The 51,647-nt window shown below is 42.6% G+C and carries 84 protein-coding genes and 2 pseudogenes (2 of these 86 only partly in view); 8 read left to right on the top strand and 78 right to left on the bottom strand.

The annotated features are described in order from the left end of the window. The 50 genes from HP567_RS13175 to HP567_RS12935 all read right to left on the bottom strand — a co-directional run. On the bottom strand, positions 1-146 hold the 5' portion of the coding sequence (locus tag HP567_RS13175; protein WP_173611566.1) for a hypothetical protein. Its footprint begins 133 nt before the window's first position; the window shows 146 of its 279 coding nt (coding positions 1-146); it begins with the start codon at positions 144-146; its stop codon lies off the left edge, out of view. Beyond that, positions 143-406, bottom strand: a complete 264-nt coding sequence (locus tag HP567_RS29990; RefSeq protein ID WP_173611567.1) for a ComEA family DNA-binding protein — start codon at positions 404-406, stop codon at positions 143-145. Before HP567_RS29990 ends, HP567_RS13175 begins: the two co-directional genes overlap by 4 nt. A gap of 153 nt (positions 407-559) precedes the next feature. Further along, positions 560-808 carry a hypothetical protein gene (locus HP567_RS13170; RefSeq protein ID WP_173611568.1) on the bottom strand — a complete coding sequence of 83 codons (249 nt, stop codon included), beginning with the start codon at positions 806-808 and terminating at the stop codon, positions 560-562. Positions 809-822: 14 nt separating this feature from the next. Next, entirely contained in the window at positions 823-1,005 is a 183-nt protein-coding gene (locus tag HP567_RS13165) for a hypothetical protein (RefSeq protein ID WP_173611569.1), read from the bottom strand. After that, positions 1,002-1,295 (bottom strand): hypothetical protein, encoded by a 294-nt coding sequence (locus tag HP567_RS13160; protein WP_173611570.1) that lies wholly within the window; start codon positions 1,293-1,295, stop codon positions 1,002-1,004. Before HP567_RS13160 ends, HP567_RS13165 begins: the two co-directional genes overlap by 4 nt. 4 nt (positions 1,296-1,299) lie before the next feature. After that, on the bottom strand, positions 1,300-3,354 hold the full coding sequence (locus tag HP567_RS13155) for a DNRLRE domain-containing protein (protein ID WP_173611571.1): 2,055 nt from the start codon (positions 3,352-3,354) through the stop codon (positions 1,300-1,302). Positions 3,355-3,406: 52 nt separating this feature from the next. Then, on the bottom strand, positions 3,407-3,700 hold the full coding sequence (locus tag HP567_RS13150) for a ketopantoate hydroxymethyltransferase (protein ID WP_173611572.1): 294 nt from the start codon (positions 3,698-3,700) through the stop codon (positions 3,407-3,409). Continuing rightward, complete coding sequence (locus tag HP567_RS13145) at positions 3,697-4,287, bottom strand: putative phage tail protein (protein WP_173611573.1); 591 nt, start codon at positions 4,285-4,287, stop codon at positions 3,697-3,699. Before HP567_RS13145 ends, HP567_RS13150 begins: the two co-directional genes overlap by 4 nt. Beyond that, positions 4,277-5,374, bottom strand: a complete 1,098-nt coding sequence (locus tag HP567_RS13140) for a baseplate J/gp47 family protein (protein WP_173611574.1) — start codon at positions 5,372-5,374, stop codon at positions 4,277-4,279. Before HP567_RS13140 ends, HP567_RS13145 begins: the two co-directional genes overlap by 11 nt. A gap of 2 nt (positions 5,375-5,376) precedes the next feature. Then, the gene (locus HP567_RS13135) at positions 5,377-5,772 is read right to left on the bottom strand and encodes a DUF2634 domain-containing protein (RefSeq protein WP_173611575.1); all 396 of its coding nucleotides are present in this window, start codon (positions 5,770-5,772) and stop codon (positions 5,377-5,379) included. Continuing rightward, positions 5,769-6,056 carry a DUF2577 domain-containing protein gene (locus tag HP567_RS13130; RefSeq protein WP_173611576.1) on the bottom strand — a complete coding sequence of 96 codons (288 nt, stop codon included), beginning with the start codon at positions 6,054-6,056 and terminating at the stop codon, positions 5,769-5,771. The genes HP567_RS13135 and HP567_RS13130 overlap by 4 nt, the downstream gene beginning before the upstream one ends. A 12-nt stretch (positions 6,057-6,068) precedes the next feature. Further along, positions 6,069-7,037, bottom strand: a complete 969-nt coding sequence (locus HP567_RS13125; RefSeq protein ID WP_173611577.1) for an XkdQ/YqbQ family protein — start codon at positions 7,035-7,037, stop codon at positions 6,069-6,071. Continuing rightward, positions 7,030-7,725 (bottom strand): LysM peptidoglycan-binding domain-containing protein, encoded by a 696-nt coding sequence (locus HP567_RS13120; RefSeq protein ID WP_173611578.1) that lies wholly within the window; start codon positions 7,723-7,725, stop codon positions 7,030-7,032. The genes HP567_RS13125 and HP567_RS13120 overlap by 8 nt, the downstream gene beginning before the upstream one ends. 15 nt (positions 7,726-7,740) lie before the next feature. Continuing rightward, complete coding sequence (locus HP567_RS13115) at positions 7,741-9,762, bottom strand: tape measure protein (protein ID WP_173611579.1); 2,022 nt, start codon at positions 9,760-9,762, stop codon at positions 7,741-7,743. A gap of 62 nt (positions 9,763-9,824) precedes the next feature. Next, positions 9,825-10,445 carry a hypothetical protein gene (locus HP567_RS13110; RefSeq protein ID WP_173611580.1) on the bottom strand — a complete coding sequence of 207 codons (621 nt, stop codon included), beginning with the start codon at positions 10,443-10,445 and terminating at the stop codon, positions 9,825-9,827. A gap of 231 nt (positions 10,446-10,676) precedes the next feature. Further along, positions 10,677-11,084, bottom strand: coding sequence for a phage tail assembly chaperone (locus tag HP567_RS13105; protein WP_173611581.1), 408 nt, complete (start codon positions 11,082-11,084; stop codon positions 10,677-10,679). A 42-nt stretch (positions 11,085-11,126) separates the two neighbouring features. After that, positions 11,127-11,594 carry a phage tail tube protein gene (locus HP567_RS13100; protein WP_173611582.1) on the bottom strand — a complete coding sequence of 156 codons (468 nt, stop codon included), beginning with the start codon at positions 11,592-11,594 and terminating at the stop codon, positions 11,127-11,129. Positions 11,595-11,606: 12 nt separating this feature from the next. Next, complete coding sequence (locus tag HP567_RS13095; RefSeq protein ID WP_173611583.1) at positions 11,607-12,923, bottom strand: phage tail sheath family protein; 1,317 nt, start codon at positions 12,921-12,923, stop codon at positions 11,607-11,609. A gap of 1 nt (position 12,924) precedes the next feature. Next, positions 12,925-13,107 (bottom strand): hypothetical protein, encoded by a 183-nt coding sequence (locus HP567_RS13090; protein ID WP_173611584.1) that lies wholly within the window; start codon positions 13,105-13,107, stop codon positions 12,925-12,927. Beyond that, positions 13,100-13,528, bottom strand: coding sequence for a phage tail terminator family protein (locus HP567_RS13085; RefSeq protein ID WP_229088009.1), 429 nt, complete (start codon positions 13,526-13,528; stop codon positions 13,100-13,102). The genes HP567_RS13090 and HP567_RS13085 overlap by 8 nt, the downstream gene beginning before the upstream one ends. A 4-nt stretch (positions 13,529-13,532) precedes the next feature. Further along, the gene (locus HP567_RS13080; protein ID WP_173611586.1) at positions 13,533-13,967 is read right to left on the bottom strand and encodes an HK97 gp10 family phage protein; all 435 of its coding nucleotides are present in this window, start codon (positions 13,965-13,967) and stop codon (positions 13,533-13,535) included. Next, the gene (locus tag HP567_RS13075; RefSeq protein ID WP_173611587.1) at positions 13,967-14,335 is read right to left on the bottom strand and encodes a DUF6093 family protein; all 369 of its coding nucleotides are present in this window, start codon (positions 14,333-14,335) and stop codon (positions 13,967-13,969) included. The genes HP567_RS13080 and HP567_RS13075 overlap by 1 nt, the downstream gene beginning before the upstream one ends. Positions 14,336-14,337: 2 nt before the next feature. Then, the gene (locus HP567_RS13070; protein WP_173611588.1) at positions 14,338-14,724 is read right to left on the bottom strand and encodes a phage head-tail connector protein; all 387 of its coding nucleotides are present in this window, start codon (positions 14,722-14,724) and stop codon (positions 14,338-14,340) included. A gap of 4 nt (positions 14,725-14,728) precedes the next feature. Further along, on the bottom strand, positions 14,729-15,043 hold the full coding sequence (locus tag HP567_RS13065) for a DUF7210 family protein (protein WP_173611589.1): 315 nt from the start codon (positions 15,041-15,043) through the stop codon (positions 14,729-14,731). A 46-nt stretch (positions 15,044-15,089) separates the two neighbouring features. Next, positions 15,090-16,136, bottom strand: coding sequence for a major capsid protein (locus tag HP567_RS13060; RefSeq protein ID WP_173611590.1), 1,047 nt, complete (start codon positions 16,134-16,136; stop codon positions 15,090-15,092). A gap of 14 nt (positions 16,137-16,150) precedes the next feature. Then, a complete protein-coding gene (locus tag HP567_RS13055) occupies positions 16,151-16,510 on the bottom strand; it encodes a hypothetical protein (protein WP_173611591.1) in 360 nt (119 codons plus the stop codon). Between the two features lie 16 nt (positions 16,511-16,526). Further along, a complete protein-coding gene (locus HP567_RS13050; RefSeq protein ID WP_173611592.1) occupies positions 16,527-17,147 on the bottom strand; it encodes a phage scaffolding protein in 621 nt (206 codons plus the stop codon). 99 nt (positions 17,148-17,246) lie between these two features. Beyond that, the gene (locus HP567_RS13045; RefSeq protein WP_173611593.1) at positions 17,247-17,582 is read right to left on the bottom strand and encodes a RyR domain-containing protein; all 336 of its coding nucleotides are present in this window, start codon (positions 17,580-17,582) and stop codon (positions 17,247-17,249) included. A gap of 6 nt (positions 17,583-17,588) precedes the next feature. Continuing rightward, entirely contained in the window at positions 17,589-18,611 is a 1,023-nt protein-coding gene (locus HP567_RS13040) for a minor capsid protein (RefSeq protein ID WP_173611594.1), read from the bottom strand. Positions 18,612-18,631: 20 nt separating this feature from the next. After that, the gene (locus tag HP567_RS13035; protein ID WP_173611595.1) at positions 18,632-18,964 is read right to left on the bottom strand and encodes a hypothetical protein; all 333 of its coding nucleotides are present in this window, start codon (positions 18,962-18,964) and stop codon (positions 18,632-18,634) included. Next, the gene (locus HP567_RS13030) at positions 18,961-20,466 is read right to left on the bottom strand and encodes a phage portal protein (RefSeq protein ID WP_173611596.1); all 1,506 of its coding nucleotides are present in this window, start codon (positions 20,464-20,466) and stop codon (positions 18,961-18,963) included. The genes HP567_RS13035 and HP567_RS13030 overlap by 4 nt, the downstream gene beginning before the upstream one ends. 3 nt (positions 20,467-20,469) lie before the next feature. After that, on the bottom strand, positions 20,470-21,756 hold the full coding sequence (locus HP567_RS13025; protein ID WP_173611597.1) for a PBSX family phage terminase large subunit: 1,287 nt from the start codon (positions 21,754-21,756) through the stop codon (positions 20,470-20,472). Next, positions 21,753-22,541: a phage terminase small subunit gene (gene terS / locus HP567_RS13020; protein WP_173611598.1), complete on the bottom strand. Its 789-nt coding sequence runs from the start codon at positions 22,539-22,541 to the stop codon at positions 21,753-21,755. The genes HP567_RS13025 and terS overlap by 4 nt, the downstream gene beginning before the upstream one ends. Positions 22,542-22,876: 335 nt before the next feature. Continuing rightward, a complete protein-coding gene (locus tag HP567_RS13015; protein WP_173611599.1) occupies positions 22,877-23,152 on the bottom strand; it encodes a hypothetical protein in 276 nt (91 codons plus the stop codon). Between the two features lie 182 nt (positions 23,153-23,334). Beyond that, entirely contained in the window at positions 23,335-23,487 is a 153-nt protein-coding gene (locus HP567_RS13010; protein ID WP_173611600.1) for a hypothetical protein, read from the bottom strand. A 261-nt stretch (positions 23,488-23,748) separates the two neighbouring features. Then, entirely contained in the window at positions 23,749-24,231 is a 483-nt protein-coding gene (locus tag HP567_RS13005) for a hypothetical protein (protein ID WP_173611601.1), read from the bottom strand. 12 nt (positions 24,232-24,243) lie between these two features. Next, positions 24,244-24,597 (bottom strand): dATP/dGTP diphosphohydrolase domain-containing protein, encoded by a 354-nt coding sequence (locus HP567_RS13000; RefSeq protein ID WP_173611602.1) that lies wholly within the window; start codon positions 24,595-24,597, stop codon positions 24,244-24,246. A 29-nt stretch (positions 24,598-24,626) separates the two neighbouring features. Next, a complete protein-coding gene (locus HP567_RS12995) occupies positions 24,627-24,866 on the bottom strand; it encodes a DUF1653 domain-containing protein (RefSeq protein ID WP_173611603.1) in 240 nt (79 codons plus the stop codon). Positions 24,867-24,911: 45 nt separating this feature from the next. Beyond that, positions 24,912-25,154, bottom strand: a complete 243-nt coding sequence (locus HP567_RS12990; protein WP_173611604.1) for a hypothetical protein — start codon at positions 25,152-25,154, stop codon at positions 24,912-24,914. 130 nt (positions 25,155-25,284) lie between these two features. Further along, positions 25,285-25,533, bottom strand: a complete 249-nt coding sequence (locus HP567_RS12985; protein WP_173611605.1) for a hypothetical protein — start codon at positions 25,531-25,533, stop codon at positions 25,285-25,287. 16 nt (positions 25,534-25,549) lie between these two features. After that, entirely contained in the window at positions 25,550-25,987 is a 438-nt protein-coding gene (locus HP567_RS12980) for a hypothetical protein (RefSeq protein WP_173611606.1), read from the bottom strand. A gap of 26 nt (positions 25,988-26,013) precedes the next feature. Beyond that, complete coding sequence (locus HP567_RS12975) at positions 26,014-26,184, bottom strand: hypothetical protein (RefSeq protein ID WP_173611607.1); 171 nt, start codon at positions 26,182-26,184, stop codon at positions 26,014-26,016. A gap of 32 nt (positions 26,185-26,216) precedes the next feature. Further along, the gene (locus tag HP567_RS12970; protein ID WP_173611608.1) at positions 26,217-26,414 is read right to left on the bottom strand and encodes a hypothetical protein; all 198 of its coding nucleotides are present in this window, start codon (positions 26,412-26,414) and stop codon (positions 26,217-26,219) included. Then, positions 26,414-26,839 carry a YopX family protein gene (locus tag HP567_RS12965; protein WP_173611609.1) on the bottom strand — a complete coding sequence of 142 codons (426 nt, stop codon included), beginning with the start codon at positions 26,837-26,839 and terminating at the stop codon, positions 26,414-26,416. The genes HP567_RS12970 and HP567_RS12965 overlap by 1 nt, the downstream gene beginning before the upstream one ends. Then, positions 26,823-27,086 (bottom strand): hypothetical protein, encoded by a 264-nt coding sequence (locus HP567_RS12960; protein WP_173611610.1) that lies wholly within the window; start codon positions 27,084-27,086, stop codon positions 26,823-26,825. The genes HP567_RS12965 and HP567_RS12960 overlap by 17 nt, the downstream gene beginning before the upstream one ends. Then, the gene (locus HP567_RS12955; RefSeq protein ID WP_173611611.1) at positions 27,040-27,333 is read right to left on the bottom strand and encodes a DUF3850 domain-containing protein; all 294 of its coding nucleotides are present in this window, start codon (positions 27,331-27,333) and stop codon (positions 27,040-27,042) included. The genes HP567_RS12960 and HP567_RS12955 overlap by 47 nt, the downstream gene beginning before the upstream one ends. Beyond that, complete coding sequence (locus tag HP567_RS12950; RefSeq protein WP_173611436.1) at positions 27,251-27,637, bottom strand: hypothetical protein; 387 nt, start codon at positions 27,635-27,637, stop codon at positions 27,251-27,253. The genes HP567_RS12955 and HP567_RS12950 overlap by 83 nt, the downstream gene beginning before the upstream one ends. A 39-nt stretch (positions 27,638-27,676) precedes the next feature. After that, positions 27,677-27,949 carry a hypothetical protein gene (locus tag HP567_RS12945; RefSeq protein ID WP_173611612.1) on the bottom strand — a complete coding sequence of 91 codons (273 nt, stop codon included), beginning with the start codon at positions 27,947-27,949 and terminating at the stop codon, positions 27,677-27,679. Positions 27,950-27,995: 46 nt separating this feature from the next. After that, positions 27,996-28,190, bottom strand: a complete 195-nt coding sequence (locus HP567_RS12940; protein WP_173611613.1) for a hypothetical protein — start codon at positions 28,188-28,190, stop codon at positions 27,996-27,998. 35 nt (positions 28,191-28,225) lie between these two features. Further along, positions 28,226-28,507, bottom strand: a complete 282-nt coding sequence (locus HP567_RS12935; RefSeq protein ID WP_173611614.1) for a hypothetical protein — start codon at positions 28,505-28,507, stop codon at positions 28,226-28,228. A gap of 159 nt (positions 28,508-28,666) precedes the next feature. Here HP567_RS12935 and HP567_RS12930 point away from each other — a divergent pair, with 159 nt between their 5' ends. After that, a complete protein-coding gene (locus tag HP567_RS12930) occupies positions 28,667-28,858 on the top strand; it encodes a hypothetical protein (RefSeq protein ID WP_173611615.1) in 192 nt (63 codons plus the stop codon). 22 nt (positions 28,859-28,880) lie between these two features. On the opposite strand, the gene HP567_RS12925 is transcribed toward HP567_RS12930, so the two are convergent. The 3 genes and pseudogenes from HP567_RS12925 to HP567_RS12915 form a co-directional block, all read right to left on the bottom strand. Then, positions 28,881-29,342 (bottom strand): hypothetical protein, encoded by a 462-nt coding sequence (locus HP567_RS12925; RefSeq protein ID WP_173611616.1) that lies wholly within the window; start codon positions 29,340-29,342, stop codon positions 28,881-28,883. A gap of 888 nt (positions 29,343-30,230) precedes the next feature. Then, positions 30,231-30,866 (bottom strand): annotated as a pseudogene (locus tag HP567_RS12920) (DNA cytosine methyltransferase); the annotation flags it as partial. A gap of 42 nt (positions 30,867-30,908) precedes the next feature. Continuing rightward, entirely contained in the window at positions 30,909-31,295 is a 387-nt protein-coding gene (locus HP567_RS12915) for a hypothetical protein (protein WP_173611618.1), read from the bottom strand. A gap of 82 nt (positions 31,296-31,377) precedes the next feature. On the opposite strand from HP567_RS12915, the gene HP567_RS12910 reads away from it, so the two are divergent. Then, the gene (locus HP567_RS12910) at positions 31,378-31,605 is read left to right on the top strand and encodes a hypothetical protein (protein WP_173611619.1); all 228 of its coding nucleotides are present in this window, start codon (positions 31,378-31,380) and stop codon (positions 31,603-31,605) included. Here HP567_RS12910 and HP567_RS12905 read toward each other — a convergent pair. The 17 genes from HP567_RS12905 to HP567_RS12830 all read right to left on the bottom strand — a co-directional run bounded on the left by HP567_RS12905 (position 31,589) and on the right by HP567_RS12830 (position 40,010). Continuing rightward, the gene (locus tag HP567_RS12905) at positions 31,589-31,834 is read right to left on the bottom strand and encodes a hypothetical protein (RefSeq protein ID WP_173611620.1); all 246 of its coding nucleotides are present in this window, start codon (positions 31,832-31,834) and stop codon (positions 31,589-31,591) included. The genes HP567_RS12910 and HP567_RS12905 overlap by 17 nt on opposite strands. A 64-nt stretch (positions 31,835-31,898) precedes the next feature. Then, the gene (gene dut, locus HP567_RS12900; protein WP_173611621.1) at positions 31,899-32,426 is read right to left on the bottom strand and encodes a dUTP diphosphatase; all 528 of its coding nucleotides are present in this window, start codon (positions 32,424-32,426) and stop codon (positions 31,899-31,901) included. Further along, positions 32,423-32,854: a RusA family crossover junction endodeoxyribonuclease gene (locus HP567_RS12895; protein WP_173611622.1), complete on the bottom strand. Its 432-nt coding sequence runs from the start codon at positions 32,852-32,854 to the stop codon at positions 32,423-32,425. Before HP567_RS12895 ends, dut begins: the two co-directional genes overlap by 4 nt. Positions 32,855-33,194: 340 nt before the next feature. After that, on the bottom strand, positions 33,195-33,395 hold the full coding sequence (locus tag HP567_RS12890; protein ID WP_173611623.1) for a hypothetical protein: 201 nt from the start codon (positions 33,393-33,395) through the stop codon (positions 33,195-33,197). 1 nt (position 33,396) lies between these two features. Further along, complete coding sequence (locus HP567_RS12885; protein WP_229088209.1) at positions 33,397-34,218, bottom strand: DnaA ATPase domain-containing protein; 822 nt, start codon at positions 34,216-34,218, stop codon at positions 33,397-33,399. Then, the gene (locus HP567_RS12880; RefSeq protein ID WP_173611624.1) at positions 34,151-35,002 is read right to left on the bottom strand and encodes a DnaD domain-containing protein; all 852 of its coding nucleotides are present in this window, start codon (positions 35,000-35,002) and stop codon (positions 34,151-34,153) included. The genes HP567_RS12885 and HP567_RS12880 overlap by 68 nt, the downstream gene beginning before the upstream one ends. A gap of 17 nt (positions 35,003-35,019) precedes the next feature. Beyond that, on the bottom strand, positions 35,020-35,346 hold the full coding sequence (locus tag HP567_RS12875; protein ID WP_173611625.1) for a hypothetical protein: 327 nt from the start codon (positions 35,344-35,346) through the stop codon (positions 35,020-35,022). Then, complete coding sequence (locus tag HP567_RS29985) at positions 35,333-35,671, bottom strand: HNH endonuclease (RefSeq protein WP_173611626.1); 339 nt, start codon at positions 35,669-35,671, stop codon at positions 35,333-35,335. Before HP567_RS29985 ends, HP567_RS12875 begins: the two co-directional genes overlap by 14 nt. Before the next feature lie 2 nt (positions 35,672-35,673). Next, positions 35,674-36,273, bottom strand: coding sequence for a hypothetical protein (locus HP567_RS12870; RefSeq protein ID WP_173611627.1), 600 nt, complete (start codon positions 36,271-36,273; stop codon positions 35,674-35,676). A gap of 8 nt (positions 36,274-36,281) precedes the next feature. Next, positions 36,282-36,686: a single-stranded DNA-binding protein gene (locus HP567_RS12865; RefSeq protein WP_173611628.1), complete on the bottom strand. Its 405-nt coding sequence runs from the start codon at positions 36,684-36,686 to the stop codon at positions 36,282-36,284. 3 nt (positions 36,687-36,689) lie between these two features. Then, positions 36,690-37,262, bottom strand: coding sequence for an ERF family protein (locus HP567_RS12860; protein WP_173611629.1), 573 nt, complete (start codon positions 37,260-37,262; stop codon positions 36,690-36,692). A 15-nt stretch (positions 37,263-37,277) separates the two neighbouring features. Continuing rightward, the gene (locus tag HP567_RS12855) at positions 37,278-37,532 is read right to left on the bottom strand and encodes a hypothetical protein (protein ID WP_173611630.1); all 255 of its coding nucleotides are present in this window, start codon (positions 37,530-37,532) and stop codon (positions 37,278-37,280) included. A gap of 84 nt (positions 37,533-37,616) precedes the next feature. Further along, on the bottom strand, positions 37,617-37,859 hold the full coding sequence (locus HP567_RS12850) for a hypothetical protein (RefSeq protein ID WP_173611631.1): 243 nt from the start codon (positions 37,857-37,859) through the stop codon (positions 37,617-37,619). Between the two features lie 225 nt (positions 37,860-38,084). Then, entirely contained in the window at positions 38,085-38,582 is a 498-nt protein-coding gene (locus HP567_RS12845) for a sigma-70 family RNA polymerase sigma factor (protein WP_173611632.1), read from the bottom strand. Positions 38,583-38,630: 48 nt separating this feature from the next. After that, entirely contained in the window at positions 38,631-39,344 is a 714-nt protein-coding gene (locus HP567_RS12840; protein ID WP_173611633.1) for an ORF6C domain-containing protein, read from the bottom strand. A 79-nt stretch (positions 39,345-39,423) separates the two neighbouring features. Next, positions 39,424-39,639, bottom strand: a complete 216-nt coding sequence (locus HP567_RS12835) for a hypothetical protein (protein WP_173611634.1) — start codon at positions 39,637-39,639, stop codon at positions 39,424-39,426. A gap of 125 nt (positions 39,640-39,764) precedes the next feature. Next, the gene (locus HP567_RS12830; protein WP_173611635.1) at positions 39,765-40,010 is read right to left on the bottom strand and encodes a helix-turn-helix transcriptional regulator; all 246 of its coding nucleotides are present in this window, start codon (positions 40,008-40,010) and stop codon (positions 39,765-39,767) included. Positions 40,011-40,111: 101 nt separating this feature from the next. Here HP567_RS12830 and HP567_RS12825 point away from each other — a divergent pair, with 101 nt between their 5' ends. Further along, positions 40,112-40,756, top strand: a complete 645-nt coding sequence (locus HP567_RS12825) for a LexA family protein (RefSeq protein ID WP_229088008.1) — start codon at positions 40,112-40,114, stop codon at positions 40,754-40,756. A gap of 8 nt (positions 40,757-40,764) precedes the next feature. After that, a complete protein-coding gene (locus tag HP567_RS12820; protein ID WP_173611636.1) occupies positions 40,765-42,333 on the top strand; it encodes a recombinase family protein in 1,569 nt (522 codons plus the stop codon). A gap of 20 nt (positions 42,334-42,353) precedes the next feature. On the opposite strand, the pseudogene HP567_RS12815 reads toward HP567_RS12820, so the two are convergent. The 5 genes and pseudogenes from HP567_RS12815 to HP567_RS12795 all read right to left on the bottom strand — a co-directional run. Beyond that, positions 42,354-42,455: pseudogene (locus tag HP567_RS12815) on the bottom strand (RNA polymerase subunit sigma-70); the annotation flags it as partial. Between the two features lie 33 nt (positions 42,456-42,488). Continuing rightward, positions 42,489-43,988, bottom strand: coding sequence for a recombinase family protein (locus tag HP567_RS12810; RefSeq protein WP_173611637.1), 1,500 nt, complete (start codon positions 43,986-43,988; stop codon positions 42,489-42,491). A 274-nt stretch (positions 43,989-44,262) separates the two neighbouring features. Then, a protein-coding gene (locus tag HP567_RS12805) for an IS1182 family transposase (RefSeq protein ID WP_221867259.1) occupies positions 44,263-45,593 on the bottom strand; the annotation gives its coding sequence in 2 pieces (ribosomal slippage) (positions 44,263-45,053 and positions 45,053-45,593; 1,332 coding nt in all). 216 nt (positions 45,594-45,809) lie between these two features. Beyond that, positions 45,810-46,166 (bottom strand): hypothetical protein, encoded by a 357-nt coding sequence (locus tag HP567_RS12800; RefSeq protein ID WP_106781891.1) that lies wholly within the window; start codon positions 46,164-46,166, stop codon positions 45,810-45,812. A gap of 46 nt (positions 46,167-46,212) precedes the next feature. After that, positions 46,213-47,010 carry a hypothetical protein gene (locus HP567_RS12795; RefSeq protein WP_229088006.1) on the bottom strand — a complete coding sequence of 266 codons (798 nt, stop codon included), beginning with the start codon at positions 47,008-47,010 and terminating at the stop codon, positions 46,213-46,215. Between the two features lie 416 nt (positions 47,011-47,426). Here HP567_RS12795 and HP567_RS12790 point away from each other — a divergent pair, with 416 nt between their 5' ends. From HP567_RS12790 to HP567_RS12775, 4 genes are all read left to right on the top strand, one after another. After that, on the top strand, positions 47,427-48,794 hold the full coding sequence (locus tag HP567_RS12790; RefSeq protein WP_173608394.1) for a helix-turn-helix domain-containing protein: 1,368 nt from the start codon (positions 47,427-47,429) through the stop codon (positions 48,792-48,794). 426 nt (positions 48,795-49,220) lie between these two features. Beyond that, a complete protein-coding gene (locus HP567_RS12785; protein ID WP_255675643.1) occupies positions 49,221-49,364 on the top strand; it encodes an aspartyl-phosphate phosphatase Spo0E family protein in 144 nt (47 codons plus the stop codon). Between the two features lie 121 nt (positions 49,365-49,485). After that, the gene (locus HP567_RS12780; protein WP_173608395.1) at positions 49,486-49,893 is read left to right on the top strand and encodes a hypothetical protein; all 408 of its coding nucleotides are present in this window, start codon (positions 49,486-49,488) and stop codon (positions 49,891-49,893) included. 23 nt (positions 49,894-49,916) lie between these two features. Continuing rightward, entirely contained in the window at positions 49,917-50,384 is a 468-nt protein-coding gene (locus tag HP567_RS12775; RefSeq protein WP_173608396.1) for a hypothetical protein, read from the top strand. Positions 50,385-50,592: 208 nt separating this feature from the next. On the opposite strand, the gene HP567_RS12770 is transcribed toward HP567_RS12775, so the two are convergent. The 3 genes from HP567_RS12770 to HP567_RS12760 form a co-directional block, all read right to left on the bottom strand. Then, the gene (locus tag HP567_RS12770) at positions 50,593-50,847 is read right to left on the bottom strand and encodes a hypothetical protein (RefSeq protein ID WP_370647996.1); all 255 of its coding nucleotides are present in this window, start codon (positions 50,845-50,847) and stop codon (positions 50,593-50,595) included. Positions 50,848-50,849: 2 nt separating this feature from the next. Beyond that, positions 50,850-51,071, bottom strand: a complete 222-nt coding sequence (locus tag HP567_RS12765) for a hypothetical protein (RefSeq protein ID WP_229088005.1) — start codon at positions 51,069-51,071, stop codon at positions 50,850-50,852. 121 nt (positions 51,072-51,192) lie between these two features. Further along, positions 51,193-51,647, bottom strand: partial view of a hypothetical protein gene (locus tag HP567_RS12760; RefSeq protein WP_173608397.1) — the 3' portion only. It continues 421 nt past the right edge of the window; only the last 455 of its 876 coding nucleotides appear in the window; the start codon falls outside the window, past its right edge; its stop codon occupies positions 51,193-51,195.

Here is a 51,647-nt window from a genome sequence, read left to right as displayed (position 1 = left end):
TCTTCGTGGATCTGCTGCTCCCGTTCGCGGGATCTCTGTTTTTCTTCTTTGTATTCGCGCAATAAAAAAAGCACACATGTGACGAACAGTGCGCTTGGGAGCCCAAATTTCATTGCAAACTCTGTCAGAATTGCTGTATCAATCACCGGATTATCACCCTTTCTTTTAGCAATTGCATTCTACGTTCGCCAATGCCTCCGATCTTATCTAACTGCTCCCACGAGCTTATTGGACGGTTCCTGATGATCTCTTGGGCAAGTTTTTCTCCAATCCCTGGTAGTCGCGTTAAATCCTCATAGCTGGACGTGTTGATGTCTAATTTAAACGTTATTGAGGATGTAGCATAGTAGGATGCCCCGAAGAATACAACAAGCGCCAAGCAACCAAGGGATAGAAAAAAACGCATCCTTTGTCCCTCTTTTCTGCGTGTATTGAATTTGCTAGAATTATCCTTACCATTCTTTTCTGCGTGGAGAATGGTCCGGTGGGAAGTGTTACCGCACTCCCGCCGGTCATGCACGCAGCTTTTTATGCATTAAAAAAAGCCCCTATGGAGCTATCAGCTTACTTTATAGGCCACGGTTTCATCATATTCTTGTTGAGTGATCCATCCGTTAACCAAAGCAATGTCCAACTGCTTTGTCCGGTTTTCTTCTGTAGCGAATGGTTCAACTGTGAAGTAAGTGGCGGCGTACTGTTTTACTTCTTCGTGATATTGCGCATTGATGTCAGTGAACCGCTTTGTCCCATCTACGTAAATCTGATAGGCATAACCTCTAACAAGTCGTTGACGTAGCGTTTCAGCCATGATGCTATCCCCTTTCAAACCATGCCGTTGTTTGCTAATGTCTCGAGAATAAACGTCACATCATCCTGAATAAGCGAATCACGCGATTTGAGATGCGCATTTTCAGCTTTCAATTGGGCAATCAGTTCGTCCTTTTGTGCTAACAGGTCTTTCTCCTGGTTGATCTCCGAAATAGGCTTAGGATTGATAAGTTTCATTCATAGGCACCCCCAAACCCATCTAAGATAATTCCGCTTGGTCCTTCAATTCGTTGGTAGGTTTCATTGAACCAACCTTTGGTGACACTCACATCATCTAAGTTCGCTAAATCTTCCTCAAACTTGTTGTGCGCAATATCCGAAAACAGAGCATCTTCAACCTTTTGTACACGGGTGATTAAATTAACAATGGATAAGTAGTTGTCAAGAATCCCCCTTTCCCATCGATTGACATCTCCTTCCGTCGGCGTATCAGCATACTTCCAGTCAAGTTTTGCTTGATATGACATGGTTTCATCCTCCTGGCAAAATGCTTATTTTAAATCGAATCCCCCATTGACCTGAAGTGCTTGTTGTGTTGGTGAAGACGTAAGGGCGACCGTTTTTTACGGATTGAGACATATCCTCCCATGTAGGAGACACATCATGAGCGTTGTTGCAAACCTGTACATTCAGATTTGCACCGTCTGGGATTGTTCCGTTGAGCGAAAGGATGACCCTCGTCGGTTGCGCATCTGCTGGAAGAATTGCTGTGGTTGCTAATTCGATTCCATCAACCGCACGTTTGAATGTGAATGTTCTCTTTGACGATGCGTTATATTGATCCGTAGCAGTAATGGTCAATTGATGTGTTACGCCTGGTTGTAATTTGATCCACATGTCGTGAGGAATCGTAAGGGTTTCCTGTTTACCATCTGTCCCAGGAAAAGAGCGAATTGTATTGCCATCAACGGCATCAGTAATGGTAAAAGAATATCCCTCTACGTCCGTTACGGTGTACTGGATTGACGGAGGCGTTGTGATTGTTCCTAAATCCTGATCGCTTCCAGAAATCTGCGGAGGCTGATTGTACAGTACAGTAAAGTTCCTTGTTGTGTCGGGACTCTTTCCACCTTGATCATCTTCAGCCCAGACTGTAAGAGTATGTGTGACGTTCTCCGCCAAAATCGGAGTGACTGGATTAGAACCGTCATAGAGGCGATTATTCACATACGTCAGTGTTTTGCTGAAGTTTATAGGCGTTGTGCCATTCGAAACGGATGCTGTTATGTTGTAGGTAGTCCCGTTGTCGATTTTATATTTGACTGTGACAACATTACCGGAATCAGCGTCTGTTGCTGAACCGGAAATTGTTAGTGTCTTTCCTTCCGTCAATGTCTGATTGTTGGAAGGTGATGTTAGAGTAAGTGTTGGCAGGTTGTTGATAATTGGCTCCAACACGAGTAACCCAGCTACTCCATAACTCGCAGAATAATTTGATTGAGATGTCAATTCACTTTCATTTTGTGATCGCTTATCATGCATATAGCCAAATGCACATTGCAAGTTACTCGAATAGGGGGCAACCATCGCGGAGTCCACTGCCTCGTTATAATTTTTGGGTGGAGAAAACGTAGCATAGGCAGTGACTGAATTAAGTAAAACAAACATTGTGTTGTTTTTATTTGTTGTAGCTAAAGAAGTTGGGAAGTATAGTGACGATCCGTTTATTAACCTGCTCCATCTCCCATCAACCTGCTTTACATTTCTAAAAATGTGCATGTACCCATTTAAGCGGCCGGCAGTATCAGTAGATATAGGAACATTACCGACGTCTGTACTCGTTTTAAATTTTGCTGCTATGACATGATCTCGACCGTCTTGTAGCCCAGTAATCCATACTCCCCAACCTGGCGGTAATTTATAGCCTCGGGCTGTAACTGTAAACTGGACTACTAAAAAATCCCCATCTTTTGCTAGTGCAGGAATAGGTAAATTGTGTGTGATTTGAGAGTCGTTGTCGATAAATTGACTACTTCCCACATATTCCACCTGTTTTTTGCCTGTTATCGGGATGGAGTAGTCTATGATAATGGTGGGTTTATTCGACGATGCCTCTGTTGAATTGAATACTGTAGCATTATTACTGCCTGTCTCGTTTGAATCTTTTAGTGCCATTCCATAGTTAGGTGATACGCCATTAACCCATGTTTGCACTAAACCAGTTATATTGAAATTCATTGTACCTACGGTTGATCCTGTTATAGCTGTTGTTGAAATTGAAGAGTCAAATCCCGGAGCGGAATTCCAAGTTACAGATGTGTCAATCCAATCAGAAGTAACTTTGTGAATTTCAATAGTTCTACCAGATACGGTCGGTGATGTGTATAGATTCAATGTAGCGTTGTTTATTATGGCATCGTTCGGTATCAGCCCTAGATCAAATTTTAAAAAACTACGCTGCAAGCCATTAGAGTTTATCCCAACTCCAATTCCTACAGAACTCGCGTTATTGGTGGTGGGCGCCCAGTTCATAATTGACGTATCTTTAATAATCGAATTTTCTGTTGTTAACGTAACTACTGGCATGTTCCTCCCCCTTCCTTCTGCAAATGGCCGTTATCGGCAGGTTTCCTCATTTTTACACCACTCCTACTAGTTCTCTTACTTTGACCGTCTGGGTGATGATCGTATCTGATGGCACTGGCACATAAACTTGATTCTCGCTAATCAATCCGCCAACAGCGTCTTTGATTTGGATCAGTGATATGACGCTTACACTTGCAGTTGGAACCATATATTCAATGGTCAGCACAGTACCTTGTACAGATTTGATCGTAAAGTTGGTGATTTCATAAGTCTGGTTCAACACAACTTTGGCCACTTTCGAATTTACAAACTCAGCTACGGTTCCTAAAAATTCATCTGTAATCATTTCACTAGTACCTCCTCTCCCCTCATCGCAAATGGGCTTATTCCAAGCTGCCATGTAGTCGATAATCCAGTTCTACGATCTAAGCTGCTTTTGTAGATGTTCTCCTGAAGCGTGATTCCCTCATTGATTTCGGTTTGTTGATTATAGATGAGGTTTGCCGGCTTGACAGTTAATACGGTATGGTTAACCTCTTTGAATACAGCAGCAGCATCTATGTCTGCTTTCACATAAAGAATGAAGTTTTGAACATCTACATTTACAATGACCAAGCCTGCGCCAACGAGTTCATTTAGTTGTCGTTGCAACCATCTGATTGTAAAAGGAGGCTTTGTCTGATACCGATTCAAAATGCGCTTCTTCCGGAAATCAAGTGACTCAGTTGATGGGTCGGCTTGAATACCGAGCATTTTCTCTCTGCGTTCAATGCCTTCTGGGCCTGACGTCATCACAAATTCATCATCAAATGACCGTTGAATAGCCTTGTCCAGATCATCCAATTCAGTTGCTTCAACATCAGCCAGAGCCTTGAAATCATCAACCTCTTGATAAAAGGAGGGCCAATATTTTAGGATGCGATCAGCTGGCACTCAATGTCACCGTCCCTTTAATCGGGATTTGCTCGTCTGTCAAAGTGACGTTAGCAGCTGTTCCGTTCAAAGTTGTATTCGTTACATCAACCACGCCTGGGACACTTAGAATGGCTGCCTCAATCAATGCCTCGCGCACGACAATTCCTGTTGTATCAGCCCATGTTTTTCGTAAGCCAAGTAGATAGTTCTCAATAGCTGTTTCGATTGGAGATTGAACCTGTCCTATAGTTGTTCCCGCAGAGAGGGTCAGCGTTGTAGCAACGTTGATTGTTTGATTGGCTGCACCAGTAATGGTGACTGTGTGCCCGATTGGTGCTGTGCCCAATCCTTTTCCCTGATTCACAATTGGGTCCACGATGGTTTGGACATCGGATACAAGCGTAGATGATGGAGCATTCCAATCAGACCCGATGATTGTACACTTGACCGTCCCACCACCTTGCCAAACCGGGAAGACTTTCGTAGCACCTACACCGTCTATGGCGTTGATCTTCTGCTTGTAATCAGCGATGTTTCCACCAAATGCCGGTTCGTTCATCTCTTCAAAATAACGTTCGCGTAGCTGTTCGTCTGTCTCTTCGTCTTCTCCAGGGACCAATACATCAGTCAACTCAGCTCGAACTAAGCCAGGGATGTAATCGATTGGAAGCATTGATCCAGAGGCTTGATTCCCGACAGTTCCCGTTTGCTCACATTCCATTTCATAAACACCAGCGCTCATCATTGCGAACGCCACAAAGTTGATGGCATCAAGTGAAAAGCGACTGCCGATTGGTATTTCTAACGGAACATCGTTATCACCGTAAAACAGGCCTTTGCGTTTCGCCTTCGTCGCTGGTTCTCGATTAACCCCATATTCTGCAGTACGTTTGCCAAGAGATTCCCCTGTCGCTGTATCCGCATAAGAAAGGTTCCGGTTAATGTCCGTATTTGCGTACATCTGAGCCATTTCTGCAGCAACTGCTGCGCACGCTGTGTAAATCAAACTTCCTTCTCGCTTGTCCACGGTGCGGTTATCTATTGTTAGAGGCACATTGTCCAGCATTCTGTTCAAAATGAAGTCATAGGTCATTTGTTCATACATGATTACACCTCCCTTGTCATCGTAAAATCCCCAAACACAGATACAACCGTGAACTCTACGAGCATGGAATCGCCTTCCGTTTGAAAAGTTACATTTTGCACATCTATGACTCGCTCGTCTTGCAATAACGCTTCTTTAATGAGCCTCCTGATTTCGGATTGCACAAAAAGAGGACTCTTTCCGATGAGTCCTTCCAGTTCGCTTCCGAAATCGAAGCTGTATATGAGATATTGAAATCGTTGCGTTTCAAGGATGATGAACACTGCTTGTTTAACGGCCTCCAGACCGTCAACCATTTGAGTAATTCTCTTATTCTCAAGATCCAACTTCCATGTCAAAGATGGCTGTTCTTGAGCCTCTACAGGCGCGTTTAGGATGGTCGTCCCTGTTGGAATCATGTATCCCTCACCTTCTCTAAAACAATGTATTGCTGCCCTCCTTGAATGCGCAGGAGAACAACGCGATCACCAGCTTTTAATGCTGGACGCAAGATGATATCGCCATATCGCAACTCTTTTGTGCCTTCAGTAAGAACAAGAAACTCTTTCGTCAATACAAATCGCTGGTCGATATCGATTTCCAGTGGGGTAGTACTCTTAATTGTGCCGAAAAAAACACCTACCGGATTGGAGGCGTCCACAGCTTCAGTGGCTGCTTGTTTAATTAACATTAGCAGACTCATCAACTATCTCCTTCAAATGACCTTTAATTCCAAAGTCATCATGTAGTCATCTCCATCAAATCGATGGGTTGCAGAATCCACTAAGAACGGCTGGCTGATATTGTACTCATTGATTACGATGGGGACATATGATCCAGCTCTTACTCGGACATCTCCAATCGCCTCTACCTGTAATGACTTTGATTCGCGATTCTTAATAGTGATCAGCGCGTTAAGCAACGCGTTAATCTGGGCCTCATTCTTGTCTTCGTCAACCGATTGAGTCAATTGGAGCGTTCCCCAAGCCTTCATATTTGCGCTGTCTTGTGCAATGTAGACATCGCGTTTACCTGTTTTCTTGTTATCTTTGTACAACTTCACCTTGTTGAAAGTATCCTGATCGATGCTTGATTTCATAATGTAATTGGTCATTAGGCTGTTATCACCGATAATGAAATCTACAAGTAAATCCTCAACATTGCGCAAGGTCAGCGTGCCGAACTCATCAAAAAGCACAAAATTTACACCTGTATTTTGCAGGGTATAGACAAGAGCTTTATCGATGATATCAAGTAAAGTTTGGTTGTCCTCAACCATGGTTGGGATAACGTAAGTAGTTCCGGTGATTTGACCAGTCTTCAAATTAAAATCATCGGCAATCCGCTGAATGATATCAGCTGCTGTTACCTTCGCAAATACGTAGGTGTCTTTGTTCAAAAGGTACCGTATCTGGTCATAGCATTTAATCCGGACACTCTCGTCTCTACCACCATCAATAGAGAAGACATATCCATAAAAAACGTTTTGATCGTTGTAACGGAATCGGACTATATCTCCGTTTTTCACCTTGAATGAAACGTCCTGATAAATAGCACCTTTAATTAGGGTAAAGTCGAGGCTTCCAGGACTACCGATCCGGTTTGTTTTCCATGTAATACCCGTGACGATATTAGAGATATCCCAGACATTACCATCTTTGTTGTCAAGAAGCACCTCATACATTTGCAGTACCTCCTGGTAGCTTAAGCACCATGCCAACCGGTAGTTTCTTTAGTTGTGCGTCAGAAATCCCGTTAAGCCTTTGGATTTCTCTCCATTTTGAATCGTCACCTAACTCTCTCTTTGCAATAGTCCATAAGTTCTCTCCAGGAGTTAGTTTGTGCGTCTTTGGCGTCTGACGATCATTCTGGCGCGGTTTGTTTCCCTTTTGAATAACTTGCGTGGCAGCTGCTCCTGCTTGTCTTGTGGATACATTCATACGTTGGGCAGAGTAAAATACATACTTTTTTAGCTTTAGCGTATACTCAATGTCACCGCCGCCACCAGCAACCTCTTTCCACGTAAAATCATCAATGCTGACCGCCTCATTGATATCAAAACTTGCTCCAGTAAAAATAAAACGGATGGGCCTTTTGGTCGCCATCCATTTCCCAATCATGTCTTTATATTCAGATGGCTCTAGTACGACGGTTGATGAGATAAAAGGATATGCTTGGGCCGGAAAGATGCTACTAAATGCAAATGATGACAACTTAGGGCTTTTGATTACATTTATTTCTCCAAGCCCAACAACATCGTATGTGGAGCTGTTGCTGCCATCGTCAACTTCAATCTCTCCGGGATTGATTGGAATTTGGAAGCCTTCTTGTTGGTTGTTAAAGGAGAGCCATATTCCATAAGAATTTGACATAAGTACCTCCTCTCATTAAACATTCAGAACCATTTTTGCAGATGATGCGATTTCTTCTTCAAGTCCTCGATTGATTCGCGAAATAACCGTGTCGATATCATAGCCACTGTTGTAGTGATTGTCTCCTGTTACTTGAACAACAGGAGTCAACGTGACAAAGTTTTGGATGTTTTTCATTTCAGCTAGTTCACGCATTGTTTTGAGGTCTTCACTCGAAATATCTACGCTGTCTCGGATTTTACCCACTTCTCCAACTTTGTTGATATTCGCTATCTTATCCATAGCGCCACCAGGAACCATCGGGCCAAATTGAGCTGCCGGCCCATTCGTAAACTGATTCCATGCAGATGTGCCCCAGTTGTATCCTGATTTATAAGCTGCGCCTAGGTCCTTCTGTTGCATTTGATACTTTGATAGATCAACCACAGCTTTATTGGTCTCTGGCTTAAACTTCTCTATCCAGGAGTTATCCTGTTTAGCTATAGCTTGAATGGTCATTCCTGATACCTCATTGATCTTACTAATCAACCAGTTCAGGACATCCACAACGTTATTCGACCAGTTTGAAAAGTAACTGGAGACGTTCTTGAGCATGTCATAGAACAACTTTTGAATAGCGTAAACCGGATCAATGAAGATGTTTGCTAGGAATTCAGCCAAGGCGAGAATATGGTTCCAAACAAAGCCGATGCCGTTTTGGATGGCCGCAAAGAAAACCATAAATACTCCAGTTACAAATCCGACAATTTGGTCAGTCGTGACTCCGAATTGGCGTAGGATTAAAATTAGAACACCTATTGCAAGTGCAACTACTAAAATAGGCCAATGAACGCTCCAAAAGCTGATCGCAATCTGTCTTACAGGAGCAGCCATCGCCCAAAGCTTTGCGGTGAGCAGAGGGATAAGGTACAGAGCTAAAGTGGCGAGCACGGCCGTGATTTCTGGTCCATAATCTATTGCGATATTGAGAGCAGCGCCGAACGCTTTGCCAAATAGAACTATAGAATAAATTAGCACATTTAAAGCCGCAGTCATTCCACTAAAGAAGGCTGCTCCTCTATCGCTATCCATCCACGAAATCATATTCTCAAGTTGATTGGTTAAATATCGTAATGGTCCACCCGCTTCATACATCTTTCCAATCCATGCATCAATCTTGTTGTTAATTATCGCAAACGCTCCACCAAATGTCATAGGCATCGTTTGAAACAGCTTATCGATGCTATTCGCTTGCTTCTCGATTGCTTTTACAACAACATCTGCCGTTAACTTACCATCAGCCCCCATGCCCTTTAATTCCCCACGGGCTACGCCTATCCCCTTTGCAAGCTGATCCATAAACAAAGGTGCAGATTCACTAATTGACCTCAATTCATCCCCTTGTAATACGCCTGATGACAATGCCTGTCCCAACTGTTGCAAAGCTACTTGGCGGTCAACCGTTCCCGCCCCACTTGCTACAAATAATTTGTTAAGTGTTTCAGTAAAGCCAATGAGTCTATCAGTTGATTTGAATAGATTTGGGGCGAATAGACCCAACTTTGCAATTGTGTCTGATGTATCGCGATAGCTTGATCTTGTCGCATTTGCTGACTTTAAAATCTTCTCTTGTAACTCGTATTGTGTTTGCAATCCGTCATTAACAAAATTAAGTCGTGAGTGTACACCAAGAATCTCATCTGCACGATCCATTGATGCCGTAATGCCATTCCAAAGCTGCTGCATAAGTTCTAACGCTTCGTTGATTGCAAAGACCTTATCAACTATCCCGTTAAGAGTAAATCTGCTATTTGATACAGCTTTATTGAAGTTATGCTGCGCCTGGGTGGATTTGTTGATTGCCGAGTTGATCTCAGCTTCAGCTAGAGCAAGTTGTTGCTTAGCCGCAGACAACATTTTGTCCATCTGAATGTTCCCTTTTGTCGCATTCTCCATATCATGCATGGTAGATATCATGATATTCATAGTTTGTGTTATTCGTTTGAGAGGTCCAGTCATGGCGTCGAACATTTTTATTGTACCTGCAACCGTTGCCAATGCCTCACCACCTTTTTATGACGATAAAAAAAGAGCCTATGTAGGCCCTTTAAGAAATACTTCTATTTTTTCTGATTCTGCTCGATCTCTTTTATGATTTCTTCAATAGATTTCGGTTTTGCTTGAGTTTCAACGGGTTCAAATTTAGCATCAGGTGTTAAAGTAACGTTATTGTTAACTTTAAGTTGTCCCGTTTGTATGAAATATTTCTCAACCAATCTTGGGGCATTGCTAGAATATCCAATTCCATCTGCCCAATCTAAATAAGTTTTTCCAAAAGTATTCACAAACCACTCATGCGTGAGTGTATAGTCTGTAATTCCCTTCAGGTTATTCCTAAACCAAGTCGTATCTGAGAAGAAGACATATAAATCTTTTCTTACTGTTTGATACGTTTTTCCTTGATACTTCCAGATGACAACCTCATTTAGATTAATTTGTCTCAAATCTTCAATGGCTGTCGAAAATGACGTTGGGTCACCTTTAAAGTAAATTTTATACTTAGTTTCTTCCGGATATCCCTTTAATTCATTATATCCAACATATTTACCCGTTCCCGCCACAGCAAAAAGTTTGGTTTCTGGATTGTTATTAACAGTTTGATTAGCCCCTTGAGCATGGACAGCAAACGGAGACGAAAATAAAACAAATGCCAAAACTACAGAGAAACAACCCTTAAGCATAATAACTCCTCCCCAGGTAAATTTTGTTATGATTTTACCACAGTCTTACGAGAAGGGGTTATTTTCGTTTCATTTTTGCTGCTTCTTTTTTCTCAGCCTCGATTTTTTTATCGATGGCTGCTATTACAAAAGCTTTATCCTCCCTGGGCATGTTAATAAAATCCCTAGGGAGGATATGTAGTTTATGGAGAGCGTAGTAAGCGTAATTCGCTTCTGGATCGCCCTCCTCGATTAGTTTTTTGCTTCTTCCACCAACGTTTCCATTTCTGTATCAAAGCCGCTGAGCTTTTGAATTTGGCTAGCTAACTCCACAACCTCACCTGAAAGCAAGACGCGCTCCAGGTACTGATCAGGAGTTGCGCATCCCAGACTCTTCAAACTCTCAACATTCTTAAAATCAGGTACAATCGTATGTTCAATGACGATCGCCTTATTAAAAGCCTCGGCATCAAACTCAGCTTTTCTTCCCTTGATTTTTGTTGCACGCTTCCGGATGTCGTTAAACTCCCTGTTGGTCATCGCTCTGATTTTAAAGAGGAAGGGATTGCCATCCTTGTCTTTAAATCGTTCAGAAATATAAACTTCATCTGTTAAATTATCTACTGGGTTAGCGTTCAGAAAATCTTGCAATGTACTCATTAATGATCATTTCCTTTCGAATTAAAGTGAAAAGGGAGCTGCTTAAGCTCCCGTTAATGTGTTGAATTGATCAAGCAAGTCGTAATCATTAAAGGTAAATGGCAACTCCTCCTCCAGCATGTCGTCGCTAGTTGCATCAAACTTAGTAGCGATGATGCTATCTAAGTTGCATCCAAGGAGCATTACCGTTTGCTTTCCTGTTCCCGATGTTTCATCTTCGTTAATAATCTGTAGATCGAACCAGAAATCTTTACCTGTCTTGATGAAATCTCTCATTAGTTGACGAAACACTGAAGTGACATAGTATACAGTCAACGTTCCAGATCCACTCCACCCTGCCGAACGTTGCGGGGTGTTTGTTTTCCCCAAGATAGGCACATCTACTTTGTTCTTCTCAATAGTGGCTTCTAGCGATTTCGCATAAAACAATTCCTCTCGTCTTCCATTGATCGTAGCGTATGCTCGAGCCATCTTGCCGCTGACCGCATCTTGTTCGCGAAAAAACGTCATGATTTATCCCTCCTATTCCACCGTGATTGACATATACACTTTTTCGATTGCATTTACCGGCTGAATCCATTCATTCACAAGAACAGCATCAACCTCTTGACCAGGTAGGACTTCGATATCAGTCTGAGGGTCAAAATTTTGAACAGCTCCAATGTTTTGGTACTGATTAACGAGATTGATGCATTCGCCTTTAAACGAATTTCGGCCATCATCATTATTTGGAACCTTACCAATGTAATAATCAGTGAAGATTCGTTGATAGTCATTGGCCAGTCCATCAAGCACTCGGATGACTTGATTTTTTCTGAATTCCTTGTTCTTATCAACTGTAAAACTGGTGAATGTGTTGATATCCTGCTCTACGAGCGCTCTGCCGTTGTATGCTGTGAAGAGAAACTCTCCATCTTTTAGGGCTTCGATGATCTGACTATTGGTGTATTTGGGCGTAACATCCACGGCGCCGTCATATGCATCAAAGGTGAGCGATTGATTCACTTCTGCTCCTGCTTCAGCCCCAGCAACCCATGCAACTGCCTGTGCAGCTGTGAGTGTTGTCCCGTCAGCCAATACAACACCATTTTTCACACTAATGACGCCCTCATAATCCGCTGTAGGATAGTTCTCCAAGACAAGTTGGATCTTCTTCCCCTCATCCTCACGCTGACGCTTCACAAACGACACAAATACATCTTTAATCGTAGTATCCGTTACGGTTAAGCCAATCGTGTTGAAATCCTCGACCTCGATTGCAGCTTGATAATCAGCGTAATCTTGAGCAGTTACCGTTCCGTCAGCGCCTCCAGTAAGAGGTGCTCCTGCTGTGGATACTGGTGCCCCGGTTCCGCTGAATGTCACCCAATCATTTGCCTGTAGTTCTTGAACAGTTGCTACAGTCTGCAAATCAATTTCCATACCAGAAACAAAGGTTTTTACATCGAATTTGGAATTGTCGTCCACATTTGTACCTACGGAAATGGTAATGTCATTCCCGCGAGAACCACCGTATTTCGCTGTAGCAGTTAACGGAGCAACAGTTGCGGTTGCAGGAGTTCCTACGTTTAACCTGTAGATAAGGATGGTTTTTGCGCGTTTCATTGCTTCTCGAATTAGCAACATTTGCGGATCTGTCAATGCATATCCGAACAACTTAGTTGTGTCTGTGCCAGCATCTAGTGAAACAATTTGTTTTGCTGGGCCCCATGAGAGATTCAAAGGCAGACTAGTAATTCCGCGTTCGCCAATCGATCCAATCGGTTTCTGTTTGCTCTTGAAATTGATGTAAACGCCAGCCCGTTCTTTGTTTTGTGCAACCCATGTACCTCCTGCCAACTTACTTCACCTCTTTGCTCAGTGTTTTTTCAAGCACCTTTCGCGCCTGATCAATCGTATATGTCTTGCCTTCCTCAAGGACTGCACGAAGGAAATCTTTTTCAGATGGTGCAAATTGCTTTGATGTAAGAAGCTGCTCTTTAGTAAACGCTGGTTCCTTTTGACCCGTCTCTCTCTCAGCCATTCTTCAATGCCTCCTCTATATCAAGAGTTTGCATGCTTGGATAACTAGGCTTCTGCTTCCAAACTTGCATTCGGTAAGTAATGAAAAAGTGAAGTACTTCATCGACAATTTCCCAAGAAACGTTGATACCTCTGATCGGGTTCCCGTTAACTTGGATTGTTTCAAGTAGGCTCGTCAACTGCTCAGCCATAGTTATGCGGTCCTTATTTGTTTCATCAAAGTAATGGACGTCCACAGGAATTTCACGTGCATAACGCCTTCCCAACTCCTGTGTATGTGTAGGTTCTAAAATCTTCACAAAAAAACATGGCGGTTTAAGTCCCTCTTTGATTTCTTCACCAAACCTATCGATGTTGGGGAAAGCTTGCGCCAATGCCTTTAAAACACCAGTCCGTACATCTAAAAAAGCAACCGGCTGCACGCCATCACTCCTTCCGTGGCGGTCTGCCATTCATGATGTCGTTCAGTAGTTCAACCACACGTTTCTCAAGATACTTGGGGAGTTCGCGTTCTATCTCTTGCATGGATATGGTCAACATGAATCGACCGTCTACCCATCCAGTCAAGTCCTTACCAGTCCTGTGACCATATTCTACAAAGGAAGCATAGTAAGTGTTGTTGTAAATCTCAACATGATAAGTGTTTCCTCGTTTTTCGATTCTCCCAATCTGCCAACCATTACGTAGATCACCCGTTTCCCCTACAGGAGTACGTTTCTTAATCTTCCGTAATGAACGCATAGCCATTTCCATGAGAAAGACTCTGATGAAACGTTCGATCACACGTTCATCAAGTGTAGTTTGAAATGCCTTTGTAAGCTTTTCGAACTCACTGAAATCAAACTTTCCCCATCTAGCCATTAAGCCCACTCCTTACGCTGAATGGACACTTCTTGATGGCTCTGATAGGGAAATGGCTCGCCTGCTTCGTATTTCCTTGTAATCGTTCCTCTAGTGACTTCAAGTATGTCACCTTGCTTGATTTCTAACTCAGGAGCAATGAACAGCTTCGTCTCATATTTGATGTTGTTCTGCGCCTCTGTTTGGTTGTTTGTTCCAAGCGCCTTTTGCGATATGCGGCAGGGTTGATCAGCGTAAACAGCAACAGGTTTTAACGTTGTTTCTCCTGTTTCCGAATCAGTAACCTTCTCATAACGGTAGATGGTGCATTTATCCTCATACAGACCCTCAATTTGCCGCCTATGACGCTTGTAATTAATCCGGCCCATGGCTACCACCTCAACCGTCTGTACCTATGCAAATCCATCTTGTAGTTGAACACAACGCTGTCAATTACTGATTTGGCTGTGTTCGATAACTCTCCGCCTGATCCGCCACTAGCTGTTGAAGTGTCTCCAACCTTTACGTTTGATCCTCCTCCAACGCTATCGGCAATCTCATCCACATTCGGAAGATCGACACGAACAGCATCAATGGCCATTGAGGTCCATACATAAACCAAATCATCAGGTATGGATGAAATGTTGCAGTAATGTTTAATGCGCAAGCCGATTTCCGTAATGTACGAGGTGATTAATGCATCCCGCGTGCCATCAGCAAGCCCAAGTCGCAGCTTGACGTTTTCAAGCACCTTGGCTATTTGCTCATCCCAAGTCATTTCATCACTCCTCGATGATCTCGGCTCTTATAAAGGCTTCTCTTTCTCCTGAGTCAATCTCGATCTCATCACCAATTTTGTACCACTTACGCTTGTATTTGATGTTTTTTAGCAGGGTCACACTCAATTTCTGGTTTTCTTGATTTTGTTTATTCGAATCATCTTCATCACGATCAGTTGTACCAACCATTTTTTCCAGAGTGTTGAGCAAGGTTTTTCGGTTCTTCCCCTGTTTCTCAGCTTCCAACGCTTCTTGTGCTGTAATTTCTCCTCTTTCAACTAACTCCACTACTTCTTGGATACTCTGTTCAGCAAACACGTTTCATACCCCCATTTAAATAGGAGAGGCATTTAACCTCTCCTTGTTAACCGACTTTAGCAATTAGGATTGTGTCGATGGTTTCGAATGATGGCAGACAAATCTGACTGACAATGGTATTCACGTTTACGGGGTGCGTTTCCTTAACCGTTGTGATTGCAACACCAGTATTAACAACCTGAACTTCAGCAGATGTTCCGCCACTCATCAAATCAGCTTCTTCAGGAGTTGTACCATAATACAAATTACCCAAATTTCCGTCCGGAAGAAGTGTAAAGTAATCATCTGGATAGAACAATTGAGCCGCACCACCTACTTCAAGAGCGAATTTCTTGTTGTATACCGCAATCGAAACTCCCAATTTAGTGGCAAAATATTGTTGCAACATAGAATCTGTCAGAATCAAGTTTTGTCCACCAACAGGATTCATATCTTTGCGGATAGTGTCATTTGCAAGCAGGTAATTCCACGTTTTACGTGTGCAAAGACCACGAGCAGGACGAACACCCGTATCATCCTCAATCAAGTCCTGCCATGTGCGAATATCATCAACTGGATTGCTGTTTGGATCACTCCACAAATCCGTACCTGTCAAGGTTACCTTGTGTGCAGCTGGCATTTGGTAGTCATATTCGTAATTCAGTCGGTTTGCTGCGATTGAGATTTTGCCAGAAGAAAGCAACTGCATAATCATTCGTTCGGAAATAACACGAGCACCATTTACCAAATTAGTAGCATCGTCATAAATTTTGTTGATAACAGGCATCAAATATTGGGAGTTTGTAGAGGACATCAAGCGCAGTAGATCTTGGCGGTCTTTCTCTCCTACACGCATAGCTTCACGGAAAAACGGCATTTCTGTATCAATCTTGTTCATATGCACACGGTCACGCAGTGTTGCCTTTGCGTCGAATTCAGATGGTTTCAATTGAACAGGCAGGCCATTGAAGCCCTTGATCCAACTCAAATCAAGACCCAGTTGTTTCTTTGCTGGGAACAACGTTTCTCCTAAATACGGAATCTTATTTGAACCATTTTCTTCGTAATATGTGGCAATGTTAAGTGCATTAATCAAATCAAAAATTGTTGTCATGAATTATCTCTCCCTTACTTCACAAATGTGATTTGTTTGAGTGCTGTGATAGCAGTTGCTGCTGGGGCTGTTGGAAGCTTAGACGTGGAAATGAATCCATGAATTACCACAGCACCTGGAGCAGGACCATGCGTCACATCAACATCATTCAGCAGTACTCCCTCTGAAGTCGCATCATTTATGACAGTCGCTTTCTTCGTATCATCAGCCAAAAAGCCACCACCTACGATTGTTCCAGCAGGAACGATTTTCTTTCCGTCTGCACCTGCAACAATCCCTGTATTATCAACAGTTACTGCAAGTGCTACGTAATGATCAGGAAACTTTAGAATTTGTTTCGGTGTTCCATATTGCGTTTTGACAAATTTACTCATCGTTTATACCTCCGTTTTACTTGAAATAGTTTGCTTGCGCTTGCTGAAGAGCTTCGTTAGACTGCTTGTTTTGGTCAGCCAACTGTTTACCGATATTAGGCTGCTGTCCTCCGCCTCCTCCAGTTGCATCAGCAGGCTGGAAACCTCGGAATTGAAATCCACCTTTATCCTCTGGCACAAACAAAAAAGCCTTGCTCTCTTGCAGGGCTTTAAGTTGATCATCGAAACCAGCTTTTACATTGCCAGCATCGTCTAGTTCGATTTTCGTTTTGTCCAGTAGACTGGATACAAGGTCAGGATCATGAACCTTCCCATTCAACGCAAGTTTCAACGCCGTGTTAGTACGCAGTTCCTTCAATTCGGTTTGGTACTTATCAGCTGCTTGTTTGTTTGCATCTTCAAGCTCTTTGATCTTGGTTTGCAAGGTTTCGTTACCTTCAGCAGACTTTTTCAAGTCCGTTAGTTGCTGATCACGTTCTTTCAAGGTGGTTTCCAGCGACTTCTTAGCATCATTGACTTCTTTGAATCGATGCTCAGGCACATAACCTTTGTAATTGCCTTCAACCCCTTCCGTGATTTGTTTGATTTGCTCCTCAGAAAGTTGCATTCCTTTGAGCAGTTCTTTGAGCCAATCCATATATGATCATCCTTTCATCTTCGCTTGTTTTCCCGGTCGCGTCCGGTGATGAATTTACCCAGTTTAACGCCTTTTGGCAGGGCAAATACAACACATCTGCTATTTGAAACAGTCAACAATTGCTTTAAAAAGATAATCCTTGGTACGCTGTTCAATTGGGAGTTGATCATACGGAACCATGCAAGGATGTTCTTTCTTTTCTGGATCCTTTTCTGGTCCATATATCCAACCAGCAGCAATTTTCTCTTGCATCCAATTTTCATGCGATTGTTCTGGCGTCGTCTCGCAGTCCAGATGGAACTCTACGCCATTTTTAGCACTTTGCCGTTGCCAATCAGGAGCGTCTTCCCAAGAAGATTGACTATCATCTCCAATGCTGTTGCAATATGCACGATTAACTTCGTGACAAACCCTTGCGATGTCTTCGATATTCACCGTCCATCATCCCTTTGCGTATTTTTCTAGCCATTCACGATAGGAAAGGTTTCCCGTCACCATATAACTACCTCTCGAGTCTCGAGCAATCCGTTCCCCTGGGTTAATCTCATCATCAAAGTAAGGAACCGTTGTTGATCGACAATTAGCGTGCAATGGTGGGAAGTTTACGCCTATTTCCTTATCCGCCAGAGTGAATACCTCGTTATCCATGGACCTACAAATCGAGCTTGTACGACTATCCAATGTTGCTAAGAACTCATATTTCTGTACCACGCCAGACTCTTTATAGCCAGCAAATGACGCCTCATTTTGGATATGGCTAGCTTCTGTCCTCACTAAACGTTGCGCGGCTCTGTAGCCCACTCCCATTCGTTCGGCGATGACCTTTGCTGTATAGTCACTGCTGTCACCTCGAATGAGGGATTGGCTAAACAGCGTCTGTAGTTGTTGAACCAGTTTGGAGTTGTCTTTCCAGATTCGCTTTGAAAAGTTCTCCTCAAGCCACGGTTGCCTAACAATCTTTTGGACATCGCCTACTTTGGCAAACGTTGTACCCATTCCCAGGCCCTTTTGAATCTCGAAAATTGTCCGGTAATAGGTGTCCGTGTAGATATCACCAAGCAGTTCTGTCATTTGCTCATTCTGTTTCATGTTCACTGACTGTATGGCAGCCTCGATCTGAATTTGCAGAGCTTGCAGTCGTGTTACTCGGACTTTGTAGTATACGTTGTTGAGGATTTGTGTCCAACGTCCGTCTGGATTGTTCTTAGCAAGATCCGTAAACTCTTCCAGGCTCATTTTGAACTCATTGAGTTGGTCGCTGTTTAGTAGCTTGCGTGCCTCAGCCAAGTCTATTTCGTTATTGGTTGCGAACCTTTGATAAAACACTTCAATATCACGCTGTATAGAGGTCATGGCGCGGTCGTATTCACGTTTTAACGTTGAGCCAATATATTTGTCCGTCTTTTTGAACTGTTCGTTATGAAGCTGCTCTGAGCGTTTCTGCCAATAGGTTTGTGGTTTCATATGGCATCATCTCGTTTCGATTAATACATGGATCGCCCAAGTTTCATTGCCTCTTCAACATTCATCCCAAGTTTACGAACGTTTTCATAAATAATTGCAGGGTCTACATCTGTGGTTTTTTGAACGTGAACATTAACGGTGGGCTGATGATCAACTGGACGCTTACATGATTTTGCCCTAGCCTTTGCCTTCAATCGTTCGGCTCCGACAACTGATTCACAATGATGCAACAGTGTAGATGCTGCGATTGCTCTAGCTACTGGACCAGAAGTCGAACTCCCCATAATGTCTTGTAAAACAATCGCTGCTTCATTAGCGACCTCAATGTATTTATTTACATCAACATTGCTCATTCTTCTCCCTCGCCTTCTGTAGAACCATCCAGATTATCGCCTGGAAGTCCAGCATATGTGTCTAACTCTTGCATCGATCGTTCCTTTTCTTCTTCCTTACGTTTCTTTTCAGCATTAACATCTGTCACATAAGGATGGTTTGCTAACAAGGTTTCGTCTGAAAGAAGACCAACACTGTTTTTGATATCTTCGATTACTTGCGTCTCATTAATCATGATGTCACGGTTGAATATGAAGTCCACTTGTTCGGCGCTGTAATCAACCTTTGTTGTGTTGTACAAATGCATGTTAATGAACCATAACAATTGCTCCAATGATGCCTGAAACTCTGTCTCCATCATATTTGCGTCCATGTCCAGATCGGCATACAGGAACTTCAGAGCCACGCCTGACTTATCTCCGCCAAAGTTCTCGGATGTTGTATCTACGCCGCGTCCGAACTCGTAAATGTCCTTCCTAGCAATTTCCATGTGCGTTTTGTATGCTTCTGTGTCGATATCGATTGATACTGAATCAAGACCGCCATCACCTTCAGTAAATACTGTCCGGTAGACCGAAATGTTCTTTCTAAATTCACCAGCGTCTGTTCCGTTGTAGTTCTTTACAACAAAAAGGCTGTTTGGCAGGTCTTCTAGGTTGTTGCTGTTGTCGCTCTTGTTGCGGTCATAGTCATCAACAAGTGACTTGATTAACTCAACAAGTGGCTGTTCTTCTTCGTTGTACTTGAACGGGATGAACGGGATACGTTGCCAGTTTAGTGCTGCTGGTTCTTCCTGCCCTTCTACATCCATAAACAAATGTGATCCAGCCTCGCCAGCCTCTATATCCGGCTGAATTCCGATCCCATCATAAACGTATCGTTTAACGCCGTTTGTGTCCCACCACTCTGCCTTAGTCACCGTTTTACGCTGTGTACCCTCGAATACAACGACATCATACACGCGAATAATGGCATCTAAGACCGTGTGAGCTTCGTCTCTCCAAAGAGGTATGATTTCCTCGCTGCACATCTTTTTGAAGCTAAGATTCCCGTTTTCATCGTAATAGACATGCATCCAACCGATGCCTTTGTTTACCGCCTCTTTGCCAGTTGATTGCAGCCTGCGCATCATCGCTTTGTCAAAGAAACCGTTTAGCAACTTAGCGTATTCATCTTTGTCAGTCTGTACACTCAAAGGTTTACCTAGCAGATAGCCAACTTTTTGATCGACCAGTTTACGCACAAAAGCATTGGCAAGCTTGTTATTGGCAAGGTTTGCTACAGGCTCTAAAGCGCCACTTTCGCCTACTGCCATCCTTTGCCGTTCTAAGATGTCTGTCTTGTTGCGGTAATATCGTTCCCCAGTCAACATCCATTTGCGTTTCTGCGACGATTTCCACTCGCTGACTTCTTGGTTGATAATCTGTTCAATGCTCATAGCTGACAGCCTGCCCTTTATGAGGATGCTGTCTATATGCTCTTGAGGGTTGTAATCGAAAATGTTTGGATCAAGAAAACCCATGCTTTACCTCCTTCCTTCAGGGAACCAGACGGAACCACCCTTAAGGTCCGCAACCTCGTAATCATCGAGTGCATACCAGATCGCTGAGAATGTATGCGGGTCGATGTTAAACTCGTCTGGAATGATGTTGCCATTTTTGTCTGTGGCGTATGTGAGATTCTTCAATTCCCTAATGACGTTCTTACATTCATCAGAGCAAATGATCTTTTTGAATCGTTTCACTTTCCTTGTGTACTGCAATCGAGAGCCTTGAAACTTCTTAGCTGCCTTTATGTTGAATCCTTTTTGCCTAAAGTACTGAATAGTCTTCGGTTCTGCACTGTCAGCTTTGATCAGCTCATACGTTTTTTTAAACTCTGCGATTTCTTCTGCTGTGATATCGTCAGTCGTTTTATTCTTGTAGTACTCCCAGAAGATGTAGAGTATCTTGTTGTCATGATCGATCGCCAGCCGTACCAGAGCGTTATACGACTCCTCAAAACCAAAGTCCATACCGTTCCGTTTGATTGGTGATCTGAGCGTCCTGATTGCATCCATAACCACGTTATGAGACTTCACTTCGAACTGAGGTATCACTTTTACTCCATTAACGCCAAAACGACCTTTCCGAGCAATCCGGTAAAGGTCTGGGTCGTACTCTTTTAGTTCCTCTAACTGTTCAACGTAAGAAGCAGGCAAGAATAAGTTATCATCAGCCGTAGAGTGATGATAGTACGTGTCACCAACAACAATCGTTCGCTTTTCATACAAATCATCGTCATCCAGGATAAAACGGTCATTCTCAACATCCTTGAAGAAATGCTTAAACGACCAATTATCCTCGCCGACTGGATTCGTCGAAAGAAGCATGTGCAGCTTTAAATCCGGATGCCGCAAGCGCCCAATAAGCTCTTTAAATCCAGCGTATTTTACTTCTGAACACTCTTCTATCCAGATGATTGATACATTATTGATCGACTTTAGCTTTGCGGGCTTATCCATTCCTTTGAAGATGATCTTACTACCGTTTGGGAATCGAATTTGCATAGGTGATGTCGGGCATTTGATTTTATGCTCCAGCCCTAGATCAATGATTATCTCTTCAAGCAACGAAAAGCACGATTCCCTGATGGTTTCATAAACCTCACGGATAACCAGCGCAGTCCGTTTTTCTTCGAGTAACTTTAGAACCAGTTTTAGAGCAATGTGATAACTCTTAGATGATCCATAGCCACCGACCAGAAATTGAAACTTCTGATTCCAATCAAATAGAAAGTCTTCAAAGTGTGGGTTTACCTCTTTTTCGATCATGAGGAATCACCCTTACGCTTGATGACTATTTCGATTGGTTTGTCATCGTCTCGACTTGCCTTCTGTTCAATAAGGGCTATTTCACCTTTCAATTTCTCGACCCTGAGTTGCTGTTCTTCTGTCGCCAGCCCCTTGTTGCACATTTCCTCATACTGTTTGATCAATGATTGAAGTGTAGCCATTGCGCGTGATTGAGCATTGAGGAAGGTTGCTTGTTTATCCCAAGCGTGCTGATACTCCCATTCCTTCTCGTCTCCGAACTCAAGTGGTTTAAGCTTCTTCAATACTTTGGTTTCATCCTGCTGGTCACGGACAAACATGATCTGCTGCGCCCGGATAATCGCCGTATACTGAATGACAATGTTGTCCCAGAGCATGTCGAGCGGAGAGCGCGTTTCTAACTCCTCCATGATCTCCAGTGCTTCATCTGGGAAGTACTTGCGAAAAAAACCGTGAGTCACAGCGTTACTGTTCCCGAGAGGCGCAGACCCGCCTGAATTACCAACAGCGTATTTGTTACCTTTTGGCGCTCCTGGTCCTCCCCGATTACCAACCGCGTTTTTATTGCCAATCTGCCCTCCAGAGCGTTTATTGGTAACGTTACCTTTGTCATCAGTAACGTTACTTTTGCTACCCAACTTCCACGCGTCTTGGTTCTTCCATTTGCGAACCTGAGAGTCCGAAACTCCAAGAGCATGAGCTATATCCTTTAACGGAAGCGTCCCTTGGCTATCGTTCCATAGATCGAACGCCTTTTGTCGATTAGGGCTCCTTTCCCTTGCCACTACATATCACCTCACCGCCCTATTTAAAAATGACGAGTCCTTGACTGCATAAAACATGCATAAAGACCCTGAACAAGTTAACATAATAGTCCCTATCGGACTCAGCTAACAAAACGAAAACCACCCGAAAACGTTATGTTTTCAAGGTGTGATTAAAATTGCTTCCTTTTTATCTCGAGATGCATTTTTATACAACCTCGATATATCAATGTTTTTCTTTATTTCCCGAGTCGCATATTGCATAAAAAACTGCATAAACAGCATTACTTTTTTACAGCTTTCCTTCGTTAACATAGTGTTTGTTTTGCAAAAGAAAAAAGCACCGCGTGGGTGCTTTACAGGTATGGAGGTTTATCTTGTACTTTTCGAGGCTCGTCGTTCACCTCTTCTAACGAAGCTATGTGACTTGGATTTAATGCGAATCCCATAAAGTAAACCATCCCATTAATTAAAGAACCATCTTTATGAGTAAGGAAGTTTTCGTTAAGCCGCTCAATACCATATGGCACCAAATACTCTTTGCCATTGCTTAAATAGATTCTTGTTTTCAATAAAACCCCTCCTTTTCCACATCCTTCGACAACAAGGGAGGGTTTTCCTGTTGGTTTCACACTAAATACCCCATTTGCTTCGGCGTGAGGTTGCCGCCACGATCCAATCCTTTCACCACTGTGGTCGCGGTTGCCCGAGGTAGAACGGGTATGAGCTGCACATGGTGTTTATGATCATGGATGATCGCAACCAGGATTGGAGTATTCAAAAGAGAGGCTTACGAAACAAGATTGAAAGCGCGTTAGATTTGCACTGATACAGAATCAACACGGGTTGAGTTCCCATCTTTGACGAAATTTACAGCAGCATCTTCCCCGACTCGCATGCCTGTCTTCGAGAAAACATGAATCTTGATTGCCATTTCTATCTCTTCTCGTGTCAACTTGATTTCCATACCATCGCCCACCTTTAAATCAATATTGTTTCTTAAGCCCCTAGTCATTTATAATGCTCGTCCGCGCCTTCTTTCTTGCCGATTACGTGGCTGAAGCCCATTACATGGAGCCATACGTCTGAGAAATTTTAATAACCATTTCACCAGTCTCACCTCCAATAAAAAAACCGCCCATTTCTGAGCGGCTTTACTCGACCGGGATATCCCCGATCCCTCGTTTCATATCAGTTGCAAAAACAAACCTTTACCTCGACCTGTAACCTAGTTTACACTAGAAAATTTATGCTGTATGTGGCATCGATGTGGCATCTTTTGAATTCTGCTGGATACTCTTCGGATATGATCGTAGCTATATCCCAACTTATCAGCAATCTCGTGCAACTTCATATTCAATTTGTCTCGCATAAATGCAACTTTGTATTCAAGACCGTCCATTTGCGCCAAAATACTGTCCAGTTTACTCAGCGTCTCTCGCTTTGCCTTTAGTTGCTCATCCACCTGTTGAATCATAGTATCAATCTTATTCATTCGTTCCACGATCCGATCCAAAGTATATGGAACGAAATTCGACTGCACCTGATCCTTTGAATAGTCAACCGCGCCCATTCCTTTTGGTGCTGTTGAATTCATGCTCTTCAGAAGAAATCGCCTTTCTGTGAGTAGGTCATTCATCCTGGCTTCCAACATATTGATTTCTGCTACCAGTTCGCTATAGGTGTGACCAAAGTTATCTATCACAGTCAAGCTATCCCCTCCCTATTGTTCCTGCCGAGCAGGGATGTTCTGCATTTGCGGCATTGTTTCTTCAAGGTGCATGGCACAATTGAGATTCCAAGCTGCTGCCGCCAAATGGTCCTCTTGAGTATCGCCAGCCATGTATTGGAAGATGTGCCTCAAAGCGCTGTCCATAAACTCGCTGATCGGCATACCTTTTTCCCAATTGCGTCCATCGCCGTATTTGATTTCACCCAACTCGCTTCTTTGTGCTATTCGGCGTATTGCTACAGGCGAGAGCAAATCATACCTACCTTTACCTGAAGCTCGATCTCGTTTTGCCCCAGTTTCAAACGTTTTGTGTTGTCCGTCATCTCGGATTCCAGCAGGCATCATTGTTCCCACCCCTTCACCGGATCGTCAATTTACTGAGCCAGTTCAAATCGATATTTTTGACCTGTCGGATTCTCCTTGCCTTCCTCAACCTCTGAAAGAAACATTTCCAACGGCCTAACCCACATTTCGTTGTCGCCGTATAATGCGTGGTATACTACCATCAATTCATTTGTTTCGGAGTGTTCAGCCAAACCCACTACGTAGTAAAGGTTTCCTTTGTAGTGTCTATACAGCGAATGTTGTTGAAGCTGGAATTGTAGGTCTCTCATCTGTTTTCCCTCCATTCTTATCACACGAAATATTTTGTTAAGTGATTAAGCCAACAACCCTCTCTTTTTAGCCTGCTCCTCAAGCCATTTATACCTGTCGGCTTCCCACTTCATGTACTCCTGTCTATTCCATTCAATCCATTCTTCGCGTTCTTTCACTCGTCCTCTGCATTTAAAGCAGATGGCAAATCCAAGAATAGTTACGCTGCCGTATTTGACTTTCATTGTCTTGGATCGGCTGCTAATAAATCCACATTCCAAACATTCGTATCGTTTTGGAGCCTTCATGAACTTCCCCTCCTTATCACCTTCATCCGCTTGGGAATAAACAGCGTTACTGGTCCTAAACACACCATTGTTACATCAGAGCCGAATGCCAAGCCCCATAGAAAAACGTTCCGCCAATCAAATGACTGTCTCATTGATCGTTATGCTTTACGTACTTTTTACCGTAATCTGTGTGCCTAACAACGATCTCCAAATCCCCGGATTCGGCATAGTAAGCGAAGTCACGATAATATGCGCGATTGTAGTCCATGGATTCGACTTCAAGAACAGTACCTTTCGCAACCATGAATGTTTCATCTTCTTCGTCTATGAATTCCATGTCCTGCAAAAGAACTAGTTTATCACCGATCTGTAGTGGCAAATGCTCAAAGCTAGACATTTCTAACTCCTCCTCATCACAATTTCTCTTGCTCTATGCGCTTGCGCCGCTGCACGAAGTAGTTCTCCAAATCTTCTGCAAGCTCGTCCCGTTCTTCTGAAGATAAATCGGTTTGCTGTCTGATCCACTCGCTTATTGGTTTGGGAGTTGCTACCTGCGAGCAATCATCAACTATCCTAAATCCTTGCCTCTTGTATATCTCCAGTGCTCCTGGTGGTGCATAGCGTGCAGATGACCATTTGTTTTGATCAATCTCTTTTTTATTCGCTTCTGCGAAATATGCAAATCCAAACGTATCTACCGCAAACACCATATAATCGGCAGGCTGTTTCTGTGATTCGCATTTTGGATTCGGACAACTAGCAGCTACGTATTCAATCCGTTCGCCGTTTTGCTGGTATTGCTCATGCCAGAAAAACAAACCGCAGCATGGGCAGTAATGTTCACGCTTCACATTCTCACCTCATCACAATTTCTCGTTTAATCTGGAACAACTTCTCTTTTTTCGTGCGCCACGATTTTTATGTCCACCAAAGGATTGCTTGTCTTAGCAAACATTTTGATCATTTCAATTTCAGTTTTGATTTGATCCTCAAACTCGTTGAGTGGAACGTTTTTTGTATCAGTGGTTAGAAACTTCACTTTTTTCACAGTCCGTCCTCCTCATCACAATTTCTCTTATGTTAAATATCCTTTTGCTTTGCTAAATGAGCATCCATTGCTTGTTTTCTAATATGCTCGTGTTGTTCATCTGTGATATTTTGAATGATGCATTTCTTACCGTTCAACATACCAATTACAGCTTCGTTTTCCTGAATCTTGTTCCATTCAAGATACTCATCGTTTATTATCGCCCTATCAAATTTCAGGGTCAGCTCCATTAGTTGCCCACCTCCAGCAGCTCAGGATTGTCGTAGATGTTTCCGATCCTCTTGGTTCCTTCCGCCCACCAATGACCAGAATCGCACTCTAATATTTCTGTCAACCAAAGGAATCCATCAGGAAGGCTGTCGGCTACAAACATTGGAGCGCATCCTTCAATTTTGACCTTGCAGATATGTGTGTGTCCTTCGTATAAGACTTCTGCAATGTCCCCATCGTAGAATTCTTCCCCCTGGTCTTGATCATCGTGTACTCCGGTGAATTGCAATAAATCTACTTCGTTAAACCGGTAGTATGCAGTGTCGCCAGTACCAGACATGTCCAGTTCTACTTCGTTTATAGAGAAATCAATTGCAACCACATCGACTACCCATTTTACTGAGTGAACAAACGCCCGGTATTTTACCTCACGTCTTGCTTGCATCAGATTCACCTTCCCCAGCGTTATGACTTGCAATCAGCCCTGTAATCGTTCCGTCCGTCCCTTCAGCTACCCATTCATCGCAGGAATCACTTGGGCCAGTATCTCGCCAGCCTGCTTCACTCATCTGACCGTTCTTCCAACAGCCTCCTCCGATTAACCAATGCCCGCAGCTCCAGCAGTTCTCGCCCTGGGCATTATCTTCATCTACCTGAAAACCCTGGTGTGTTTCCTCGGTTACTGCTTGCATCCCGTTCCCCTCCACTCATTGACAGCATCACTACTCCTGGTTGTAACCATGCTTGTCCTTCCAGTACATGGGTGACAGTCCTCGTCTCAACCTCGCCGGTGTACTCGGCTGCTTCTGGATCGTATTCCCGCAGCACCAGCACATCCCCAGGCTGATAGTTCCGATCATTCAGCCGCAGCTCGGCGGTTTTTATGCCTGCGCGTACGTCTGCGAAGTGCTTGGGCCATGTTTTCAGCTCGTGTAACATGTGACACATCCATTGGCTTCCAGTTAATCGGAGATTGAGTTTTTATCAGTTTCGCCCGTCGTATATACTCATCCATGTGACTTTGCGTTTTTTCTTTGATGTCATCAATAAACTTCATGGTTGGTTTCATTAGTTGATTCGTACCGATGTGGCAACCGCACAATCCATCTGTAATTTGATCGTCGTGAAAATAAAACTTATATCCATCGATTTCGAAAGCTACCATCGCCAACACTTCCCTAACCCGTACATGCCCGGTTCTCAGGTTTTTCATATGGACGAATATTTTCTCTACATCCGGCATTCCATTCTCCTCCTTCTCACAAGTAATGTTTTGTTAAGATCACTCAAGCCCCACAACCACTTGAGGCGTATCCCCGTATTCTTTTTCCTTGTAGATTTCCATAAGCGTCTTGTGCTCGGGCCATCCAATGCATGATACTTCAACGTTATGATCTGGTGATAACACTTCGATCTCGTCAAGGTCTTCAATGCAGCAGTCGTACTCCTTCTGTACTTCCATCAGGTAGTACCCCACTGCCTCGTATTTGTTGCTGGCGATTATCACTTTCTTATCGAGACCATCGCAAAAAGAAATCTTGAAGAATTCTCTCATCGGACACCCTCCAGTTTTTCAACATGGCTATTTTGAATTTCTGCGATTACAAAATCGACTTGATTACGAAGTATAAGCCTGCCAATTGAAGTCCTATCAAGACAAAAGATACTACCATAGCCTCGACTGTCGCCCATCTCAACTTCCACCATTGCATCGTAAACAAATTCCAGATTACATGTATGACAACCGCCCACGGCGCCACGATGAAGGTGAACCACAAAGGGAAGTTCCATCCCATACCTTCGCCTCCTATTTATCAAATCGATTGGTTTGTTAATCTGCCAAGTCCTCGATTTCCACTAGACCGGATGTCATCAAATCGAACAATGGCGTAAGATCGAACATATTATGGAGGCCTGACTCCTTAGCCAAACACAAGATATCTACGTGACCACTGATGGTACTAACCGTAATCCTGAAATCGCCCTTTTGAACGTAATAATTGTTCAAGTGATAATAGGTGTCGCCCTTTTCGCAATTGGCTTGGTCTTCCTCAAATCCGAAAGCAAATAGTTTATCCAGCCCGATGCCTTTTTTTAGCTTAACGGTTTTCATGACTTCCCCTCCTGCTTTACAAATCGTGTGTTGTGTTTCCTATTCATTGACAACCTGATTGCCGCCCTCCAAAATGGTAATATGTGTGGATTCAGATTAGGAGAGAGCAGACATGCTCTTTCGCTCTTCCCTAAATTATCGAAAGGAGTGAAGATAAAAATGGATTTAGATAACTACAAACTCATTTGGACAACCGGAAAAGAAAATTATGTTTTAGTCAAGATGGATGGTCGTTATTTTGTTTGTAACCGTGTTACAAATACACTTTTGTTGATTGAAGATGAAGATCTGCATGACGCGATTGTCAACGAAATGTTAAAAAATCAGTGCGAGATAGTAGAAGAGAGTTAGACTCAATTACCGTTTTGATAAACTACTCCTTCCACCAAGCCACGCATGGAAATGATTTAACGTCATGCACCCATTCGCGGACGGTTGTGGTTTCGTACGGAGTCCCCCTCAATGCTTCCACCTGAACTGATTTATCCATTGGGTAGTCGCTTACCTCATATGCAGCCCAGTCTTCTTCGCTAATCCTTGTCGTCTGCTTGTACCACGCTACGACAGATTCTTTGTCATAGCCCACTACAACCTCATATCGATCTGGACCAATGGCGAAAGCTTTCAAATTCTTCGTTTTTTCATTAACAATGGAATCAAGCCAATTGGTGATGTCGTTACTCAATTTTCCATTGGTTGTGACTTCGGCATATTTACGGAGTGCTGCTACTGCTGCCCCGTCTATATCTGGACGAAGAACAAAGCAGTTGTTTACCAGCTCCCCATTGTCCACTTTGCGCACATCATATTTCACGATCAGACCTTTATTTTCCATCGTTTTTTCCTCCCCAATTTCTTGTACTCCGCTGCCTTCGCAATACAAGCACATTTCATGCTGGTCAAAAGAGCCCCTTCCGTTGCAAGCGTGGCACTTCACCATTTAAACCCGCCTTTCCTTAATAACTAATAAGTTAAATTCAGTTCGATGATATTACCTTTATCAATGGTTCCGGTGTCTTCGAAAAGTCACCGACTATTCGAGGTTTTATACTTCCAGTTGGACCAATCACATAACCATCGCATTCGGGTGAGTCGCATTTAACGCCGTACTTGTTAGACCATCGACTTACATCGTACTCTTTGTTGCATGCCCAGCAGTAAGCAAATACCTGCATTGACCGCCCACCTCCTTGCCTTAATACACAGTTTGTATCCATGACTCACTTTGAAACTTTCGACTGCTTGTAGAGCATGTTCCAGCAAGTTTTACAAACCCATCGTTTGTCGTTCTGCATTGGGGATTTCCATAGTTCATACCGCTCACGCGTGCAAGGTTCACGTTCACACTTCGATTTAACTGCCGTGGAACCCATTGTGTTCACCTCTCTTTTTCAAAATGAGCATTTTGTTAAACTGCATCGTGAATCTGCTTTATTCCCCAAAGGATCGGCAGCACTTGAACCGGATTCACCGCGTTCCCTAAAGACTTTAAACGCGCCTCTCGGACCTTTCCCTTCATGCCAGTTATCACCCTGGATGGCTCCCAATCATACTGTTCTAATCCCATTGTTGCAGGCCATCTAAATCGGTCCAGCCAATCGGAAATCCCATCAAGGTTTCCACCCATTCTGGATTGAGCTGCCCTTGATTTCCCTGTCTCAGTTTGACAGTGGTCGCCAAATCTACGCTGTGACTGTTCCCGTTTTTGCACTTCCGCCTGCCATTCTCCGTTAGTTCGATATTTTTCCGTCCTGTCGTCTCCATCGCCGTTGGAGTAGGCCAAAATCCTTTCTTCCAATTCGCTATGTCTGTTCGTAGCGATCGGCCCTGTCCACCGCCGTGACTTCCTACCGCATCTGCCGCGCTTGGAGTGGCCCACAACGAAGACCCTTTTCCTTTGGTGCGGGGCACCGACGGCTGCAGCTGGAATAACAAACGCCCTTGTGGTGTAACCCGCCTTGTCCAGGTCAGCAAGCACAGTGTCGAGCCCCAAAGTAACGTGACCATCAACATTTTCTCCAAGGACCCAAGTGGGCCTGAGCTCTCTGATAAGCCTAAGCATTTCTGGCCAGAGGTGACGGTCGTCTTCTTCGCCAAGTCGTTGCCCGGCATTACTGAAAGGCTGGCAAGGGTATCCTCCGCAAATAATGTCAATTGTTCGCTCATCCCCTATGACCCCCTTTTCAATGAGCTGCTGTGTATCGATCGTTCTAACATCATCAAAGATTGGCACTCCAGGCCAATGCTTTTGCAAAACCTTCTGGCAAAACGGCTCAATCTCACAGAACGCTACCGTTTCAATGCCGGCCCAATGAGCTGCTAAATCAATCCCGCCGATCCCAGCGAATAACGACAGCATCCTCATGCACTTCACCGCCTATTTAACATAATTGAGCTTGTGTTAAGCTGCCTTCCGTTGCCTATTTTTCTTAGAGTAGTAAAGCTGCCTATTTCTCTTCCGCGCTTGTTTGGCTATCCTGATCTGCTTTGTAAACTCGTTGCGAATTTGATTCACTTCTTTTTCATCTGCGTTGTAACCGTAATACCCTTCCCATTTGCCAGCGGCCACAATATGTTCGCCATAGCAGAAATAATCCCGGTAGTCACATACCTCACATATGTAGCCACCTTCTACTTCGCCCCAGTAATCTTCATGGTAGCTGTGTCGATAGAGAGCTTTGTTGCAGCATGGGCAACGGTAAGGTTTGTTTTCTTTGCGATCTGCACGTTTCAAAAGAGTATCCAGAGATTTACGATTGTGAATTTTCCATTTCCGTTTCAGCCTCATATGTTGATGCACCCCCTAATAAAGAAATGCTATTTTTGTCCCTCTTCCCTGCGTTATGATCAGGTAAAGGAGTGTGTTTCGAATGGAAAAGTCGTTTTACTATTCAGTGCAGTGGTCAGATATTGGCTATTTGAAAGAAACTCTACAAGCTATCGAGATACCTTTTGTGATTGAGCAACCATCTGACAAGTTGGTTCTTGATGAAGGCTCCGTTGCTTTTGTTTTTCCTGATATGCATGTTAGGGTGTATCGCCATGTTCATGAGCTATTTGGCAGCCATGGGAAGGCTTATCCTAAATCTTCTGTTTGATCGTATAATCCACCCAAGCATCAAAGCTCTTGTGACGTTCTATCTCAGCAACCACAGATTGCAGCTTTGCAATCCTTGCGGGACCAAATCCGAATTCTTGGCGCAGCGCTTCATATACGATGCTTTTTGCTTGTTCTGCTGTTTCAGAAGCTGCTTTTTGCAGGTTGCTGACATCAACCGGACGCATCGTCTTGTTGTTGTTAATAGGAGGTTTCTTATGCCCTTTCATTGGCTTCCCCCCCTCATCTCTTCACGAATGACTTTCCTTTGCCATTCCATCCACTCTTTTGGCGTCATGCTCTCACCCCCGAGCTGCCAAAAGCACCTGCTCCCCGTTCAGTTTCGTCAAGCTCGTCCACTACTTCAAATTGCGCGATAGGGACGATGGCAATTACTCCTTGGGCGATCCTGTCTCCCTTGCGGATGATGTATGTGCCTCTGTCGTGCTCCCTGCCGATAGCATCCTTTCCATCAACGAACACAATCTCTCCCGCAACCATCCCTTGTTTCAATTGACTGATGTTGTCCATGATTACAGAGACTTCACCTCGATATCCAGCGTCTACAGTTCCCGGGGAGTTAGACACACGCAACTTTGTTTTAGCGGCTACTCCCGAGCGATTTCTTACTTGCAACTCGTAGCCTTCTGGCAAAGAAAACGCCAATCCAGTCCGAATCTTCGCTGTTTCCCCTGGCAGAATAACCACATCCTCGACTGCCACTAAATCAAATCCAGCATCCATTGGTCTTGCATATTGCGGCACTACTGCATCTGAATGCAGCTTTTTGATCTTCACATTAACCTGCTTCACTTCACTCATCCCGTTTGCCCCCTCAGTTCGGTAACATATAGTTCAATCCGCGGTTCGAATCCATACACTTTTGTTGCTTCTACAGAAACAATTTGTTTGTCATCTAACCAAACAACTTTGTTTAATGCATCTGTGCAGCCTTTGATCAGGTTGTCCAAGTCAGGAGTACTTGTGTGGGGTTTATCCAAAGCATCCCAGCGTTTCTTTTTGCTCCAACTAGCCGGGATTGGCATTATGAACACAATCTTTAGGGCCAGTGCCGTAGTTAGCTTTGCCGTGCCTCGCATTTGGTCCAGTGCAGAATGGGCGATTATCAATTTGTAATCCCTGTATCTAATGGCCCGTTCATCTACATATTGTTGTCTCCGCGTTGTCCGTACTGCTCCCATCGGATCGATACTGAATAGGAATTTCTTTGCCGCGCTATCTTTTGTCATTTTTGCGGTTTCCCTCCACCTTTCTTCCAATTGTTGACCCTGGACAAATTGCTCGACCCTCTGATCCAGTCACTTACTGCTTTTGGAATGATTGTGATTGGTGGTCCCTTCTTTCCCATACTCATCCCTCACATTCAAATTGTTATATGAATCTTGAAATGAATCTCTAGGATGCTCCGTAATCGACTGTTCGCTCGTATCCGTGTATTCAGTCGATTCTAATTCTTTCGTTGAAATTTACCCTGTTTCCGTTCGTCTGGCAGCGTGTTAGCAGTATCGGAAGTATGTCTTCACTGGTCGCTTTGCGTATGACCCCAATTTGGTTGTCTTTCTGTCCTCTTTACGTTTTAAGTCCCGGCGCAATGATTGCTTGTTTGATTTCATCCAGGCTTACACCCCCGTGTTTGAGTCCTGATAAATCATGAGTTGGTGCGACTAACATTTCGTCTTCGCCTTGGAGAACAATAAACTCTTCTGGCAAGACCGTGCTGCGGGCTAAGTCAACGACTGTGTACGGCTTCCCGTGATATTCAATTTGCATGTCATTCCTCCCCTATCAGGCGATAATTCAATTCAAATGGATTTCCAGATACTTCTACGGTGTAGTCCTTGCACATTTGTACCAACCTGGAACCAATCCCCTCGTCAACCTTTACGATTTTCTCAAATGACCACTCGGACGATAGCATGATAGGCTTTTTCTCTAAGTAACGATAGTTCACGATTCCGAATAACTGCTCTAACTGAAATGCTGTTGGGCCACCGCGACCATGCTCGTCCATCGGTCTACCCTTGAACAAGTCATCTATGAATAGCAGCTCACTTTCCTTGAGCATGTTCACGCGCTTGTTCAGCAAGTCGAGATCGTCTTTTATTTCGTTCCAACCTTCTACCCAAGGGAAGTAAGTTACAGGTACATTCTTCTGATGCATCAAATTATTGCAAGCAGCCATGAGCAAATGAGTTTTTCCTACTCCTGGATTGCCGAGGAACGCAATTGAATTTCTCCGTTCTTTTCGTATCTTCTCGAAGTTCAAGGTGTAGCTCTTAGCTACTTGTAAAAGTTCTTTTGCAATGTCCGCCCGTCCATCCAAGATAAAGTTTTTAAATCCTTTTTCTTTGAATTCCTCAGTGATCTTGCTGGCTGCTAAGGTGCGCTTTTGTAGATAGCATGTGCACCATTCCCAACTCTCGCATTTTATTTGTCTCGTTTCAGTGATCCATTCGCCATTGACTGATTTGGTAAAGTTTTTGTCCTCATACCAAGTTCGCAACATCCCTTGTGCTCCATTGCATTTAGAACAACCCGTCTTGTTCGGCTGGATCGAAGTCTCGTTTTTTGGTTGGGACTTTGAAGCCGTCAAACGGGCTTGTTCCGCCCTTGCTTGGATTCGCTCCAGAACCTTGTCTAGTCCCTCCATGTTGCGCGCCTCCTTTTACAGCCTTCTTACGTTCGTATTCAGCTTGTTCTGCCATTGCTGCTTCGATAGTTTTGATTCCGTTTCGATGCCAACTCATCAAAATGGATTCAACGTAATTCCATGATCGTTTATTTGCTTTTATCGATCTGCTCATGGCTTCGATAATCATTTCGGTTGGCAACTCTGTTTCCCAAGCTATGATATCTTGTTGAACCATCGATGGGATTGATCCTCCAAAGTTCAGCTCGTAGAACAGGAAGGGGTTACTATCTGCATCTGCATGAATATCTTTTTTATTACCATTGTTATCATTATTACCATTATTGTTTGTGTCCTTTTGCTGTCCTTTTGCTGTCCTTTTCGTGTCCTCTGAGCTGTCCTTTCTGCTGTCCACATCCGAGGATTCTGATTGGTAAAAGCCCCAATTTACAACGGTTATGACGCTAAATTTGCTGTCCGTCTTGATGTCCAAGCAGCCGTCCTTTTTTAAGAAGTCTATATTATTTCGGACAGTTGACTCAGGCATGCCTAATTCTCTTGCAGCCGCCTTTCTTCCGTATACAAATTGCCCTGGAAGAAGCTTCACTTTTTGCTTACCCACCATCTGTTCATGCTCTTTGTGGCTGGCTTTCAGAAGGCACCATGCAAATGTTTTGAATAGCTTTTCGTTTTGGAAAACCGGACTGTCAAGTATTTTTCTGTGGAGCGATACCCACCCATGTAACACCACCTACCACCTTCTTTTTACATCTCATCCTGTCTTCTATAGATGCTCTGCAACCCACTCAATTCAGCCTGGAGCGCTTTAGATGACTCCGAAGCAGACTTGAACAACGATTCTGCCAAATCACGTTTAAACTTCAGTTCGGCTACATTTCCACGAGCAACATCAGTTATTAGTGTCGCTGGCAAACCCTCAGCTCGTAGCTTCAACATTTCTTGTCGTAATGCAATTCGGTAATCACGTTCGGCACTGGCATACTCCTTTGCTTGAACATGTAGCTGGCGCGGAACACCGTCTAAGCGCGTAGCTACGTTTCGAATCGCGGCAACGATATCAACCAGATCCATGGCTCCTCCTTATGGACCGTCTTTTTGGATACAAACCTTTCAAATACTCCCCAATTCGTTCTCTTACCACCTTGCTGCTATGCGCCAATTCGTGGCAGCTGACGCATAGCATAACTAGGTTGTCTTCTGTGCCTTTCCCGAGCTGCGATCTATAAACGTGATGGTGGCATTGTAGGCTGTCTCCACGAGCGCACAAGATGCATTGTCCGTTGTCGCGTTCGAAAACCTTGGCATAGGTTTGTGGCTTAATACGGCCCTGTTCCTTGCGTTTAGGAGCACGCCGTTTGTGGTCAGGTTTCGGCGCAGCGTTAACTTGATTGAACATAGTCAGCTCACTCCTCGAAAGAAGTCATCATATGTTTTAACAAGGTCCCAGCGATTAACATAAGCGTTCCACTTGCTTTCCCGCCCTACGCAAAGGGTTACAACATTAAGAACATGGCTTGGGATAATGAAGATTCTTTCAAATTGTTCGCTTTCATCTAGCGCGATTAGAACGTACAGATCGCAGGTCTGTTTGACTTTGTGGATTGAGAAGGTGTGAACTCTTGACTCACCACGTAACATATGAGGATTCGCAACCTTTACATCTACCTTTAAATGCCCATTTACAAGTAGGTCATATGGATATTTGGTGCTCATTCTCTCTACTGAATATCCTTGTTGGAGCAGCATATCCTTTGCTTTAGATTCGTAAGCTTGTCCAGTTCTTGTTTCACACGCTTTGAGTTTCAATCCCAATTCATTGGCCCATCCAGAATATCGTTTGGTCTTAGAAATTTTGCAATGAAGATCGTTTCTACCTATTGAGACAAGCTCTTGAGCTGTTGGCATCCGCTCAATCGCAAGAATTATCATGCACTCGAGAATCTCTTCTTTTACACGCTCTTCAGTCCAAACTCGTCCATAACCTGAGCTTTTCAACATATATCACCTCAAAATGGCAATGAATCGGAATCAATATTGATTGGCTTTCCAGCATTTGCGAAAGGATCTCCAAACGGATCGCTCATTTCTGGTTGTTCTTTCTTCTCTTTACTGCCAATAAACTCAACATTTGATGCTACAACTTCAAGTACATAACGCCTTTGACCATCCTTCTCATATGATCTCTGACTCAACCTTCCTTCGATGGCAACTTGCCGTCCTTTGTCACCAGCATATTGAGCTGTGTTTTCAGCGACTTTACCCCACATCACAATCGGAATGTAGCTTGTATGTTTGTTGTCTCCGTATCCATCACTGACGGCGAGGTTTCCACTTGCCACCTCTTTTCCGTTTGGTGTATAACGCATCTCAACACCCTGCGCCCATCGACCAATTAGAATGACAGTATTCATGCATTACGCCCCTTTTTGTTTCAACAGTTTTGTGAGATACGTGTCCATTTGTGCATCTGTATATCCAGCTTGTTTCTGTTGCTGATACCACTCATCAAATCCTTCAAGTGAACCTTTGCCTTGTTGCCATTTTGCTTTCAATACAGCTTCTTTTGAATTGTTTACATTTGGTTGTGCTGGAGGTGTGCTGGCATCGTTGCCGTCATCGTCTTCACCAGTGTTCAAAGAGAGAAATGCGGATAGTTGATATCGTCTGCCATATGTTGTGGCACTCCCTATTCCCTGCGGGTCCTTCTTAGCTGGAATCAACGTCAATGCCTCACTTTGAATCCACTCACCACTCTCATGCATCAGCACTGTGGTCATGGTCAGCTTTTCGCCATCGCCACCAGGGAATTGCAAAATGGATAATCCGTTCTTGTGAAGTAAAGGTCTAATTTCATCAACAATTTGATCCAAGGAGGCATATTTATTGCGGAAATGTGGATTTGCAGAGTCTTTCGCAATCTTCGATACCTCGCCGTTAAATTTAACCAGTGCTTTTGAAAGTTCGACAATTGAATCGCTTTTATTCAATTTATTAGCCTCCTATCAATAAACCAGTTTTTTCTTCCAGGCTTCGGGGTACTCATCTTGAGAAGGTTCTGCTGGCCTCCGCGGGATATTCAAGTCTCTGTCAGGCCACAACGGATATGCTTCTGGATTTTCGCCACGGTCTGCTGCTTCTTTGTCCAGCATCTTCTTTATTTGCTCCATGCATCTTTCGTGTCCATCAAATCTATGCGTACCATGCATTAGAGTTACAGATTGACGGGCATATTCACCGCATAAATCGCATGTATTCATAGTAAGTACTCCTAATATCGAGTTACATCGTGCCCCTACCTCTACACAATCGTTACAGCTCCACAGACTGCGCCACGCTCGATGTCAGCAAACTCCCATTAGAGCTGAACTGTTTGACTGTTCTTCCAGTTCGGCGATTTCTGAAAGCCTATATTGAATCTCGTCATCTAAATCGTGCATACGCTTTTCGGCACGTTCAGCTTTATTTTTGTGCAGCAGATATTCGTCGGAATGTTGATTCCATTCGGACTTCGCTTCATCCCTCAATGTAGTGAGATTGTCTATCTCCTTTTGGAGTTCTCTAATACGGATGTTGGACGGATTCATGATTGACCCCCGTTCGACATTCGGTTAAAATAAGGTTCGGGTATATTGAGGTTTTGCAGTCTGTTACGAGCAGACTGCTTTTTTCTTTTATTCGCTTACTCAGTTCACGCGTAATCTTCACACAGCTTTCATGCAACCGCATATCACCTTCTGTCTTTGCGGTCATCATGAGTTGCTGGTAATAAGCTAGGTCCCTACGGATGTCCCGTCCGAACGGCTTGTCCATTACGCCATCAACTTCTTTCTCATAGCTTTTATGCGTTGATGTACCCGTTGTGGAGTAATCCCCATTTTTCTTCCTATTTGAAGATGAGTTAACCCAGAAAGAAGATAGTTTGTAATGATTGGTTCAATTCGTAGCGCCTCTCGTATCCTCTCCTGATTCATCACCTCCTCCTCTAATGAGTGTTGAGCAGGAATGACCTCTATAAGTAATGCTCCTGTTTCCTTAACTTTTTGATCGATCCGAACCGTCCGAACTTTGCTTCGGTTATTTCGTTTATAATAATCAAGAGCGCGATTTAATTCGGATCTTATTAAGACAACCGCATAAGTTGAGAACTTATAATTTAGCGACGGATCAAACTTCTTAATTGCTTTCATTAAACCCATGCACCCAATTTGAAACAGATCATCTTCGTCCATATCGTATGGCGGCGTATAGTTGAAATGTTTGATTGTGTGTCTGACCAGGTTGAGGTGATCGGCTATCTCGATGTTCATTTTAAAAACCCCACTTTCTTTAAAATGTTTGATCACTTCATTACTGCTTTAACTGGCAAATGTAAGCTGCTGATTTGCTTCCTCTACCTCGCGTAAAAGCTTTCCTTGTGGAGACCACTGTTTGAGATACTCCTTTGCTCTGTCGCAATCTTTAAGTGCTGTATCCCTGTATGATCCAACATTGAAGTATTCCTTGTAGTCACTCCAGATGGAACTGAATAGCTTGTCCCGTAATGGCTTGTTTTGATATGCAGGCGTTTCTTTACCGCCGACGATTGTGAGGATTTGATTTTTTGCTACCTTCTGCAAGGACAACTGCTGTCCGTAGTCGATGGTCATGTTATCCTCAAGCTTTTCGACGCGGGTTTCGATTTCTTGAGTCTTTTTGTCAATGGTGAAGATTGCTTGCAACTCTCTGCTGAGTCCGAGGTATGGGTTAGCCACTTGACGTTCCATTTCTTCGAACTTTGTGACATAAGCTGCTGTGAAGAGGACGCCTTTTTCGCCAGTCATTTTATTTGCAACCATGTCACAACCTTTGCGGGTGAGAAGATAGCACTTGTACTGTTTTCCAGTTCCAGAATAGTAACTACTTTCAATGAAAAAGTGGTCAGAACTCATATTTGAGTTTTGATTTAAAATGGCGACATAGCCATCAATGTCTCGGAGCAGATTGTTATGTTGCTTTCCAGTCATTTCTGCAACTTCCCGACTATCCACCAGTAGTTGTCCGTTTTGTTGAATGACTTGTAATTGATTCACACTTCCATCTCCTCTCAAGCTTGTCCATCGTGGCGACTCCAAAGAGTCGCTTTCTTATTCCCAAAAACAGAATTATCTATCAACTGATTTCCTTGATCTTCCTTCTGGCTTCTTCCTTAAGTATTTGGATGCCCTCTGCCCTAATTTCATCCATGATTTTTTCTCTTTCTTCCGGGGTTTTAACCATACAGGAGTCATCAATAAAAACAGTGGTTTCACCAAAGCGATATACAGCAGCAAATTTTCCGTTGTATTTCTCCATCACTGCATCACCTCGATTTAACATATGCAGCACTGATTGTCCCCCTTTCTGATAATTTAATTATCAACTAAGGCATGACAAAGAAACTTTTTTACAAAAAGTTGCAAAAGTACTTATTGACGATAATCAACATATCACCTATAATTCGTTATAGATAATTAAATTATCGCTTTTGAATTATTTGGGGTGGAATGAATCTTAGCGAAGTAATCCGAAAACAACTCTTCAACGGTTGAATCAAGGATGGATGCAAGTAGGAACATAGTGTCTCTGCCAGGAGTAAATGTTCCGTTTTCGATCATTCGAATATAAACTGTAGACTTGTCAGCCAAACTTGCCAGTTTCGCTTGTGTTAAGCCTTTCATCTTACGCTTGTCTCTAAAGGCTGACCTTACCTGTGCCATTTATTTCCCTCCCTTCTTAGTTCAGATTATATTTGATAATTAGATTATCGTCAATATGTTTCTGATATTTTATTTATCACATTTGATAGGTGGTTTTTGTAATGCTTTTAGGTAAAGTTATTGCTGAGTTGAGGAACAAGAAGGGGTTAACCCAAGATCAGATGGCTGATATTTTGGGAATTAAGAGAGCACGGTACAACTCTTGGGAAAACAATTTCGCGAAACCAGACATTGAAATGGTTAGCAAGCTAGCTGATCATCATAAAGTCTCTGTTGATTACCTTTTAGGCAGACAAGACTACTATCAAAATGTTGATAATGATCAAAACGGTATTTACCCCGAAGAACTTTGCACTGGCGTTCCGCTTGTTGGGATAATATGTGCAGGTGATGGTTTGCTCGCACAACAAAACATTGAACAGTTTGTTCAGTACCCTTTGCAAAATAATAAGCGTCCAGATTTCGCGTTGCGGGTACAAGGACAATCAATGCAAAATGCTGGTATAGATGATGGTGACATAGTATTTATGAGGAAAGCAAAATGGGCTGAATACAACGGCCAAATTGTAGCAGCAATCATAAATGGTGAAGTCGGTACTTTAAAGCGAATAAAATGGTCTGTAGAACAACCTTTTATTACATTGATTCCAGAAAATGATGATTACGCATCTGTTAAAGCATTGCCAAATGATGTTGTTATTTGCGGAGTTTATGCAGGACACTTCAAACCAGAAAAAGAACAGTAGGTGATCTGATGGTTGGACATTTAGAAGGTGGAGAGTACTGGATATACCTTCGTAAATCTCGTGCTGATTTAGAAGCTGAAGCTCGTGGAGACGGAGAAACACTAGCTAAACACAAAAAAGCGCTATTGAAACTAGCAAAGGACTATATGATTAGTATTACAGAAGTGTTTGAAGAAATCGCTTCAGGTGAAAGTATCATTCACCGTGATGCTATGTTAAAAATGTTGAATTTATTAGAAGAAAAAAAGCCTAAGGGCGTTCTTGTTATGGATTTAGATCGCTTGGGCCGTGGGAATATGCAAGAACAAGGGTTAATATTGGAGACTTTCCGAACAGCAAACACAAAAATCATCACGCCTCGTAAAATTTATGATCTCAATAACGAGTTTGATGAGGAGTACAGTGAGTTTGAAGCCTTTATGGCTAGAAAGGAGTTAAAGATAATTACCCGTCGCTTACAAAGCGGTCGTATACGTTCTGTTGAGGAAGGAAATTACATCGGTACCCGTCCGCCATACGGGTATAACATCTTTTATGATGAAAAAGGCAGTCGTTACTTGGTTCCTAATGAAGAGCAAGCCAATACAGTAAAAATGATATTCGATTGGTACACACATCAGGCGCCTGAAAAGAGAATTGGCAGCCGAAAAATAGCGAATAATTTAAATCAGTTACAAATTCCTTCATATACTGGAAAACAATGGGATGCTTCAACGATTATCAACATTTTAAAAAATGCTGTATATATTGGAAAAATACAATGGAAAAAGAAAAAAACTAAAAAGTCTACAGAACCAGGAAAAAGAAGAAGTGTTGCGTCTCTTCCTAAAACCGAGTGGATAACAGTAAATGGCAAACACGATCCAATTATAGATGAACATGTTTATAACAAAGCACAAGAAATACTTGCTGGAAAATATCACATTCCCTATCATTTGGAAAACGGTAAGCCGAAAATTTCTACTTCACTAGCTGGTTTAGTAAAGTGCGGAAAATGCGGGGCTACAATGGTGTACAGGCCATACACTGGCCAAGCTGCACATTTAATTTGCACAACCAAATCATGCAATAACAAAAGCGCTCGATATGAATATGTTGAAAACCGTTTGCTTCAAGCATTGGATAAATGGCTCCATGATCTTCAAGTCAAATTAGAAGATACTGATCATATTAGTGAAAATCATGAGCTAGAATACAAAAAAGGCGCCTTGATTTCTCTTGAACGAGAGATGAAAGAACTGGCATCTCAGAAAGAAAAGTTATTCGATCTTTTAGAAAGGGGCATCTATGATGAGGCAACATTCCTTGAAAGATCAAAGCGGATATCAGAAAGAATTTCGGAGACGAATGAAGCAATACTACAAACTAAACAGTTAATAGAACATGAGAATAATTTGATAGAAACACAGGAGAAGATAATCCCAGAAGTTCAAACAGTGGTGAGTTTAATAAAACGTACCGAAGATCCGCTAAAGAAGAACTCTCTTTTGAAGAAAATTATCAGTCACGCGGTTTACACTAAAGAACAACATCAGCAAGGAAATGCTTTCTCTTTGGTACTGTTACCACGCATTTAGTTTATCCTACACGTCTATGATATTGATGTAATTTCATTGCCTTCTTTATCCGTCCCGATTGGGTCGTGCAAGGAAACATCTTTTTTGGTTTTTTTCAAACTTCTCAGATGCATGAGGATTTCAATCTAAATGTCAAAAGGGTTGCATAGGCAAACTTAGAACGTGTATATCTCCACGCTCTCTTCAAAAACTCGTACTTCCCTCACCACATGTCGGATTAGCTCTTTTTTATCCTCAAAGGTAAGATCATCCTGTCCCTTCGATAAATAATATTCAGCAGCTTCCTGGATCAAGTTGCGGCTATACTCATAATTGACCTGCTGTTTTGTTTGATCCATCAGCTCGTTTAGACGATGATTCAGTTTATCTTCTTTCTCCTTCAGTTCTTTCAACTCTTGGCGAATATCTTCTTCACCAATATCTTCTTCGCCGGAAGCAAACAGTTTAAGCAATCTCTTGCGACCCGCTTTTGTTTTTTCGAGTTCCTTTTGCAAGCGTTCCATCTCCACTTGCTCGAATGGAGTTTCCACTTTATCTTCCACTGCCACGGCAATCTCGTCAGGATTATTCAACCAAGACGCCACCGTTTCCCAAACCTGATTGTCCAATTGCTCACATCTGACACGGCGACCGCATCCCTTATTTTTTGCTCCTGCTGTATTCTTAACGTCGGTATACTCAAATACATGTTGGCTCCAGTTTTTCGCTTTTCTTCCTGGCATCGTATTTCCACAAGTCCCGCAACGTACTAGGCCGCTTAAGAGGTACTCGTTAAAGCTCCGGCCCGCCCATCTTCTTCTGGATTCCTTTAGTAGTCGTTGAGCATGTTCAAACTTCATTTCATCAATAATGGATGGGCAGGGCAGTAATATCCATTCTTCTTTTGGGCGCATTTTCATACGGACTTTCTCATCCGGTTGCCGAAACTGGTTGCCGAGCATCCCTTCTGTATTCCATTTATTCTGATAAAACCTCCCCACGTATGCCTCATTCATAAGCATCTGACGTACCACTTGTCGATGCCATACACTCGCCCCTCGCTTTGTAGGAACCCCCTTGCTTGTCAGGTAAACAGCGATTCCATTTATCCCTTCAACAAGATCATTTGGCTGAGTAAACAGATCAAATACCAGTCGCACTACTGCTGCCTCAGCTTCATTTATGACTATCTGTTCCTTCTCTGAATCATAACTGTACCCATATATTTGAAAGTCACGTAGAACGCGGCCCTGTCTTGCCTTTTCTCTTCTTCCACGACTCATACGCTCATTAATTTTTGCCTTCTCAAATTCAGCAATCGCTCCACGCATGCTGTAAAAGAGTTGACCTTCAGGCGTTTTTGCATATTCGCCATTTACGAACACAAGCTCTACACCACGTTTATCAAATTCATCTGTTATAAGCAACTGGTTCATTAGCTTACGCGATAAACGGTCAGGGTCCAGGCAGACAACTTTTGTAATGACCCCGTCCTTCACATCTTGTCTAAGCCTTGAGAGAGCCGGACGATCTAGGAACTCGCCTGATACATCATCTATGTACTCGGCAACTTCACTCGTCGCTGCCTTCTTCCTGCATTCTCTTAACTGATCGTCGAGGCTGAATCCGCTCTTGGCCTGCTCCTCTGTACTCACCCTGGCATATATTCCGATCATACGGCTTCTCCCTCCTGTATTTTCCTAATAAATAGTGGTAACAGGCGGAACGTATACTGTCAGTAGAACTTCCCGGTATAATCTTTACATGCACCGTTCATCCCCTCCTGTCGAGATGATATGCTCGAACGGCTTGTCATAAGTAGTGAGGAAACATGAAAAACCCGTCTCCTTAAAAAAGGGACGGGTTCAGACTGAAGAGAAACCCCCTTTTTGGGGGATTTCTTTTTGGTATTGTTCCAGCACGAAGTGCTGAAAAAGAGGTAGCCTGCACCTAACTTGCCTTCGCTAGGTGTAGTGCTATCTTTTTAATGTTTTGAACTGTTGCTGTCATCAATGCCTGCTCTTGGACATTTTCTCGTCCGCGTAACCTGCAATAGCGAAGCCCATGCAGTTCTTTAGCATCTGCAAAGCTTCGCTCTATGGTTTGGTATCTTAATCTATACAAATATTTCCCTGATTTACTTAAACGGTTCTGTCGAACCCATTCCTTACTCTCTTCCCAAACGTGCCTGCTTATCACCTTTTGGTGATTTTTAGATCGGGTACACTCAGCAAGCCTCGGACAAGTTTTACATGTTTCTTTATCGGACTTATATATCCTGTATCCGTTTCGATCGGTAGTCGAATAAGTAAGCTTATGTTTTTGAGGGCATACGTACACGTCAAGCTCAAGATCATATTTAAAGCGCCATTTAGAAAAAAGACCTTTAACAGGTGTAAAGGCACGATGACCGATGACAGCAAATACATTTATATCGTGAAGTGCCTTGCAGATTGGAGTAGTTAGATAACCTGCATCTAATGCAACAGCTTCAATTGAATCCTTAAAACCAAACTTCTCGATTTGGAGATTCAGCCTATCTATGTAAGGAACGGAATCATGGACATTGCCAGCAGTCACATGTACATCGGTAATAATATTGTACTTATGATCGACGGTTCGGTGATCAAGATAGAAAAAGCCTTCGGGCTTGCCGTCTCGAACCATGTAGCCACTTTCTGGATCAGTGGTGCTCACCTTGATTTCCTTTTCTTCCTTCACACCCTCTCTAGGCTTTAATCCTTTTTTCCATGTACTTCACGGTCTTCATTAATTGCTGCCTCTAAATCTTTGAGGTAGGCACGACTCGTTTTCTCGATGACATGCTTCTTAAATTTTCGTTTATTCGCATTTGCTTTAAGATGCGTGGAATCACTTATCAAGACACGTCCACCGATCATTCGATTCTGAATAGCCAAGCGCACAATTTCATCAAAAATCTCCTGAAAAACATTTGTATTTCTAAAACGAGTTCGACGATTCCAACTGATTGTTGTATGATCTGGAACTCGATCTGTTAAAGAAAGGCCAAGAAACCAACGATAGGCAATGTTGGTCTGAATTTCTTTTTCGAGCTGCCTCTCTGAGCGGATACCGTAAAGGTATCCAATGAAAATCATTTTAAATAACACAATAGGATCAATGGAAGGTCTACCGTTATCTTCGCAATAATATTGACGTACTTTTTCTCGGATGAAGGAGAAATCTATATGCTTTTGAATTACCCTTAATAAATGGTCCTCCGGGACCAATTCATCGAGGCATACAAATTCGTAATGCATTTGTGGATTTTTATCATTGGAGGAAAGCACAATTATCACCTACTGTTAAATGATATTATAAAAATAATAACACATTAACGCGGTGTCGCTTTAAAATTAAGTGAAATAAAAATGGCTGTCGACTTTCTCGACAGCCTGAACCCGTCTCCTTAAAAAAGGGACGGGTTTTTTCTTTAACACTAAAAATAAGGGCTTTGTAGAGACTGAGTGCTTAGCTTATTCAAAAAAATCATCACCATATTCAGCTTCTGAGTCACTAGAAACATCATCGATCTTCGCCATAATTGTTTGTAGATCACCTTCTCGAATAAGCTCATCCACTACTTTTTCAATCGTTTCACGACTCACATCTTCAACAATAACCATATTTATCGACCATAGATAAGTGCCAGACAGGTTCTCACCAGTATTTTTATTCTTCCGTCGTAATGTTTCGATGTTTTGATAAGTAAAAAAGGTTCCCCACCATCTTGTTCGATCTGGTAAGGTGACAATTACATCTACATTATTATCATTTTTTTGTTGACTCTCGATCTCAGATAATTCTGTGCTAATCCAAATATGCTTCTTCATAGTTAACGGCTCCCTCCTCAATTGACAATATTAAAACCAATATTTTCTATTTGTATAGTTTTCTCAAACGGTTGATAACGTCTTTCTGATTGTGTTTGTCAGATTTCGCTAGTACCTCAACAGTATCCCCTGACTTTCTCAAGTACACTCTTGCACCTGTTCTTGACCTGAGTTCAAAGATGTCTCCAAAAATATTATTATTTTCGATCCCAGGATTATTATTCCCTTCTAGGTATCTTCTTAATAATGCATCAGCATCCTTCTGTATTCTCGAGTCTTTCATAGCCTTCTCAGCTTCTCTAACGAGAAGGCTATCTTCATGTATACGAGACTCTACATAATATTTTCCGACTTTTACTTTTCCCGAAAGAGTACGATCAACAAACTTAGCAACATCTTCGTCAATTTTTTTTAGAAGTTTCATCCCTTTTATTGCCTTACCAGCAGGGAATAAAGATAAAGCAGCTAATCCCTTATCCGTATTACTGGATTTAGGGTCAAATAATGTTTTTACATCATCTAATACAAGAAAATCAAGACCTGCTTTGCCTGCTTCTACTGCAAAATCAGCTGCATCAGATGCCCATTGTTTCCCTATCTCATACCAGTCTGATACTATAGCTTCTACGTCCTTCCAAGGACTACTATATGCCGCACTTCTAGTACTTCTCAACATCAACTGCGCATCGTTTGAAATCTCTACAGTATCGACATTATTACTCGGTACCTGTAATTTAGTTTCCTTTCCAGTTTTATATTTATCTTGTACACTATTTACGCTTGTCAATGAATCTCTATAGCTAGGCACAGTCTGAAAATTAAAGTTGTTGTCTATCCTTACCACAATACTACCTCCCAATATATTACATAACCACATGTAAAAATATTACATGGTAATTTAATCAAGTCAAGCTTTTTTATATATACTAAATTTTTTTAAACTATAAAATATACAGGAAGCCATAGTAAAAATCCCTCCCCCGAATTATTCCGAAGGAGGTATCCGCTTTTAGAATCAATTAAAATTAACTCAAAAAAACCCGTCTCCTCAAAACAGGGACGGGTTAACTATTTCTTGAATACATTCTGGCATATCGTATTTTGGACTTCCAACCATTGTTGATTCAGGGTGTACTCTAAATGAATAAATCATGCAGGACGATAGCCCCCGCTTCCAATTATTTACATACGAGCGCTTTTTCTGTAAAATATAGGAAGATTGGTGTTTCTTTGTTATTGCTAAGGAGGAGTAGGTTTAATATGGGGCAAGGCAAGACAGTTCAACGATCGTTACGTTCAGAAGTAGAGCATCACCTAAAAGAGCGTGGTTACACACTGACTAAACTTGGCGAGATAACAGGTATTAATCAGGGAGTACTGAGCGATATTTTTAATCGAACTCCTTCTCGGGCTATGACGATAGGTCATCTGGATGCACTTGCTGTAGCTTTTAATCAAGCCCCTGGATGGCTGTATGAGCTGTATGTAACGGAATGTATCGTCGAGGGAAGAGTGTCTCGTTCACGAGTTGTTCCCTATCTGATTCGATGTGCAGAAATAGGCAGGCAGGATTGTATCGAGTTAATTGTCCCTATACTTTTGGATAATCAGAAAAACCTGTCCATTCTGTTTTCCGTGGCTGAGAAGCTTTTTACAAATGGGAAACGACAGGAGTCAATCCCGTTTTATCAACTTGTTATTGAATCGGAAAAAGACAGCCATGGTGATCGTTTTGTAATGTCTCAGTATAGGCTTTTTCGTGCAGTGCAAGGGGGAGCTGATTCAGAGAAAAAGTGGAAGGCTGTCGTCCGTTTTCACCCTTATCGAAACAGGTTGCCTGAAAATTATCAATTAGATGCGTTACTACAATTAGCAAATGTGTGCTTTACGCTCCATAACTGGAAGGAGGTAGAGCGATATGCAGATGAACTTAGAGAGTTAGCAACCGTGATCTATAATGAAGAAGTACAAAGATGGGAAATTGATGGAGTGAGGGGAATACTTGAAACAGAGCGCCATCTTGTCGTGTATTATGGACAGGGCTTCTTACTAAAGGGACTCGCCTTACAATTACAAGAGCGGTATGAAGAAGCCATTTCTTATGTACAAGCGTATGCTGAGCTGGGCTGGTTTGAATTCCGTGATGATCTGGCTGAAATGGAAATTGAAAAGTTCCGTGGATGGGCGAAAGCGAATAATTACACGCTGAATTTATTAATGGGGCGTACAGAGTTACTTTCTGAGTATGTTAATCATCTTGCTAATAACCCACCTGAAATTTTAGCGGGTATGTTTACCATTATGGAGACAGCCAATCGATTCGGACTATCTGTAGATGACATTGTGGAGCGTTTTTCTAAGGAAATTGCTTGCTTTCAAGATTATAAAGACCCTTTTAGTCTTACCCGCCATCTTCATTTTCGGTATCATTTGGCGATATATCAGCTCGATAAGGGGCGAGTTGCAGAAGGTATTACAGAAACCCTACGCTGCCTTGCGTTAGCGAGTAAGATGATGGAGCAAGAAAAGTTCCAAAGCTGTGTCGCTATGTTCTGGAAATATAGACATAGTGCTTCTGACCAGCAGATAGATGAATTCCAAAACATTTTGGAAGGGAGAAATAAATAATGCGGAGTATGCTACTTCTACTTACTGTTTTGTTCGGACTTTCTCACGGAATCGTTGTACCAGAACATCAGGAGGTGCTTAGGAGTCATCACGTTGTAACTACGTATACCCACGGTGCAGGAGGTTAAGTAGTAGTAGTAAAACACCCTTTCGGGTGTTTTTTTTATCATTCAAAATTTTTCAGAGGTCGTTTTGCTGAATGTTGGTTTATAGTAATAAATGTACATAAATAAATGTACAAAAATGTAAAAAAAGGAGGCGAAAACCATAGGAGCTATTGCACACGAAAAGGGCGTTCCATCCCATTGCCAGGTAAACGGAACGCCCACAGGAGGAGCAGCTAAAGCTCCTATAAATAAATGTATCACGCAATCCTTAGATCGGGAAGGAGGAACTTATCACGATATAGAGCATTTAAAAAACATTGTGGAACAATTGCGAGAACAACTGGTGCAATTGTTTTTAGAAAAGAATGATTTGTTGCATGATGACGTCGTGGAATTAAGCCAGAAATTAGATCAGTACATTCTGCTAATTCAATCAAAAATGATGCTAAAAAATAGAAACTAAGGTGTTACAGAAGAAACTGCAAATCTCTCTACGATCAACATACAAACAGGTATATTTTACCTATTTTTCTTTTTAACTTATTTTGGTAGAATTAGAATAATATAGCGATCTGGAGGTTAGTATGAACAAACGAACTGCTGCTCTTTCAACTGTATTAGGTGTTCTCGCTTTGTCTACGTCAATAGCAATAGCTGCGGAGAGCAATGTCGCTCCATTAGGCACTGGTGACGACTTCGAAATATCCACGTATGCATCCAATATTCACGATGTAACCTCAAAATCTGCTTATTTATGGTCTTATACTCAAGGAGAAGGAAAAGACCTAGAAAAAGTACGCGTCTACTCATATTTCTACGTGAATGGAAACCTCAAGCACAAAGCTGGCGATAATGATGCAGAGTATGCGTCAGTAGATTATGAAGCTAATGTAGCAGCATTACACAAAGCCCGAGTCACATCGTCCCATTATGCCTACAACCGAGTAGGCGAAAAGATGACAGAAACGTCTGAGAGAGAATGGCCTGAATAAAAACATGTGGGAGGTAGAATAGTATGAAAAAACGAAATGTAATTCTATCTGGTCTTGCATTAGCTGGCGCTATTTTCGCAGGTAGCAATCTATACGCAAGTGAAGATGTGGAGCAGTTCGAACATGGAAATCAAATGAAAACACTTAGCTCATTGGGGATCGAAGCAAAGTCCGATGATTTGGAACCTATGAAAACTTTGACTGACGAGAATGGAAAAGAATGGATTTATACCAACTTCACCAAAAGATCACCGATAATGGATAAAATAGAAAATGAGCGTTCTGTAGGCGCGAAGGCTGCATTCATTGAAGTACAGGACGCGATCATGCAGAAGTACGCAAAAGTAGGGGATACCATTCCGGTTATTCTTCTGGATGAAGAGTTGAAAGAAGGCTCCTTCTCATTTATCAGGGAAGACGGCGAAGCGCTGATCTTCAAACTCAAATATAACGAAAAGAAGGCGGCATGGGATTACAAGCTGGAAAAGTAAATATCGTTGATTTACACAGGGGGATAGCACTCGCTATCCCCTATTTTATTGGACTCCATTGACAATAGGTACTAATAAATGACCCGTCTCCTCAAAACAGGAGCGGGTTATTTATTAGCCAGCTAGGTTCTAACGTCAATAATTGTATCCATGGGTATCCATTGAACATCTTCATCTGTAAGCAGCTTTACCTTTCTGATATTCGTATCTATCCACTCAACTTTCCCCCACATCCTGCAAGTAGTTCCAAGGCTATTTTTCTTGCGTTTCCACCAAGTAATTGCGACAGCATAGTTTTCTCGTCCGGCGTCTCTGAGTTGGTAATGAACGATTCAAGCTCATCCTGTTCAAGGATAGGCATGGGTACGAGTTTGTCATCTTCTTTCATTGAAAGGTACAATTCACGTTGCTCCGGTAATACAAACCGTGATGATCCAAACAAGTTATCGATTTTCTTTGCCATTATTACCGTCCCTTTCGTTCCCACGTTTCAAATACTTCCATCTTGTCAGGTTCCGACCTATGCCATTCAATGTATTCTTCTTTCGTGAGAGCATCGAGTATTGTCATGATTCCGCCTCTATCTCTCCCTGTCTTGATACACAGTTCGTCGATAGTTGGTGTTCTGCGCCGCCCTGCCGAATAGTTTCCGATCACTCGCAAGACTTTCCGCTCGATGTCAGACAAGAACAGAGTAACCACTCCCAAGAAATAAGAACATTTGTTTGTATCATATGCGAACAACATGCGTATGTGCAAATAAAATAAACCTAGAACTATCAGTATAGATGACAATTCGAGGTTTATCTTATTTACTATCCCTAAATATTTGATCATACATTTCTGCAAATAATTGTTTGTTAATCATTCCTAAACACAATAGACATCCTGAATAAATATATGCTTGTATTATCCACCCTGGGATTGGATATATTTCGAGAATCCATTTATTAATAGGAATCAATACTAAACTAATCTTTCCACCTTTTCGAACCTTTAACTCTAATGAATCCTTACTTGGAACATAACGTAAAGATAAATGAGCATCTGCATTTCTAATATTCCTATTTATTCCCTTCGTTAGGTCGACATATTTATTTGAAGTTTCTCTATTAAACATCTGAATTTTTTCATAAAGGGTCAGACCCATGAGATTAACTGCATTTTCGTCTATTCCATTTGTTAATTTCGCCATCTGTAAACAGGGAACCAGTATCTGACCGATATATTCAATTGATTTTGAATACGATGTAATAAACGAAC

Origin of the sequence: Brevibacillus sp. M2.1A (genome assembly GCF_013284355.2) — a bacterium.
In the GTDB taxonomy this organism is placed as follows: domain Bacteria; phylum Bacillota; class Bacilli; order Brevibacillales; family Brevibacillaceae; genus Brevibacillus.
Note: the sequence above shows the minus strand (reverse complement) of the source record. Positions and strands in the feature narration are given on the sequence as shown.

Excerpts from the sequence above, each read along its gene's own strand:
- HP567_RS29990 (WP_173611567.1), bottom strand. The coding sequence starts at position 406 with ATGCGTTTTTTTCTATCCCTTGGTTGCTTGGCGCTTGTTGTATTCTTC.
- HP567_RS13170 (WP_173611568.1), bottom strand. The coding sequence starts at position 808 with ATGGCTGAAACGCTACGTCAACGACTTGTTAGAGGTTATGCCTATCAG.
- HP567_RS13165 (WP_173611569.1), bottom strand. The coding sequence starts at position 1,005 with ATGAAACTTATCAATCCTAAGCCTATTTCGGAGATCAACCAGGAGAAA.
- HP567_RS13160 (WP_173611570.1), bottom strand. The coding sequence starts at position 1,295 with ATGTCATATCAAGCAAAACTTGACTGGAAGTATGCTGATACGCCGACG.
- HP567_RS13155 (WP_173611571.1), bottom strand. The coding sequence starts at position 3,354 with ATGCCAGTAGTTACGTTAACAACAGAAAATTCGATTATTAAAGATACG.
- HP567_RS13150 (WP_173611572.1), bottom strand. The coding sequence starts at position 3,700 with ATGATTACAGATGAATTTTTAGGAACCGTAGCTGAGTTTGTAAATTCG.
- HP567_RS13140 (WP_173611574.1), bottom strand. The coding sequence starts at position 5,374 with ATGTATGAACAAATGACCTATGACTTCATTTTGAACAGAATGCTGGAC.
- HP567_RS13135 (WP_173611575.1), bottom strand. The coding sequence starts at position 5,772 with ATGATTCCAACAGGGACGACCATCCTAAACGCGCCTGTAGAGGCTCAA.
- HP567_RS13130 (WP_173611576.1), bottom strand. The coding sequence starts at position 6,056 with ATGAGTCTGCTAATGTTAATTAAACAAGCAGCCACTGAAGCTGTGGAC.
- HP567_RS13125 (WP_173611577.1), bottom strand. The coding sequence starts at position 7,037 with ATGTATGAGGTGCTTCTTGACAACAAAGATGGTAATGTCTGGGATATC.
- HP567_RS13120 (WP_173611578.1), bottom strand. The coding sequence starts at position 7,725 with ATGTCAAATTCTTATGGAATATGGCTCTCCTTTAACAACCAACAAGAA.
- HP567_RS13110 (WP_173611580.1), bottom strand. The coding sequence starts at position 10,445 with ATGCTTAAGGGTTGTTTCTCTGTAGTTTTGGCATTTGTTTTATTTTCG.
- HP567_RS13105 (WP_173611581.1), bottom strand. The coding sequence starts at position 11,084 with ATGAGTACATTGCAAGATTTTCTGAACGCTAACCCAGTAGATAATTTA.
- HP567_RS13100 (WP_173611582.1), bottom strand. The coding sequence starts at position 11,594 with ATGACGTTTTTTCGCGAACAAGATGCGGTCAGCGGCAAGATGGCTCGA.
- HP567_RS13090 (WP_173611584.1), bottom strand. The coding sequence starts at position 13,107 with ATGGCTGAGAGAGAGACGGGTCAAAAGGAACCAGCGTTTACTAAAGAG.
- HP567_RS13080 (WP_173611586.1), bottom strand. The coding sequence starts at position 13,967 with ATGGCTAGATGGGGAAAGTTTGATTTCAGTGAGTTCGAAAAGCTTACA.
- HP567_RS13075 (WP_173611587.1), bottom strand. The coding sequence starts at position 14,335 with ATGGGCCGGATTAATTACAAGCGTCATAGGCGGCAAATTGAGGGTCTG.
- HP567_RS13070 (WP_173611588.1), bottom strand. The coding sequence starts at position 14,724 with ATGACTTGGGATGAGCAAATAGCCAAGGTGCTTGAAAACGTCAAGCTG.
- HP567_RS13060 (WP_173611590.1), bottom strand. The coding sequence starts at position 16,136 with ATGACAACAATTTTTGATTTGATTAATGCACTTAACATTGCCACATAT.
- HP567_RS13055 (WP_173611591.1), bottom strand. The coding sequence starts at position 16,510 with ATGAGTAAATTTGTCAAAACGCAATATGGAACACCGAAACAAATTCTA.
- HP567_RS13050 (WP_173611592.1), bottom strand. The coding sequence starts at position 17,147 with ATGGATTGGCTCAAAGAACTGCTCAAAGGAATGCAACTTTCTGAGGAG.
- HP567_RS13040 (WP_173611594.1), bottom strand. The coding sequence starts at position 18,611 with ATGAAACCACAAACCTATTGGCAGAAACGCTCAGAGCAGCTTCATAAC.
- HP567_RS13035 (WP_173611595.1), bottom strand. The coding sequence starts at position 18,964 with ATGAGCAATGTTGATGTAAATAAATACATTGAGGTCGCTAATGAAGCA.
- HP567_RS13030 (WP_173611596.1), bottom strand. The coding sequence starts at position 20,466 with ATGGGTTTTCTTGATCCAAACATTTTCGATTACAACCCTCAAGAGCAT.
- HP567_RS13025 (WP_173611597.1), bottom strand. The coding sequence starts at position 21,756 with ATGATCGAAAAAGAGGTAAACCCACACTTTGAAGACTTTCTATTTGAT.
- HP567_RS13010 (WP_173611600.1), bottom strand. The coding sequence starts at position 23,487 with ATGGAAATCAAGTTGACACGAGAAGAGATAGAAATGGCAATCAAGATT.
- HP567_RS13000 (WP_173611602.1), bottom strand. The coding sequence starts at position 24,597 with ATGATGCCTGCTGGAATCCGAGATGACGGACAACACAAAACGTTTGAA.
- HP567_RS12995 (WP_173611603.1), bottom strand. The coding sequence starts at position 24,866 with ATGAGAGACCTACAATTCCAGCTTCAACAACATTCGCTGTATAGACAC.
- HP567_RS12990 (WP_173611604.1), bottom strand. The coding sequence starts at position 25,154 with ATGAAGGCTCCAAAACGATACGAATGTTTGGAATGTGGATTTATTAGC.
- HP567_RS12985 (WP_173611605.1), bottom strand. The coding sequence starts at position 25,533 with ATGTCTAGCTTTGAGCATTTGCCACTACAGATCGGTGATAAACTAGTT.
- HP567_RS12970 (WP_173611608.1), bottom strand. The coding sequence starts at position 26,414 with ATGGAGCTGACCCTGAAATTTGATAGGGCGATAATAAACGATGAGTAT.
- HP567_RS12965 (WP_173611609.1), bottom strand. The coding sequence starts at position 26,839 with ATGCAAGCAAGACGTGAGGTAAAATACCGGGCGTTTGTTCACTCAGTA.
- HP567_RS12960 (WP_173611610.1), bottom strand. The coding sequence starts at position 27,086 with ATGCAAGCAGTAACCGAGGAAACACACCAGGGTTTTCAGGTAGATGAA.
- HP567_RS12955 (WP_173611611.1), bottom strand. The coding sequence starts at position 27,333 with ATGTTACACGAGCTGAAAACATGGCCCAAGCACTTCGCAGACGTACGC.
- HP567_RS12950 (WP_173611436.1), bottom strand. The coding sequence starts at position 27,637 with ATGCCGGATGTAGAGAAAATATTCGTCCATATGAAAAACCTGAGAACC.
- HP567_RS12945 (WP_173611612.1), bottom strand. The coding sequence starts at position 27,949 with ATGAGAGAATTCTTCAAGATTTCTTTTTGCGATGGTCTCGATAAGAAA.
- HP567_RS12940 (WP_173611613.1), bottom strand. The coding sequence starts at position 28,190 with ATGGGATGGAACTTCCCTTTGTGGTTCACCTTCATCGTGGCGCCGTGG.
- HP567_RS12935 (WP_173611614.1), bottom strand. The coding sequence starts at position 28,507 with ATGAAAACCGTTAAGCTAAAAAAAGGCATCGGGCTGGATAAACTATTT.
- HP567_RS12930 (WP_173611615.1), top strand. The coding sequence starts at position 28,667 with ATGGATTTAGATAACTACAAACTCATTTGGACAACCGGAAAAGAAAAT.
- HP567_RS12925 (WP_173611616.1), bottom strand. The coding sequence starts at position 29,342 with ATGGAAAATAAAGGTCTGATCGTGAAATATGATGTGCGCAAAGTGGAC.
- HP567_RS12915 (WP_173611618.1), bottom strand. The coding sequence starts at position 31,295 with ATGAGGCTGAAACGGAAATGGAAAATTCACAATCGTAAATCTCTGGAT.
- HP567_RS12910 (WP_173611619.1), top strand. The coding sequence starts at position 31,378 with ATGGAAAAGTCGTTTTACTATTCAGTGCAGTGGTCAGATATTGGCTAT.
- HP567_RS12905 (WP_173611620.1), bottom strand. The coding sequence starts at position 31,834 with ATGAAAGGGCATAAGAAACCTCCTATTAACAACAACAAGACGATGCGT.
- dut (WP_173611621.1), bottom strand. The coding sequence starts at position 32,426 with ATGAGTGAAGTGAAGCAGGTTAATGTGAAGATCAAAAAGCTGCATTCA.
- HP567_RS12895 (WP_173611622.1), bottom strand. The coding sequence starts at position 32,854 with ATGACAAAAGATAGCGCGGCAAAGAAATTCCTATTCAGTATCGATCCG.
- HP567_RS12890 (WP_173611623.1), bottom strand. The coding sequence starts at position 33,395 with ATGCAAATTGAATATCACGGGAAGCCGTACACAGTCGTTGACTTAGCC.
- HP567_RS12875 (WP_173611625.1), bottom strand. The coding sequence starts at position 35,346 with ATGGATCTGGTTGATATCGTTGCCGCGATTCGAAACGTAGCTACGCGC.
- HP567_RS29985 (WP_173611626.1), bottom strand. The coding sequence starts at position 35,671 with ATGTTCAATCAAGTTAACGCTGCGCCGAAACCTGACCACAAACGGCGT.
- HP567_RS12870 (WP_173611627.1), bottom strand. The coding sequence starts at position 36,273 with ATGTTGAAAAGCTCAGGTTATGGACGAGTTTGGACTGAAGAGCGTGTA.
- HP567_RS12865 (WP_173611628.1), bottom strand. The coding sequence starts at position 36,686 with ATGAATACTGTCATTCTAATTGGTCGATGGGCGCAGGGTGTTGAGATG.
- HP567_RS12855 (WP_173611630.1), bottom strand. The coding sequence starts at position 37,532 with ATGAATACATGCGATTTATGCGGTGAATATGCCCGTCAATCTGTAACT.
- HP567_RS12850 (WP_173611631.1), bottom strand. The coding sequence starts at position 37,859 with ATGAATCCGTCCAACATCCGTATTAGAGAACTCCAAAAGGAGATAGAC.
- HP567_RS12845 (WP_173611632.1), bottom strand. The coding sequence starts at position 38,582 with ATGAACATCGAGATAGCCGATCACCTCAACCTGGTCAGACACACAATC.
- HP567_RS12830 (WP_173611635.1), bottom strand. The coding sequence starts at position 40,010 with ATGGCACAGGTAAGGTCAGCCTTTAGAGACAAGCGTAAGATGAAAGGC.
- HP567_RS12825 (WP_229088008.1), top strand. The coding sequence starts at position 40,112 with ATGCTTTTAGGTAAAGTTATTGCTGAGTTGAGGAACAAGAAGGGGTTA.
- HP567_RS12820 (WP_173611636.1), top strand. The coding sequence starts at position 40,765 with ATGGTTGGACATTTAGAAGGTGGAGAGTACTGGATATACCTTCGTAAA.
- HP567_RS12810 (WP_173611637.1), bottom strand. The coding sequence starts at position 43,988 with ATGATCGGAATATATGCCAGGGTGAGTACAGAGGAGCAGGCCAAGAGC.
- HP567_RS12800 (WP_106781891.1), bottom strand. The coding sequence starts at position 46,166 with ATGAAGAAGCATATTTGGATTAGCACAGAATTATCTGAGATCGAGAGT.
- HP567_RS12790 (WP_173608394.1), top strand. The coding sequence starts at position 47,427 with ATGGGGCAAGGCAAGACAGTTCAACGATCGTTACGTTCAGAAGTAGAG.
- HP567_RS12780 (WP_173608395.1), top strand. The coding sequence starts at position 49,486 with ATGAACAAACGAACTGCTGCTCTTTCAACTGTATTAGGTGTTCTCGCT.
- HP567_RS12775 (WP_173608396.1), top strand. The coding sequence starts at position 49,917 with ATGAAAAAACGAAATGTAATTCTATCTGGTCTTGCATTAGCTGGCGCT.
- HP567_RS12770 (WP_370647996.1), bottom strand. The coding sequence starts at position 50,847 with ATGGCAAAGAAAATCGATAACTTGTTTGGATCATCACGGTTTGTATTA.